53 protein-coding genes and 1 riboswitch (2 of these 54 running past the window's edge) are annotated in these 57,159 nt (G+C 64.9%); of the genes, 12 read left to right on the plus strand and 41 right to left on the minus strand.

Translation table 11 applies throughout. The annotated features are described in order from the left end of the window. The 5 genes from KNN17_RS05950 to KNN17_RS05970 form a co-directional block, all read right to left on the minus strand. Positions 1-745 carry the 5' portion of a YibE/F family protein gene (locus KNN17_RS05950; protein WP_241707895.1) on the minus strand. 704 nt of this gene lie to the left of the window's left edge, so 745 of the gene's 1,449 nt are visible here — the first part of the coding sequence; it begins with the start codon at positions 743-745; its stop codon lies beyond the left edge, outside the window. 136 nt (positions 746-881) lie between these two features. Further along, complete coding sequence (locus KNN17_RS05955; RefSeq protein WP_241707896.1) at positions 882-2,255, minus strand: FAD-binding oxidoreductase; 1,374 nt, start codon at positions 2,253-2,255, stop codon at positions 882-884. Positions 2,256-2,464: 209 nt separating this feature from the next. Continuing rightward, the gene (locus tag KNN17_RS05960; RefSeq protein WP_241707897.1) at positions 2,465-3,439 is read right to left on the minus strand and encodes a GNAT family N-acetyltransferase; all 975 of its coding nucleotides are present in this window, start codon (positions 3,437-3,439) and stop codon (positions 2,465-2,467) included. 2 nt (positions 3,440-3,441) lie between these two features. Continuing rightward, positions 3,442-4,827 carry a glycine--tRNA ligase gene (locus KNN17_RS05965; protein WP_241707898.1) on the minus strand — a complete coding sequence of 462 codons (1,386 nt, stop codon included), beginning with the start codon at positions 4,825-4,827 and terminating at the stop codon, positions 3,442-3,444. A gap of 127 nt (positions 4,828-4,954) precedes the next feature. Continuing rightward, positions 4,955-5,971: a DMT family transporter gene (locus KNN17_RS05970; RefSeq protein WP_241707899.1), complete on the minus strand. Its 1,017-nt coding sequence runs from the start codon at positions 5,969-5,971 to the stop codon at positions 4,955-4,957. 33 nt (positions 5,972-6,004) lie between these two features. On the opposite strand from KNN17_RS05970, the gene KNN17_RS05975 reads away from it, so the two are divergent. Beyond that, positions 6,005-6,235 carry an RNA-binding S4 domain-containing protein gene (locus KNN17_RS05975; protein ID WP_078105795.1) on the plus strand — a complete coding sequence of 77 codons (231 nt, stop codon included), beginning with the start codon at positions 6,005-6,007 and terminating at the stop codon, positions 6,233-6,235. Between the two features lie 76 nt (positions 6,236-6,311). Here KNN17_RS05975 and KNN17_RS05980 read toward each other — a convergent pair whose 3' ends face one another. Then, entirely contained in the window at positions 6,312-6,965 is a 654-nt protein-coding gene (locus KNN17_RS05980; RefSeq protein ID WP_241707900.1) for an alpha/beta hydrolase, read from the minus strand. 69 nt (positions 6,966-7,034) lie between these two features. Between KNN17_RS05980 and KNN17_RS05985 the strand changes: the two genes are divergently transcribed. Next, on the plus strand, positions 7,035-7,874 hold the full coding sequence (locus KNN17_RS05985) for an SGNH/GDSL hydrolase family protein (protein ID WP_241707901.1): 840 nt from the start codon (positions 7,035-7,037) through the stop codon (positions 7,872-7,874). A gap of 64 nt (positions 7,875-7,938) precedes the next feature. After that, a complete protein-coding gene (locus KNN17_RS05990) occupies positions 7,939-8,331 on the plus strand; it encodes a hypothetical protein (RefSeq protein ID WP_241707902.1) in 393 nt (130 codons plus the stop codon). Between the two features lie 18 nt (positions 8,332-8,349). Here KNN17_RS05990 and metX read toward each other — a convergent pair whose 3' ends face one another. Together metX and KNN17_RS06000 are read right to left on the minus strand one after the other, a co-directional pair. Next, entirely contained in the window at positions 8,350-9,471 is a 1,122-nt protein-coding gene (metX, locus tag KNN17_RS05995) for a homoserine O-acetyltransferase MetX (RefSeq protein ID WP_241707903.1), read from the minus strand. Positions 9,472-9,484: 13 nt separating this feature from the next. Beyond that, a riboswitch (SAM riboswitch) is annotated at positions 9,485-9,600 on the minus strand. Positions 9,601-9,760: 160 nt separating this feature from the next. Beyond that, complete coding sequence (locus KNN17_RS06000; protein WP_241707904.1) at positions 9,761-11,077, minus strand: bifunctional o-acetylhomoserine/o-acetylserine sulfhydrylase; 1,317 nt, start codon at positions 11,075-11,077, stop codon at positions 9,761-9,763. Between the two features lie 246 nt (positions 11,078-11,323). Here KNN17_RS06000 and KNN17_RS06005 point away from each other — a divergent pair, with 246 nt between their 5' ends. Further along, entirely contained in the window at positions 11,324-11,962 is a 639-nt protein-coding gene (locus KNN17_RS06005) for a VOC family protein (protein WP_028266517.1), read from the plus strand. Positions 11,963-12,083: 121 nt separating this feature from the next. On the opposite strand, the gene KNN17_RS06010 is transcribed toward KNN17_RS06005, so the two are convergent. Continuing rightward, on the minus strand, positions 12,084-12,848 hold the full coding sequence (locus tag KNN17_RS06010) for a CPBP family intramembrane glutamic endopeptidase (RefSeq protein ID WP_241707905.1): 765 nt from the start codon (positions 12,846-12,848) through the stop codon (positions 12,084-12,086). Between the two features lie 100 nt (positions 12,849-12,948). Here KNN17_RS06010 and KNN17_RS06015 point away from each other — a divergent pair, with 100 nt between their 5' ends. Next, entirely contained in the window at positions 12,949-13,629 is a 681-nt protein-coding gene (locus KNN17_RS06015) for a histidine phosphatase family protein (RefSeq protein ID WP_241707906.1), read from the plus strand. A 16-nt stretch (positions 13,630-13,645) separates the two neighbouring features. Here the strand turns inward: KNN17_RS06015 and KNN17_RS06020 are convergent, their stop codons facing one another. From KNN17_RS06020 to tdh, 11 genes are all read right to left on the minus strand, one after another. Beyond that, positions 13,646-14,437: a DeoR/GlpR family DNA-binding transcription regulator gene (locus KNN17_RS06020; RefSeq protein ID WP_078105802.1), complete on the minus strand. Its 792-nt coding sequence runs from the start codon at positions 14,435-14,437 to the stop codon at positions 13,646-13,648. 22 nt (positions 14,438-14,459) lie between these two features. Continuing rightward, on the minus strand, positions 14,460-15,299 hold the full coding sequence (locus KNN17_RS06025; RefSeq protein ID WP_241707907.1) for a class II fructose-bisphosphate aldolase: 840 nt from the start codon (positions 15,297-15,299) through the stop codon (positions 14,460-14,462). After that, the gene (locus tag KNN17_RS06030) at positions 15,296-16,267 is read right to left on the minus strand and encodes a 1-phosphofructokinase family hexose kinase (RefSeq protein ID WP_241707908.1); all 972 of its coding nucleotides are present in this window, start codon (positions 16,265-16,267) and stop codon (positions 15,296-15,298) included. Before KNN17_RS06030 ends, KNN17_RS06025 begins: the two co-directional genes overlap by 4 nt. Continuing rightward, a complete protein-coding gene (locus tag KNN17_RS06035; protein ID WP_241707909.1) occupies positions 16,264-17,214 on the minus strand; it encodes an ROK family protein in 951 nt (316 codons plus the stop codon). Before KNN17_RS06035 ends, KNN17_RS06030 begins: the two co-directional genes overlap by 4 nt. A gap of 8 nt (positions 17,215-17,222) precedes the next feature. Next, on the minus strand, positions 17,223-18,155 hold the full coding sequence (locus KNN17_RS06040; RefSeq protein WP_241707910.1) for an SIS domain-containing protein: 933 nt from the start codon (positions 18,153-18,155) through the stop codon (positions 17,223-17,225). Between the two features lie 194 nt (positions 18,156-18,349). Then, positions 18,350-19,573 (minus strand): imidazolonepropionase, encoded by a 1,224-nt coding sequence (hutI, locus tag KNN17_RS06045; protein ID WP_241707911.1) that lies wholly within the window; start codon positions 19,571-19,573, stop codon positions 18,350-18,352. Positions 19,574-19,584: 11 nt separating this feature from the next. Continuing rightward, positions 19,585-20,682 carry an NAD(P)/FAD-dependent oxidoreductase gene (locus tag KNN17_RS06050; protein ID WP_241707912.1) on the minus strand — a complete coding sequence of 366 codons (1,098 nt, stop codon included), beginning with the start codon at positions 20,680-20,682 and terminating at the stop codon, positions 19,585-19,587. Between the two features lie 40 nt (positions 20,683-20,722). Continuing rightward, positions 20,723-21,193 carry a pyridoxamine 5'-phosphate oxidase family protein gene (locus tag KNN17_RS06055; protein WP_078105809.1) on the minus strand — a complete coding sequence of 157 codons (471 nt, stop codon included), beginning with the start codon at positions 21,191-21,193 and terminating at the stop codon, positions 20,723-20,725. Positions 21,194-21,247: 54 nt separating this feature from the next. Further along, positions 21,248-22,648, minus strand: coding sequence for a 6-phospho-beta-glucosidase (locus tag KNN17_RS06060; protein ID WP_241707913.1), 1,401 nt, complete (start codon positions 22,646-22,648; stop codon positions 21,248-21,250). A 7-nt stretch (positions 22,649-22,655) separates the two neighbouring features. Beyond that, positions 22,656-23,864, minus strand: a complete 1,209-nt coding sequence (locus KNN17_RS06065) for a glycine C-acetyltransferase (RefSeq protein WP_241707914.1) — start codon at positions 23,862-23,864, stop codon at positions 22,656-22,658. 44 nt (positions 23,865-23,908) lie between these two features. Beyond that, on the minus strand, positions 23,909-24,955 hold the full coding sequence (gene tdh / locus KNN17_RS06070; protein WP_078105812.1) for an L-threonine 3-dehydrogenase: 1,047 nt from the start codon (positions 24,953-24,955) through the stop codon (positions 23,909-23,911). 115 nt (positions 24,956-25,070) lie between these two features. Between tdh and KNN17_RS06075 the strand changes: the two genes are divergently transcribed. Next, positions 25,071-26,015: a LysR family transcriptional regulator gene (locus KNN17_RS06075; protein WP_241707915.1), complete on the plus strand. Its 945-nt coding sequence runs from the start codon at positions 25,071-25,073 to the stop codon at positions 26,013-26,015. A 66-nt stretch (positions 26,016-26,081) separates the two neighbouring features. Here KNN17_RS06075 and KNN17_RS06080 read toward each other — a convergent pair whose 3' ends face one another. The 11 genes from KNN17_RS06080 to KNN17_RS06130 all read right to left on the minus strand — a co-directional run bounded on the left by KNN17_RS06080 (position 26,082) and on the right by KNN17_RS06130 (position 39,480). After that, positions 26,082-27,263 (minus strand): Gfo/Idh/MocA family protein, encoded by a 1,182-nt coding sequence (locus KNN17_RS06080; protein ID WP_241707916.1) that lies wholly within the window; start codon positions 27,261-27,263, stop codon positions 26,082-26,084. Between the two features lie 10 nt (positions 27,264-27,273). Continuing rightward, complete coding sequence (locus tag KNN17_RS06085; RefSeq protein WP_241707917.1) at positions 27,274-28,995, minus strand: DUF4091 domain-containing protein; 1,722 nt, start codon at positions 28,993-28,995, stop codon at positions 27,274-27,276. 42 nt (positions 28,996-29,037) lie between these two features. Continuing rightward, positions 29,038-30,033 (minus strand): carbohydrate ABC transporter permease, encoded by a 996-nt coding sequence (locus tag KNN17_RS06090; RefSeq protein ID WP_241707918.1) that lies wholly within the window; start codon positions 30,031-30,033, stop codon positions 29,038-29,040. Further along, positions 30,026-30,976 (minus strand): carbohydrate ABC transporter permease, encoded by a 951-nt coding sequence (locus KNN17_RS06095; protein ID WP_241707919.1) that lies wholly within the window; start codon positions 30,974-30,976, stop codon positions 30,026-30,028. Before KNN17_RS06095 ends, KNN17_RS06090 begins: the two co-directional genes overlap by 8 nt. Next, positions 30,973-32,295, minus strand: a complete 1,323-nt coding sequence (locus KNN17_RS06100) for an extracellular solute-binding protein (RefSeq protein WP_241707920.1) — start codon at positions 32,293-32,295, stop codon at positions 30,973-30,975. Before KNN17_RS06100 ends, KNN17_RS06095 begins: the two co-directional genes overlap by 4 nt. 285 nt (positions 32,296-32,580) lie before the next feature. Next, the gene (locus tag KNN17_RS06105; protein WP_078105818.1) at positions 32,581-33,585 is read right to left on the minus strand and encodes a LacI family DNA-binding transcriptional regulator; all 1,005 of its coding nucleotides are present in this window, start codon (positions 33,583-33,585) and stop codon (positions 32,581-32,583) included. A 97-nt stretch (positions 33,586-33,682) separates the two neighbouring features. Continuing rightward, positions 33,683-34,300: a hypothetical protein gene (locus KNN17_RS06110; protein WP_241707921.1), complete on the minus strand. Its 618-nt coding sequence runs from the start codon at positions 34,298-34,300 to the stop codon at positions 33,683-33,685. 243 nt (positions 34,301-34,543) lie between these two features. Continuing rightward, the gene (gene gatB / locus KNN17_RS06115; protein ID WP_078105820.1) at positions 34,544-36,052 is read right to left on the minus strand and encodes an Asp-tRNA(Asn)/Glu-tRNA(Gln) amidotransferase subunit GatB; all 1,509 of its coding nucleotides are present in this window, start codon (positions 36,050-36,052) and stop codon (positions 34,544-34,546) included. Further along, the gene (gatA, locus tag KNN17_RS06120; RefSeq protein WP_241707922.1) at positions 36,052-37,608 is read right to left on the minus strand and encodes an Asp-tRNA(Asn)/Glu-tRNA(Gln) amidotransferase subunit GatA; all 1,557 of its coding nucleotides are present in this window, start codon (positions 37,606-37,608) and stop codon (positions 36,052-36,054) included. The genes gatB and gatA overlap by 1 nt, the downstream gene beginning before the upstream one ends. A 4-nt stretch (positions 37,609-37,612) precedes the next feature. Further along, a complete protein-coding gene (gatC, locus tag KNN17_RS06125; RefSeq protein ID WP_078105822.1) occupies positions 37,613-37,909 on the minus strand; it encodes an Asp-tRNA(Asn)/Glu-tRNA(Gln) amidotransferase subunit GatC in 297 nt (98 codons plus the stop codon). 137 nt (positions 37,910-38,046) lie between these two features. Beyond that, positions 38,047-39,480 carry a CitMHS family transporter gene (locus KNN17_RS06130; protein WP_241707923.1) on the minus strand — a complete coding sequence of 478 codons (1,434 nt, stop codon included), beginning with the start codon at positions 39,478-39,480 and terminating at the stop codon, positions 38,047-38,049. 226 nt (positions 39,481-39,706) lie between these two features. On the opposite strand from KNN17_RS06130, the gene KNN17_RS06135 reads away from it, so the two are divergent. Further along, complete coding sequence (locus tag KNN17_RS06135; RefSeq protein WP_241707924.1) at positions 39,707-41,479, plus strand: sensor histidine kinase; 1,773 nt, start codon at positions 39,707-39,709, stop codon at positions 41,477-41,479. Next, positions 41,476-42,150, plus strand: a complete 675-nt coding sequence (locus KNN17_RS06140; RefSeq protein WP_241707925.1) for a response regulator — start codon at positions 41,476-41,478, stop codon at positions 42,148-42,150. The genes KNN17_RS06135 and KNN17_RS06140 overlap by 4 nt, the downstream gene beginning before the upstream one ends. Before the next feature lie 95 nt (positions 42,151-42,245). On the opposite strand, the gene KNN17_RS06145 is transcribed toward KNN17_RS06140, so the two are convergent. From KNN17_RS06145 to KNN17_RS06190, 10 genes are all read right to left on the minus strand, one after another. Further along, positions 42,246-42,626, minus strand: coding sequence for a RidA family protein (locus tag KNN17_RS06145; RefSeq protein WP_078105825.1), 381 nt, complete (start codon positions 42,624-42,626; stop codon positions 42,246-42,248). Between the two features lie 57 nt (positions 42,627-42,683). Then, complete coding sequence (locus KNN17_RS06150) at positions 42,684-43,196, minus strand: GNAT family N-acetyltransferase (RefSeq protein ID WP_241707926.1); 513 nt, start codon at positions 43,194-43,196, stop codon at positions 42,684-42,686. 234 nt (positions 43,197-43,430) lie between these two features. Then, positions 43,431-44,258, minus strand: coding sequence for an inositol monophosphatase family protein (locus tag KNN17_RS06155; RefSeq protein ID WP_241707927.1), 828 nt, complete (start codon positions 44,256-44,258; stop codon positions 43,431-43,433). After that, positions 44,255-46,531 carry an NAD-dependent DNA ligase LigA gene (ligA, locus tag KNN17_RS06160; RefSeq protein ID WP_242598578.1) on the minus strand — a complete coding sequence of 759 codons (2,277 nt, stop codon included), beginning with the start codon at positions 46,529-46,531 and terminating at the stop codon, positions 44,255-44,257. The genes KNN17_RS06155 and ligA overlap by 4 nt, the downstream gene beginning before the upstream one ends. Positions 46,532-46,570: 39 nt before the next feature. Further along, a complete protein-coding gene (locus KNN17_RS06165) occupies positions 46,571-47,215 on the minus strand; it encodes a hypothetical protein (RefSeq protein ID WP_241707929.1) in 645 nt (214 codons plus the stop codon). 143 nt (positions 47,216-47,358) lie between these two features. Next, the gene (locus KNN17_RS06170) at positions 47,359-48,117 is read right to left on the minus strand and encodes a PP2C family protein-serine/threonine phosphatase (protein WP_372489631.1); all 759 of its coding nucleotides are present in this window, start codon (positions 48,115-48,117) and stop codon (positions 47,359-47,361) included. Next, positions 48,117-49,280, minus strand: a complete 1,164-nt coding sequence (locus KNN17_RS06175) for an adenylate/guanylate cyclase domain-containing protein (RefSeq protein WP_078105831.1) — start codon at positions 49,278-49,280, stop codon at positions 48,117-48,119. Before KNN17_RS06175 ends, KNN17_RS06170 begins: the two co-directional genes overlap by 1 nt. After that, a complete protein-coding gene (locus tag KNN17_RS06180; protein ID WP_241707930.1) occupies positions 49,270-49,896 on the minus strand; it encodes a PH domain-containing protein in 627 nt (208 codons plus the stop codon). Before KNN17_RS06180 ends, KNN17_RS06175 begins: the two co-directional genes overlap by 11 nt. Next, positions 49,889-50,797 carry a biotin--[acetyl-CoA-carboxylase] ligase gene (locus KNN17_RS06185; protein WP_241707931.1) on the minus strand — a complete coding sequence of 303 codons (909 nt, stop codon included), beginning with the start codon at positions 50,795-50,797 and terminating at the stop codon, positions 49,889-49,891. The genes KNN17_RS06180 and KNN17_RS06185 overlap by 8 nt, the downstream gene beginning before the upstream one ends. A 47-nt stretch (positions 50,798-50,844) precedes the next feature. After that, positions 50,845-51,735: an SDR family oxidoreductase gene (locus tag KNN17_RS06190; protein ID WP_241707932.1), complete on the minus strand. Its 891-nt coding sequence runs from the start codon at positions 51,733-51,735 to the stop codon at positions 50,845-50,847. A 211-nt stretch (positions 51,736-51,946) separates the two neighbouring features. Here KNN17_RS06190 and KNN17_RS06195 point away from each other — a divergent pair, with 211 nt between their 5' ends. From KNN17_RS06195 to KNN17_RS06210, 4 genes are all read left to right on the plus strand, one after another. Further along, on the plus strand, positions 51,947-53,530 hold the full coding sequence (locus tag KNN17_RS06195) for an acyl-CoA carboxylase subunit beta (RefSeq protein WP_241707933.1): 1,584 nt from the start codon (positions 51,947-51,949) through the stop codon (positions 53,528-53,530). Further along, positions 53,527-53,781 carry an acyl-CoA carboxylase epsilon subunit gene (locus KNN17_RS06200; RefSeq protein WP_241707934.1) on the plus strand — a complete coding sequence of 85 codons (255 nt, stop codon included), beginning with the start codon at positions 53,527-53,529 and terminating at the stop codon, positions 53,779-53,781. The genes KNN17_RS06195 and KNN17_RS06200 overlap by 4 nt, the downstream gene beginning before the upstream one ends. 141 nt (positions 53,782-53,922) lie before the next feature. After that, positions 53,923-55,608: a DUF885 domain-containing protein gene (locus tag KNN17_RS06205; RefSeq protein ID WP_241707935.1), complete on the plus strand. Its 1,686-nt coding sequence runs from the start codon at positions 53,923-53,925 to the stop codon at positions 55,606-55,608. A gap of 230 nt (positions 55,609-55,838) precedes the next feature. Beyond that, a protein-coding gene (locus tag KNN17_RS06210) for a dicarboxylate/amino acid:cation symporter (protein WP_241707936.1) crosses the window boundary here: on the plus strand, positions 55,839-57,159 show its 5' portion. 92 nt of this gene lie beyond the right edge of the window; the window shows 1,321 of its 1,413 coding nt (coding positions 1-1,321); it begins with the start codon at positions 55,839-55,841; its stop codon lies beyond the right edge, outside the window.

The raw sequence follows: 57,159 nt of genomic DNA on the forward strand, positions 1-57,159 counted from the left end.
ATCCGTGGGCGAAATAGATCACTCCCATCATGATGGCCGTGGAGCCGACCAAAGCCACGAGCAGCGGCGGTTTGCCTTCCACCAATCCCGGAAGCATGAAGCTGACCATCACCACGTAGGCCCCGGCCAGTCCGAGGAGCGCCCTGAAACCGCGCCAGCGCGCAACCGCGATGACCACCACGGCGTACAGGATCGCAAGGAGGGCCATCGGAACGGTCCGCACGAAGTCAAGGAAAACGTACGACGGCGAGCCGTTGCCTGCCGCTGCGCCCTGCACCCGGGAGAGGTTCAGGTAGCGGATGCTGTCCCCGGCTTTGACGCCGTGGGACTTGGCGACATCCGGGTTGATGACCACTTTCACGGGGCTGCCGCCGTTATCCGGCTGCGTCGACGCGAAGGTGCACTGGGACCCCTGCGGCTGTGTTCCGCTGCTTTGGTTTGTGCCGTTCGCCCCGTTCGCCCCGTTCGCTACCGGAGCCTGGGTCCCCTGCGTGCAGCTCTCTTGGGTGACGGATTGAATCTTGCCGGTATCGAACGTCACCCCGGGAGCAGCGGCGTACGGGCTCGCGAAGGTGATGCCCTCCTTGCTCCCGGACGGCCACATGAGCAGCATGGCAACGATCGTGAGCGCGGCAATCGGAGCCAACACGGCCACGAGGAGCCAGTTGGCCCGTTTGCGTGCCGCGAGCGCCGTCGGGCTTGGCTCGAAATTCTCGGTGTGTCCGTGTGAATGGCCGTGACCCATTAGCTGCAAAACCTCATGCCCACAAGCCTACGTGGGGCAGCCCGGTGTCCCGCCCAACTGAGTCGCATTTGTGGCCGTTTTGAGGGCTCAAAACGACAACAAATGCGAGTCAGTTGGGCCGGGTCCGCACCCGGGGTCAGGCGGGTTTGATGTTTTGGTTCACGTGGAAGAGGTTTCCGGGATCGTACTTGCCCTTGATGGTTTGCAGCCGCCCGTAATTGACCCCGTAGTTCTCACTGATCCTGCCTTGGTCGTCACCGTCCATGAAGCCGATGTAGCCTCCCGGCGAGGAGTACGGGCGCAATGCCGCGGCATAACTGCGCACCCAGTCGATGTTCGCCTCGTTGTCTGCGGGATCGTTCCACATGCAGGCGATCACGGGAGAGAATTTGACGCCGCGGTTGACGAACGCAGTGTCTGTCTGCCCCACGCGCTGCACCGCGCCGTCGATCGGATAGACGTGGACGGACGTCTGCACGCTGGGAACTTTGCTGCCGTACTCAAGATGGGCCGCGATGGCACCGTCGTTGAGTTCGGAGAGGAAGTCCGCTTTCCAGTAGGCCTGCATCCCTTTCGGAAGGAGCGGATCGAATGCCGAGTTGAGTACCGGGTACGGCATGGGTCCAACCAGCGAACCCGCCACGGGGGCAACGTCCAGGAAAGGCTGCCAGCAGGCTGTTCCTTCGGCAGGATCACCCGTCCACATGCCGATGACCACGCAGACTGGCTTCCCGTGCCATTCCTCGGGAAGGAACGGGACGGGAGGGCCCTGGTGGAAGCCTACGAACGCTCCGAATTCCTCAGGGGCGGTGTCCATGTAGTCGCGGTAGAACTTCGCGACGGTGTCGGCCTGCTCCATGCCGTAGATGATGATGGCCGCGTGGACCATGTCCACAGGATGCAGCTTGTATTCCAACGACGTCACCACACCGAAATTGCCTCCGCCGCCCCGCAACGCCCAGAAAAGGTCCTCGTTCCGGGTTTCGCTGGCGGTCAGGAATTTGCCGTCCGCAGTCACCACGTCAGCGGAGATCAGGTTGTCACAGGAAAGGCCGTGCTTGCGGGCGAGATAGCCGATGCCACCACCCAAGGTCAGGCCGGCGATGCCGGTGGATCCCACAATCCCACCGGTGGTTGCCAGCCCGAAGGCATGGGTGGCGTGGTTGAAGTCAGCCCAGGTTGTCCCCGCCTCGGCACGGGCCGTACCGGCTTCGGGGTCAACGCGGATTCCGGTTCGGTTGACGAAATCGATGACAAGGGCATCGTCCCAGGTCCCGAAACCGGGCGCGCTGTGGCCGCCGCCGCGAATGGCCAAGGGCAGGGAGTTGTCCCGGGCGAAGTTCACGCTCGCAATGACGTCCGCCACCTGGGCCACGCGGACGACCCCTGCCGGACGTTTGTCGATCATCCCGTTGTAAACGGCCCGGGCGGAATCATAGTCAGGATCACTTGGGGTGATGAGTTGCCCGCGGAGCTGTTTGCGCAGTCCGTCGAGGGCTGTTCCATTCATAGGTGTTACCGCCGATTCTCTTCATGAGACCGGATCCGTTCCACCCGCCGCCACCCCACCAGACCAACGGCCGGGGCTTACGTCGTTATGCCTACACCCACACCGCGGACTCGTCAAGGGTTCACCCAACTGGCTCGCAGTTGTTGTCGTTATGAGTGCCCATAACGACAACAACTGCGAGCCAGTTGGGCGGGGCGAGGGGAAGGGCGCTATTCGCTGACCACCAGGGTGTCCGCACCGCGGAGCTTCGCCTTGCCCAATTCCAGCAAGGGATCGACGACGGCGCACACGGCCGTCATGGAGTCGTCCACTTCGAGGAGCACGGGGTGCTGGTAGGCAATGAGCGCCAGCAGGTCACGGATTGCGGCGCGCGCTTCGTCGTCCTGCAGGAGCGGATCGTGCCCGAGGAACACTTCCGAGGGCCCGTCCGAGCTGCCCTGTGCATAGCTGATCGCGAAGGCCTGCAGCTTGCCCTTGCGGGTGGCCGGGACGCCCGAGCCAAAGGCACTCGCCTTCGGCGCGCGAAGCACAACCGCCCCGTGTGCCCCAGTCAGGTCGTCGAGGAACAGACGCTGCACGGTGGGGATGCCGAGCTCGCCGGGGTTGTCCCAGTGGTGCACGGCGGTGTAGTACCGGCCTACGACGTCGCTCAGTTCCACGGATCCCGTGGCGAGGTCTTCCACCTGCTCGGAAGCGGCTTCTTCGGAGCCGTCACCAAACACCGGAAGCCTGAGCGGTTCGGGATCAACCACCACGAGCCGGGAGCGCTGGATGGGCGCCAGCCCTGCCCACTCGGCGAAGGCGGCACCGGCCGTGCCTGGCTCCACTTTGCTGCGCAGCGCGGAAACGCCCGACGGCGACTGCTCGGCTTCGCGCCGCAGCATGGTCAGGAGCGTGGCCCCTATCCCGCTCCGGCGGTGGTCCTTGGCGACCTCGATGTAGGCCCAGAGGCGTTCCGGGTGCAGGGACGCCTCATGGACCACGCCCGCGGCCACCGGGATGCCGATGCCGTCGACGACGTCTTCCGCCACGATGCACCGGCGCCAAGGCTGGCCTTGACCACTGTTGCTCGACGGCGCCAGGGCTGCACGGAATTGCTGGGCCGGCAGGGTCTCGGGCCCACCCCACATCTCCAGGAGCGCGAGGTCGTCGCCCTCACGCCATTCGCGGTATTCGATGGACACGCTTAGGCGCCGATCAGCCGTGCGGCCAGGTAGCCCTCCACCTTGTCCAGGGAAACACGTTCCTGGCTCATGGTGTCGCGCTCGCGGATGGTCACGGCCTGGTCGTCAAGGGTGTCGAAGTCCACGGTGATGCAGAACGGGGTACCGATCTCGTCCTGGCGACGGTAGCGGCGGCCGATGGCGCCGGCGTCGTCGAAGTCGATGTTCCAGTTCTTGCGCAGCTGGGCGCCCAGGTCCTTCGCCTTCGGGGACAGGTCCTCGTTGCGGCTCAGGGGCAGCACAGCTGCCTTGACCGGTGCCAGGCGCGGATCGAGCTTCAGGACGGTGCGGACGTCGACGCCGCCCTTGGCGTTGGGTGCCTCGTCTTCCGTGTAGGCGTCCACAAGGAAGGCCATGAAGGAACGCGTCAGGCCGGCGGCCGGTTCAATGACGTACGGCGTGTAACGCTCGTTGGTGGCCTGGTTGAAGTAGCTGAGGTCCTGGCCGGACGCCTTCGAGTGGGTGGAGAGGTCGAAGTCGGTGCGGTTGGCGATGCCCTCGAGCTCGCCCCACTCGGAGCCTTGGAAACCGAAGCGGTACTCGATGTCCGTGGTGCCCTTGGAATAGTGGCTGAGCTTGTCCTGCGGGTGCTCGAAGAAGCGCAGGTTCTCCGGCCGGATGCCCAGACCGGTGTACCAGGACATGCGTTCCTTCATCCAGTACTGGTGCCATTCTTCGTCCGTGCCCGGTTCGACGAAGAATTCCATTTCCATCTGTTCGAACTCGCGGGTGCGGAAGATGAAGTTGCCCGGCGTGATCTCGTTGCGGAACGACTTGCCGATCTGGCCGATGCCGAAAGGCGGCTTCTTGCGGGACGTGGTCAGCACGTTGCTGAAGTTGACGAAGATGCCCTGCGCGGTTTCCGGGCGCAGGTAGTGCAGGCCTTCTTCGCTGGCCACGGGGCCCAGGAAGGTCTTGAGCAGGCCGGAGAACTCTTGCGGTTCGGTCCATTGGCCGCGGGTGCCGCAGTTGGCGCAGGCGATGTCCTTGAGGCCGTTTTCGGCGGGACGGCCCTTCTTTTCCGCGTACTCTTCCTCGAGGTGGTCGGCGCGGTAGCGCTTGTGGCAGGAAAGGCACTCGACGAGCGGGTCGGAGAACACCTCGACGTGGCCGGACGCTTCCCACACCTGGCGGGGCAGGATCACGGAGGAATCGAGGCCTACTACGTCTTCGCGGCCGCGGACAACGCTCTGCCACCATTGGCGTTTGATGTTTTCCTTGAGCTCGGCACCGAGGGGGCCGTAGTCCCATGCGGACCGGGAGCCACCATAGATTTCACCGGCCTGGAACACGAAGCCCCTCCGCTTGGAGAGGGAAATGACCTGGTCGAGGACGGATTTTGCTGCCATGGGTACTCCAATGTTTTACAGGGCCGCTGGGTGCGGTCCGTGGTTGTGCGCGAAGGTATTGCTGTGCAGGAAGCTGCGTGTCCTAGCCTACCGGCCTTTGGCCGCGGTCCTGCTTCCGGGACCGGCCCTAAAGGCTCTTCGAGGGACGGCGGGACGAGATCGCGCCCTTCGGCCAGGGCAACGTGGCCACGATGATGGCGAACAGCGTCAGCAGGGTGCCGAGGATCGTGGGGTACGCCACTACTGTTCCGGGAGCCGGCAGGACCAGGTCAAGCGCCAGCGATCCCAGCAGCTGCCCGGCGATCATCCCGAGCCCGGTGACCAGGACACCGAGGCTCCGGACCAACAAAGCAGCCAGGCCAATGAAGACGCACCCCATCGGCCCGCCCAGGTAGTACCACCATTCAGAAGGCAGGGCGTGGCCGGGACCAAGGAGCAACACTTTGATGAGCCAGGCAATCCAGAGAATCACCGTTCCGGCCACGAAATTGACGAGCGTTGCAGCGATCGGACTGCCGTAGTGCACGGTCGCAGTCCCGTTCATGGCCTGCTGGAAACTCATGAGGCAGCCCGCCACGACCGGCAACAGGATGGGGAGCAGCAAGGACCCGACGTCGCTGGCCGCCCCGAGGCGCGGCGACACGGCCCAGACGACGGCGGCGATCGTCAGGACGCTGCCGAGGATTCGGACTCCGGTGATCGAGCGTTTGCCGCCGGGCCCGATGCCGAGCCGGTCCACGAGTAGTCCGCTCAGGGTCTGGCCCGTCACTGCAGCGACCGTGAACAAGGCCACGCCAAGCAGGCCGACCGTGAACGATTGGGCGAAAACGAACAGCGCGCCAATGCCACCGGCCAGGACGTAGAACCGTGGAAAGCTCCGCTCCGTGAGGGCCGGCAGGATCCTTCGAAGGGCCGCGCGGCCTTTCGGCAGCACGAGTCCGATCGCGGCGATCAGTACCAGCCCGGTGGTGAAGCTCACGACGGCGGCCGCGATACCGTCGTCGAGCTTTGCCCCCAAGGCGCCGTTGATCCGGCCCTGGAGCGGAATCACGAGTCCGGTTGCCACGGCAAGGAGCAGCCCGGTGAGCAAGGGCAGGGGCGTACGGGAGGGACTTCCAGGCAAGGTGCGGGACGACTGCGGCATTTTCACCACCCTACTTCAGGCATCATTGCTTGTATGAGCAACCCGGAAATCGAAGAAATCCCCATCCGCGACGACATGATCCGGCTCGGCCAGCTCCTGAAGCTCGCCAACCTCGTGGAGGATGGCGTGGAAGCCACGGAACTCATCAAGAACGGCCTGGTCAAAGTCAACGGCGAGATCGATGATCGGCGCGGCCGCCAACTCCACGTGGGCGACACCGTGACCGTCAACGGTCAGACGGTGCGGATCACCACAGAGTCCTAGCAACGCGGGGTCACTTACGGCCCATTGCGCGCCTCGTCATGGGCCGCAAGTGACCCCGCGTTGTTGTCAGATGGAGTCAGACGGACGCGAGGACCTTGTGCTCCAGGAATTCGCCAACGTGCCCGATTTCCTGCTGGTTGATGCCGTGCCACATGCCCGTGTAGAGCACCTTGGTAAGGTCCGTGTGCTTTCGGGCCCAATCCATGGTGTATTCGATCTTGTCCGGGGTGATGACAGGGTCCTGCTGGTCGCGTCCCCAGAAGAGCGGCACGGATCCGTCCAGCTCGGCGTCACGGAACGCGGGGTCCTCACCGGCGTCGACGGCGAACCCTGAAAGCCCGACGACGGCGGCAAAGTCCGCCGGGCGGTGCCGGAGCAGCGAGGTGGCCATGGCCATGCCCATGGAAAACCCGAGGAGCGTCACTGAACTGTGGTTGGACTTCAACGAATCCAGCCAGGAAAACACATACTCCGCGGCGTCCTTGACGGCGTCGAGGGAGTAGTCGATGGACGCCGTGAGCGGGAACCACGTGAAGCCCGGACCTGTGGCGATCGGCGCGCGGAGCGAGGCCACGACGAAGTCCCGGGGCAACAGGCCGGCCAGGCTGAAGAGGTCCTGCTCGTTGGATCCATAACCGTGCAGAAGGACCAGCAACGGCTTTCCAGCCCGCTCTTCCTCTTCGTGGGACCACAAAACGACCGGGGCAGGAAAGGCGGAAGCTTGACTCATGGGACTATTCTTGCAGTTACCGATGAGTAACAAGCTACGGGCGCGTAGCGACGCAGCAAGAGGCAGGATATGGACGTGAGTGACACTGATTCCACGGTGGCAAAGTCGGACGAGCGGATTCATCCGTGGACCCGCTACGTGGCGCTAGGTGATTCCTTTACCGAAGGCATCGGCGACCCCGAGCCCAACAACCCCGGAGCACATCGCGGCTGGGCCGACCGCGTCGCCGAGGAACTGAGCCGGGGACACCGCGACTTCGCCTACGCCAACCTCGCCATCCGCGGGCGCTTGCTGCAGCAAATCCTCGACGAACAACTTGGCCCGTGCATGGACCTCAAGCCGGATCTCGTGAGCATCTCCGCAGGCGGCAACGACCTCATCCGTCCCGGCGGCGATCCCGACGCCTTGGCCGAAAAACTCGATGCCGCAGTGCAGACCCTGAGTTCCGACGGCGCCACGGTGGTTCTCTTCAACGGTCCGGACACCGCGTCATCGGTCCTCGGCCGGATCCGCGGCAAGGTGGCCATCTACAACGAAAACCTCCGCACCGTGGCCGCCCGCCACGATGCCGTGGTGGCTGACATGTGGTCCTTGAGGCAGCTTTCCAACTCCCAGATGTGGGACGAAGACCGCCTCCATTTCTCGCCGCTCGGCCATCACACCATCGCCGCGATGGTCCTCGACTCACTGAATGTGCCGCACAACCTTGAGCCGCTCTACCCCAAGCCGCTCCCCCAGCGCAGTTGGCGCCAAGCCAGGTCTGGCGACCTCGTCTGGGCACGCGAATATTTTGTCCCGTGGGTCATCCGCCGGATCAGGCACCGCTCCTCCGGTGACGGGATCCTGCCGAAACGCCCGACGCCGGGACCCGTCTTCGGTCCTGCTGACACCTTCCTGCCCGGGAGCTGAACGAACCGCGAGGTTAGTCACAGGGAGCGGGGCTAAGCTGGTGAAAGACAGGGAGGCCTCCGCCGTGAACAATCTGATCTTCTGGATCATCGTCTGCTCTTGGCTGATTCCCATGGGGATCCGCATGTACAACCGGTCGCGCCAGCGCAGGATCCAGGACTTCCCTCCGCAGAATTACCCCGGGCAGCCCTATCCTCCGCAGCACAACCCCGTCGGATACCCGGAGCAACCCCCGGTGGTCATCCCGGCTGAGCCGCAACCCCCGATGGCGACGCCCGCGCGGCAGGCCGTTCCGCCGTCGTGGGCTACTCCGCAAGCGAGCGGCGCTCCCCAGCCGAACAGCGCGCCCCAAGGCTACCGTGCACGGAAACTGGCCGAGCTGGACCAGGAGTACAGCGACGGGAAAATCGCCATGGAGGATTACATGAAGCTCCGCCAGGAGATCATGAACGGCTGATTCAGCCGAAGAGGCGCGCTAGCCGAAGAATGCCTCGCGCAGTTGGGGGCCGAGCTGGCCGATCTCGGTGAGGAAACCGTCGTGCCCGATCGGCGCCTCGATGACATGAACCGGGACCTCTCCGGGCAAGGCCTTGGCAAGCTCGCGGGATTGCTCCGGGAAATAGAGCCGGTCCGAGTCCACCGAGGCCACGAAGAACGTCGCCGTGGCCACGGACAACGCATCCTCCAACGAGCCCCGGCCGCGCGTGATGTCGTGGCTCATGAGCGCTTCGGTAATGGCGATGTAGCTATTGGCGTCGAAGCGCTGGACCAGCTTGCTCCCCTGGTGGTCCAGGTAGCTCTCCACCTGGTAGCGGCCCCGGTCCCCCAACGCGGCAGCCTGGAGGGGTGCCTCGCCGCCCTGTGCGTTCCGGCCGAAGCGGAAGTCGAGCTCGTCCGCCGAGCGATAGGTGATGTGGGCAATCCGCCGGGCAAGGGCCAGACCCGCTTCGGGGGCGGCCTGTCCATAGTAGTCTCCGCCGTTGAAGTCGGCGTCCTGCCGGATGGCGAGCGTCTGGGCCTGTGCGAACGCGATCTGCTCGGCGGTGCTGTACGCCCCGATGGAGATCACGGCGCATCGCTTGACGCGGTCCGGATAGCCGACGGCCCATTCCAGTGCACGGGCACCGCCCATGGACCCGCCCACGACGGTGTGCCAGCTGTGGATCCCCAAGGCGTCGGCCAGCCTGGCCTCGGCCACCGTGCTGTCCCGCAGGGTCACGAGCGGGAAGCGGGAGCCCCACGGCTTGCCGTCAGGAGCGCTCGACGACGGCCCCGTACTGCCGTAGCAGCCCCCCACAATGTTGACGGAGACCACGAAGTAGCGGTCCGTGTCGATGGTGGCGCCGGGACCCACAAGCTGCTCCCACCAGCCGTCTTCGTCGCTCTCGCCACGGGCCACATGGGTGCTGCCGGTCAATGCATGTTCCACGAGGACAGCGTTGGTAGCGTCTGCGTTGAGCCGCCCCCACGTCTCGTACGCAAGGACGACGTCCGGGAGGGAACCTCCGGCCTCCAGCTCGAGTCCGCCCACGGAAAGATACTTGAGGGTTCCGTCCTGGGTACCGGAAAGGGGTATGGCTGTTGCAGCAATTGTCATTCGTTGACACCTCACATCGCGCTTGCCCGCCGCCAACACAGCGAAGGGCCAGGTCTTCACCCGGGGCACCCCACCGCGAATGGAGGGTTGCCGGCCAGCAAGCCGGGGCTGTCGCTGGCACTCATGACCTATAGGAAGAGTCTAGGAAAACCGGACCCCTTCTGACGAAGATTATGACATCTTTGTGACACTTGGCCGCGTTTTGTTCACGAAGGGGTGGTTGCGAAGGCTGGCCGGCGAAGATTCATCTTGCGTCGCCGGCCAGCCTCGTACGCCCTCCGGGCCCGTGCTAGGCGCTCTTGGCTGCCCGGAATCCCGACTCGAGGTCCGCGAGGATGTCGTCGATGTGCTCGATTCCGACGGACAGCCGCACCAGGCCAGGGGTCACTCCCGCAACGGCCTGCTGTTCCGGCGTCAGCTGGCTGTGCGTCGTCGACGCCGGGTGGATGACCAAGGACCGGACGTCGCCGATGTTGGCCACGTGCGAATGCAGTTCCAGGGCGTCCACGAAGCGCTTGCCCGCCTCGACCCCGCCGTTGATGGTGAAGGACACCACGGCGCCGGTGCCCCTGGGGCCGTACTTCCGGCCCCGTTCGAACCACGGGCTGGAAGGCAGCCCCGCGTACGCCACCGATTCGACGTCGTCGCGCCCTTCGAGCCATTGCGCCACCTTGGTGGCGTTGTCCACGTGGCGCTCCACCCGCAGGCTGAGGGTTTCGATTCCCTGGGAGATCAGGAAAGCGTTGAACGGGGAAACCGCCGAGCCGAGATCGCGCAGGAGCTGGACCCGGGCTTTGAGGATGTAGGAGAGGTTCGCGCCGAGGGCCCCGTCCTTGCCGAGGTCGCGGGCATAGACCAGGCCGTTGTAGCTGGGGTCCGGGGTGTTGAAGCCGGGGAACCGCTCAGGGTCCTTGCCGAAATCGAAGTTGCCGGAGTCCACGATGACACCGGCAATGGCGGAGCCGTGCCCGCCCAGGTACTTGGTGGCCGAATGCACCACGATGTCCGCTCCCCACTCGATGGGCCGGATCAGGTAGGGCGTGGCGAGGGTGTTGTCCACGACGAGCGGGACTCCCGCCTCGTGCGCGATGCGGGAGACACCCTCGATGTCCAAGACGTCCTGCCGGGGGTTGGAGACGACTTCGGCGAAGAACAGCTTGGTGTTTGGCTGCACCGCGTCCCGCCAGTGGTCCAGGTTGTCCGGATCCTCGACGAAGGTGACCGAGATGCCGAATTTCTTCAGTGTATGGGCCAGCAGGTTGTACGTGCCGCCGTAGAGGCTCGGGCTGGCGACCACGTGGTCACCGGCCTCGGCCACGTTGAGGATGGCGAAGGTTTCCGCGGCCTGGCCGGAGCTCAGCAGGAGCGCAGCCAAGCCACCCTCCAAGCTCGCTATGCGCTGCTCCACGGCATCCTGCGTGGGGTTGCCGATCCGGGTGTAGATGGGCGCCAGTTCGGCCAGTGCAAAGCGGTTGGCCGCGCTTTCCGCGCTGGGAAAGACGAACGAGGTGGTCTGGTAGATGGGGAGGGCGCGGGCGCCGGTGGCGGCGTCCGGCTCCTGGCCGGCGTGGATTTGGCGCGTTTCGAATGACCATCCTTGGGACATGCGGACTCCTGGTTGTCTGGGCTCTTGCCGTGCGTCAGCCTGCCGGGCTGAAGGGTTCAGCATGCCGGCGAGCGGTTGCCGTCAGTCTAGGGAGGGTATTGCGGGCTCCGGAAGCTTTGTGACGAACGCAGAAGTTTTCTGTCCCGGCGCGTCCTGAAGTGACCCTGAGCGGCCTTTTCGATACATCCCACCTTGGTTAGGCTTGACTTAGCTGAGAGCTCCATCACAAAGTGCCAAGATGAAGCCATGCGCATGGATCACGTCTCTTACGCTTGTGAACGAGATGGCCTGTTGGCCACCACCGAGCGGATTTCCGCAGCATTGGGAGTGGACGCGGTCCGGGGCGGAGTGCATCCGCGCTTTGGTACCCGGAACATGATCATTCCCCTTGCTGACCACAAATACCTGGAAGTTGTCGAGGTCCTGGACCACCCGGCCTCCGACAAGGCACCTTTTGGACAAGCTGTCCGTGCACGCTCCGCCGCAGGAGGTGGGTGGATGGGCTGGTGCGTCGCTGTGGACGACCTGAGCCCGTTCGAGCAGCGGCTCGGACGCGCCGCCGTCCCAGGCAACCGCAAGTTCCCGGATGGCCGGGAACTCGTCTGGTCGCAGATCGGCATCCTGGGACTCATCGCCGATCCCCAGGTTCCCTACCTGCTCCGCTGGGAGGGCGACCCCGCACTTCACCCGTCGCTCGTGTACCCAAGCGACGTCAAGATGTCCAGCCTCACCATTGCCGGCTCCGCGGAGCGTGTCACCGAGTGGCTTGGTGAACCCGTGGAGAAGCCCCTCGAGGACGTCGCAGTCCAATGGATGGCTCCGCACGGGACGCCGGGAATCATGTCAGTAACGTTCGAAACCGCCAACGGAGCCGTCACGATCTGACGGACCATCCCGTCACGATCTGACGGATCAACGGGCAAGGAAGCCCGGAAAAGCTTCGGCCGCCATGTGCGGGTGCCAATGATGTCACCCAGCAATGGCGGCCGAAACCTTTTAAAGCGCGCTAGCCCAGGCCGATGGCCTTGCCGAAGACGCTGAAGCCGACGAACGCCACGATGTCCAGGAGCGCGTGAGCCACCACGAGCGGCATGACCCGTTTGGTCCTGGTGTAGATCCATCCGAACACGAGGCCCATGACGGCGTTGCCGATGAACGGCCCGAAGCCCTGGTACAGGTGGTAGCTGCCGCGCAGGAGCGCGCTGAGCACGATCGCCAACGGAGTGCTCCATCCGAACTTCCCGAACCGGTCCAGGAGATAGCCCACCACGATCACTTCTTCGACGATGGCGTGCCGCACGGCGGAGAGGACGAGCACCGGCACGGTCCACCAGTAGGAGTCCAGGCCGCTGGGGATGATCGCCGTCGTGATCCCGAGGGCGCGGCCAACAGCATAGAGGCCCAGCGACGGGATTCCGATGAGTGCGAACAGGCCAAGTCCTTGCAGCGCGTCGCGGCCCGGGCGGGCGAAGTTGAAGCCCAGCCGGGTGAACCCCGAGGTACTCTCGGCGGTTTGGCGGTGCAAGGACAGGAAGTAGAACACCAACACCACCGGGACCAGCGCGAACGCGATGTCCAGCAGCTGGTAGGTGAGATCGAAGTACTCGCGCGTGCTCTGCGAACGGTTGAGGGTAGACGTCGCATGGGCCAAAGGTCCCTGGGTCATCTTGTCCAACAGCTGCACTACGGAGTAGACAGCCGATTGGCCCAGGGACAGTCCAAGGACAATCAGCACTTCGGCGCGCAAACGGCGCGTTGAGGCTAGGAGCATGCTCCTATCTTGCCCGTATTTGCCTGATGTTTTCCTCGGAGCTGGGTCTCCGCTGTCCGCGTGCGCAGCCAGGGCGGCTCCTGAGCCTATGCTTGGTGGGATGAGCGCGCCCGCACGAATCTTCATGATCCGGCACGGCCAGTCCGCCGCCAATGCCGACACGTCCATCTACAACCGTGTGCCCGATTACCGGATCCCGCTGACGGAGCTTGGCCTCGAGCAGGCACGGACCGCGGGTGAGGCCTTGCGCAGGAAGCTCGACGGCGAACCGGTGTGCGTTTACGTCTCACCGTACCTCCGGGCCTACCAGACCCTCGAGGCGCTGAATCTGGGCAGCCTCACCGAACGGGTGATCGAAGAGCCCCGGCTGCGTGAACAGGACTGGGCCAACTTCCAGATCGCCGGGGACATCGGGGACCAGAAGGAACTCCGCAACCTCTACGGGCACTTCTTCTACCGGTTCCGCGAGGGCGAATCGGGTTCCGATGTGTACGACCGGATTTCGTCCTTCATGGAAACCCTGTACCGGCATTGGGAAAAGCCCGACTACGCGCCCAACACCCTGCTGGTGACCCACGGCCTCACGATGCGGCTCTTCTGCATGCGGTGGTTCCACTGGTCGGTGGAGTACTTCGAATCCCTCAACAACCCGGGCAACGCGGAGCTACGGACACTGATCCGCAACGACCAGGACAAATACGATCTCGACACGCCGTTCAGCCAGTGGGTGCAGCGCAGCACCGACGAGACCGTGCTGAACGCTCCCCCGGTGGTCTTCTGACGGGCAGTTAACGGAGCTAGGCGTCCTTGGCCACGATCACTTCGGTGCCGTTGGCTTCAAATGCCGCCTTGTCCTCAGGCGTGATGCCCGCGTCAGTGATGAGCCGTCGGAATTCGTACCCGGCCATCGCCGCGAAGGCGCGCTTCCCGATCTTCGTGGAGTCAGCCAGGACATAGGAGTCGGTGGCACGCCGGGCCATGACGGTATTCACCATCGCTTCCCCCTCGTCGGTGATGGTGGGGCCGATCTTGGGATCGACTCCGTTGACGCCGATGAAGGCGATGTCCAGGGCAACCTTCTGCATGATGACGTCGGTGTAAGGTCCGACGAGTTCGTAGGATCGCGGATTCAGGATGCCGCCGGTGACCATGATCTTGATGTTGGGGCGCACGGCAAGCTGGGCCGCAATGTTGATGGCGTTGGTGACCACCGTCAGCATGGGCCTGTTGGAGGGGGCGTTGAGGTCTTCGCGGGTGGACAGCACCTGGGCCAGGGCCGTATTGGTGGTCCCGCCGCTGAGTCCGATCACGGCCCCGGGCACGATGAGCTCAGAGGCTGCCAAGGCAATCTGTTGCTTGGCTTCGGCGTGATCATCCCGGTTGTAGCGCCCCGGAAGTTCGTAGGCCACTGAACCCGTGGTTGCTCCGCCCCGGGTACGGCTCAAGAGCCGTTGCTTGGCGAGGCTGTCCAGGTCGCGGCGCGCCGTGGCCGGCGAGACAGCCAGGCGGGTCACGATATCGTCGACCTCGACATGCCCTGACTCGGCGAGGAGATCAAGGATGGCTGTCAGTCGATCGTTGCGGGTCATCACGAACCTTCCGGAATTGGGACTAATTCACTTTCGCGAACAGCGTCAGCAGACGTGCGGTTTCCAACACCAGCGCGTCCCGTCCGGCCTTGATGTACTTGCGGGAGTCCACCACGGAAGGGTTGGCATCCAGGTAATCACGGACGGCGCGGGTGAAGAACCCGTTCAAGTGTGTGGATACGTTGATCTTAGTCATACCGGCCCGGATTGCCGCCACCAGCGTTTCATCCGCCACGCCGGAGGACCCGTGAAGGACGAGCGGAAGCTGGACGGCCTGTTTGAGCCGGGTGATGAGCGCGAGGTCCAGGGCTGCGCTCCGCTGGGTCATGGCGTGGGAGGACCCGACGGCGACGGCCAGGGCATCGACGCCGGTGGCACCGACGAAGGAACGGGCCTCGGCGGGATCCGTCCGGACTCCCGGAGCATGGGCACCGTCCTTGCCTCCCACTTTTCCGAGCTCGGCCTCGACGTAGACTCCGCGGTCCTGGGCGTATCCGGCGATCCTCCGCGTGACTTCGACATTCGAGTCGTAAGGCAAGTGCGCGCCGTCGTACATGACGGACCCGAACCCGAGGTCGACGGCCTGCAGCGCCAGCTCTTCGGATTCGGCGTGGTCCAGGTGGAGGGCCACGGGCACCGAAGAGTCGCGGGCGATGGACATGGCCCCCCGGGCAATCGGGACGAGCCCGCCGTGGAAACGGACGCAGTTCTCGGAGATTTGCAGGATCAGCGGGACGCCCGCGGCCTCCGCTCCGGCAACCAGTCCTTCCGCGGTTTCGAGGTGGATGACGTTGAAGGCGCCTTGTCCGATTCCGTTGGCGGCGGCGGTATCCATGAGTTCCCGTGTACTGACGAGCGTCACCGGGTCTCCTTCCAGCTGAGAATGAGTTGGTCTTCGAGGTCCGCGTAAAGCGGCGAGATCTCGCCGGCGGCAGGCATGAGCACCGCGGCGGCGGACCAGGCCGTTGCCCGGCGGAGGATCGTGGGGATGTCGGTGATCCCGTCGGCGAGCGCGACGGCGGCAGCCGCCACTCCGGCGTCGCCGGCTCCCGTGGGGTTGCCGCTGAGCGGTTCCGGGAGCCGTGCGCTCCAGTAGCCTCCGGGAGCCGCATCGTGGAACGCAAGCATCCCTTCGGCGCCGGCACTGACCAGGACGGTCTTCGCTCCGAGGGCGATCAGTCGCCGTGCTGCGACGTCAAGGCTGCTTTCCCCTGTTGCTTCGAGGAGTTCGTGGTTGTTGGGTTTGAGGAGGTCCGCCCCGGCCCGCGCTGCCGCGACGATCCCGGGACCGGAGGTGTCGACGACGGCGGGAATCCCGGCGTCGTGCGCCAGGCGCACCAGCGCGGGGTAGAAGTCGGCGGGCGCACCGGGCGGCAGGCTCCCGGAACCGACAAGCACTCCCGCGCTTTGCCCGTCCGGGTTGTCGATGTGCAGGGCGTCGACGACGGCGGCGGCGAGCGCCTGCCATTCGGATGGTTGGAGGGGACTCCCCTCTTCATTGAAGATGGACGTTTCGCCGCCCACCGTATCGACGAGGGCGATGCTGCGCCGGGTGTCCGCGGCGACTGGAATCAGGCGATGCGGCACGCCGCTGCTGCGGAGTTCGGCGGCAAATTCGGCACCGGCCGCGCCTCCCGAGGGCGCGAGCGCCAGCACGGGATGGCCCAGCTGGTGGGCCACTCGCGCGACGTTGAGGCCCTTTCCGCCTGCGCGGCTGAGGGGTGCGGCAACGCGATGGCTTGCTCCGGGGGTGATCCCGGCGACGTGGTAGCTGAGGTCGATGGCCGGATTGGGCGTGACGGTGATGACCCGTTTGATGGCCCCGTTCATCGGCCCGACCCCGTGCCGGAAGCGGCCTTCGCAGCCGGGAGCAATGCCCGGGCCCTCATGGCGGCGCCGAGCAAACCCGCATCCTGTCCCAACTGGGCGCGCATGATGATGGGCCGCCGTTGGAAGTCGAGCAGCTCGTCGAGGCGCGAACGCAGCGGCTGGAGGAGCCCTTCCCCCGCTTCGGCCAGTCCGCCGCCCACCACCACTGCCTCGGTGCCGATGATGCTGACGCATTGGCTGAGGCTGAAGGCGAGGGCGTCCACGGCGTCGGCCCAGATCCGGGCCGCAAGTGGGTCGCCGGCTGTGGCCCGTTCGAGGACTTCACGGGCGCCGGCGCGCGGAGTGCCGGCTTTGTCGCTGTAACGCCGGGCGATCGCTCCGGCGGAGCCGACTGCCTCAAGGATCGTGTGGCCCGGACCGTCGGGGTCCGGAACGAGGGCGTGGCCCAGTTCCCCGGCGAAGCCGCCCGCGCGCACCGGGTATCCGTCGGAGATGACGGCGGCGGCGATGCCGGTGCCGACCACCATCACCACGACGTTTCGAAAGTCCTTGGCGGCTCCGAAGCGGCATTCGGCTTCGGCCGCCGTGCTGACGTCATGCCCGAAGGAGACCGGCATTCCGAGGCGCTGCGCGGCTTTATCCCCGAAGGGAAAGTTCCGCCAGCCCAGGTTCGCCGAATAGATCCCCACTCCGGTGTCGGAGTCCACGATTCCCGGAACCACGATGCACGCGGCCTTCGCCGGGTGGCCGGGGAACTCGGCGGCAAATTCCGACGCCAAGCCCTCGACGGCGTCCAGGATCGCCTCGCCCGGGCGCAAGGGATCGTGCGGCGTGGCGGTGCGGCGCAGGCCAAGGACATTCCCGGCCGTGTCCACAAGGCCTGCCTTCAGATCCGTCCCGCCCACGTCGAAGGCCAGGACTGCGGATTCAGCGGCTCCGAGAACCATGGGATTGCCTAAGCCGTGGCGTTCAGGACAACAGAGCGCGTCAGGTTGCGCGGCAGATCGGGATTGAGGCCGCGCACGCGTGCCCGCTCCAGCGTGACCTTATGGACCCGGGCCAGCTCGGCGAGCGGGTGCTTGCCGGTGTGGACGTAGAGGGCGCCGGTGCGGCTCATGTCGGCATCCAGGCCCTCGGGCTGCGGGCCGAAGATCCACGTCACCCGGCCAGGGGCCGCGATGGAGATGGGACCGTGCCGGTATTCCATTGCCGGATAGGATTCGGTCCATCCCTGCACCGCTTCGCGCATCTTGAGGCCGGCTTCGTGGGCCAGGCCAACGGTCCAGCCGGTACCGAGGAAGGTGAACTGTTCGGCGTCGAGCAGCTCCTGGGAAACGGCTTCGGTCACAGCGGTACGGGCGTCCTCGATTGCCTCGCCGAGTTCGATGCCCAGGCTCGCGAGGAGGTACACCAGGGCGGTCGTGGCGAAGCGGGTCTGGACCACCGACTTCTCGTCCGCGTAGGGAAGGCCGATCACGACGTCGGCCAGCGTGGTGATGGGCGAATCCATGTCCCCGATCACCGCGATGGTGCGGACTTTCCCACGCAAGGCCTCGAGGAGTTCAAGCACCTCCGTGGTGGTTCCGGAGCGCGTAATGGCGATGACGGCGTCGTATTGGCGGCCGGCACTGTTGTGATTGAGGAAGGCTTCCGACGCTGCGAACGCGTCGGTGACGCCTTTGCCCGCGGCTTCGCGGGCAGCGGCATAGCTCTGCGCCATGAACCACGAAGTACCGCAACCGACGACGGCGATCCGCTCACCGTCAGCGGGAAGCAGGCGCCCTGCCTTGGCTTGCTCAAGTTCGCATTGCCCGATGGCCCGCTGCCAGACCTCGGGCTGCGAAACAAGCTCTTCTTCCATGAAGGCCCCGAGGGTGTTGTTACTCATCGCACTTACCATTCCTGTCCGCGCTTCTTCGACGCACTCTTCAACACTCAACCATTTGACGTTTTATGATCCATATAAACACTAAACGATCATATTCAATCGCACAAGGATCGCGGAGGGCTTCAGCGCGCCGCGCAAAAAAGCAGGGCCCCTCCATCTGGAGGAACCCTGCTTTTGCGTGCCGGATTGAGTTGCTACACCGCCCGGACACCCGCCCGCCACACCGCGAAAGTCAGCGGAATACCGGGCCTGTACGCCAAGTGCGTGGCCGACGGCGCCTTGAGCATGTGCAGGTCGGCGCGGTGCCCGACGGCGATCGAACCCACCGCGCGTTCGCCGTCGACGTCGTTGCCCGACTCCCTGCCGAGCGCGAGAGCACCGCCATACGTCGCGGCCCGGACGGCCTCGTGGACGCTCAGGTGCATCTGCAGCACCGCCGTGGTGACGCAGAAGGCGATGGAACTCGTGTAGGAGGTGCCCGGATTGCAGTTCGCGGCCAAGGCGATCTGCACCCCGGCGTCGATCAAGGCGCGGCCCGGGGCGAGCGGCTGGCGGGTGGAAAGATCGCAAGCGGGCAGGCAGGTGGCAACCGTGCCGCGCGTGCCCGTTCCGGTGGAGGCATCCCAACCGCCCCAGGTTCCGGCGAGCGCTTCGATGTCCGCGGCCGAAAGGTAATTGACGTGGTCGACGCTGGCGGCACCGAACTCCACGGCCAACTGCACGCCGGGCCCCTCACCCAGTTGGTTGCCGTGCACACGCAGGCCCAGGCCCGCGTCGCGGCACGCGGTCAGGACCCGGCGCGATTGCTCCTCGGTGAAAGCGCCGCGCTCGCAGAAGACATCGGCCCACTGGACGTACGGGCGGACTGCGTCGAGCATCGGACCGCAGACGAGGTCCGTGTATTCCTCGGCGTCGGCTCCGGCCGGGACCAGGTGCGCGCCGAGGTAGGTGACTTCATCGACGGTCGCCGCCGCGATGCGTGCGCTGCGGGCCTCGTTCTCCAGGTCCAGTCCATAGCCGGTCTTGCTCTCGAGGTAGGTGGTGCCTTGGGAGACGGCTTCGGCCACGCGCCCGGCGGCGAGCCGGGTCAGTTCCCCATCGCTCGCGGCCCGCGTCGCGCCGGTGGTGACGGCGATGCCGCCGGCGCTGTAGCTCTGGCCGGCCATCCGTGCCTCGAATTCGGCGGTGCGGTCCCCGGCGAAGATCAGGTGTGAGTGCGAGTCAACCCAGCCCGGGAGCACGGCGCGGCCTTCCGCGTCCACGTGCTGATCGGCCGAGGGAGCCTCCGACGCCGGACCGATCCAGGAAATCCGCTCACCTTCGATCACGACGGCGGCGTCCTTGAGGACGCGGTGCCCAGCGTCCTGGGTCATCAGTTCGCCGATGTTGCTGATTAGTGTGCTCGTCTGCCCGCTCATGAACCTATTGTTCAACGGCGGATGGACCATCGGGCCGCTGCGAGCTCCCTCGGTGTCCGGGATGCCGGACTAGTGCCGGATGCATAGTCCAGGATTTCCGCGGCTGCGAGCTCCGCGATGGCGGACGAGGTCTGGAAACCGTAGCCGCCCTGCCCCGCAAGCCAGAAGAAGCCGGGAGCCTCGGCGTCGAAACCCACCACCGGCACCCCGTCGGCGGCTTCCGTGCGCAACCCGGTCCAGGCTTTGGCCACTGCGCGGATGCCCAACGAGGTGATCGAATTCAACCGGGTCACGAGTTCTTCCACGTCGCCGGGCCGCGGTTGCGCGTCTTCAGGGCCGCTCGGCACCGTCTCCGACGGCGAAATGAGCACCTGTCCGCCCTCGCGCCGGAAGTAGTACGTGTCATCAGCGGCGCACACCATGGGGCTCCCGGGCGGAAGCGGGTGCTCGACGTCGACGATGGCCGCCGTGCGCCGGAACGGCTGCAAGCCCAGCTTCTCCACCCCGCTGAGCACCGCGAGTTCATCTGCCCAGGCACCTGCCGCGTTGACGACGACGGCCGACTGGAAGGCTTCCAGCCCGGCGCCCACTTGCCAGCCGGAGCCGAGGCGTTGGGCCGAATGGACCTTGGCGCCGGTGATGATGTCCACTCCCCCGGCCTCGGCACGTTGCCGGTGGTCCTCCAAGAGCACTGGCGTGTTGCAGGCGAATGACTCTGTATCCAGGCCAGCTGCAGTGAAAGCCCCGGGGTTCAGGGCCGGGCACAGCTTGAGGGCTTCGGCATGCGTGATGGGGTGCATGTGCCCGCTGGCTGCTGCCTTGACGGTGGCTTCGTCGCCCACCAACATGAACGAGCGCGGTTCCAGCACCGGTACCGGCAGTGCTGCGTCGCGGGCCGCCATCAGCTCCAGCGTGCGGACGGTGAGTTCCTGCACGACGGCGGGTCCGTAGCTGGGGATCAGCTGCCGGGCCGAGCGGGAGGACGTGTGGTAGGCCAGTGTCTGTTCGGCTTCCACCAGGGCCACCGAACACTGGCCTGCCAGCGCTGACGCGAGCGACAACCCCGCGATGCCTCCCCCGACAATTACCACATCATAATTTGCAGCCATTCCCCCATCCTGTCAGCGCGCAGGCCCAGATGCGAGGGGGCTACTCCGTGGCGGAGGGTTTGATGCCGCTGTAGGGAGTCCACCACGTGAGCGGCTCCGTGACGGTGAAGCGCCGCCCGGAGATCGAATCCGCGGGAACCCGCACGAAATGGTCCTTCTTGCCGGATTCCCAAGGAAACAGGGGCAGCGAGAACGAGTTGATGACGTCGTCCAGCTGTTTGACGGGCGCCGCCTTCCCGTGGAGGACAACACTCCATGCGACGCCGGTGTTGGGGTCGACGCCGTCGACTTCCATGGCTACCGGGAATTCGCCCAAGGCCGCGGCGAGCTTTGTGCCCGCCCCGGTCCGGAAGACAACCGTCCCTTGGTCCACGGTGTAATTGATCGGAAAAATGTCAGGGTGGTCTCCGAGCCACACGGCCAGCCTGCCGACGGACACGCCCCTCAGGAGATTCCAGCATTGCTGCGAATCCAACACCTCGGTTACACGTTGTGCTGCATCTTTGTCCATGCTGCAGATACTAGGCCTCCGATCCCCCTCGGGACAGGGCTGAGGCAAAGGGGTTCAGCGCAGGTACTGGAGTTCCTTGAAATGGCCGACGTAGTCGTCCAGGAGCGCTTCTGCCACCCTGACCGAGTCCACGAGCGGGTTCAACGCCATCGCCTTGTAGGCGGAGCTCCGGGAACCCGTGAGCGCAGCGTCGATCGTGGCCCGTTCCACCGCTTTGGCATTGACGACGAGCCCGCGCGCGTAGTCCGGAAGAGAATCGGCCGGGAGCAGGCGGACTCCGCGGGCATCCACGAGGCAGGGCGCCTCGATGACCGCGTCGTCGTCGAGCTCAGCGAGGGTGCCGTTGTTGGGGACGTTCAGAATCAGCCGGGCCGATTCACCCTGGCTGATGGCACGCATGATCGCCAAGGCAACGGCCTCGTAACCGCCCGACACCAGATCCCCGGCGTCGCGTTCGAACGTACCGGCCGCGTCCCTGTTGCTCTGCATGTACGTCTCTTCGCGATCCAGCTTGGTCTTTTCCCAGAGCCTAAGGGCCGACTTCGACGACGGGACCCCCGGAGCGGGCTCCGCACCGCCGTCGTTCGCTTCCGCCAACCCGCTGTAGAAGGACGACTGCTGCCGGGCCAAGTAGGCGCCGCGGGTGGTTCCGGCGCGCCGGTCGGCGTCGAGCGCCTCGCGCTTGAAGTAGTAGTAGTGCAGATACTCGTTGGGAACCGCACCCAAGGCCCTGATCCACGAAGCGCCGAACAGCCGGCCTTCTTCGAAGGACTCGATGGCGCCGTCGTCGGAGAGGAGCCGCGGCAGGACATCCGTACCATCGACCACCAGCCCGCGCAGCCAACCCAGGTGGTTCAGGCCGATGTAGTCGATCTCCACGGAGCCATCCCGAAAAGCCGCAGCACCACGGTGGACTCCGGCGGCGAGCAGGCAGCGCCGGGCGAGCCCTACGGGGGAATCGCAGATCCCCACCACCTTGTTGCCGAGGACCCGCGTCATGACCTCGGTGATGACCCCGGCCGGGTTGGTGAAGTTGATGAACCAGGCGTGCGGGGCATGCTTCTTCACTGCCTCGGCGATGTCCAGGACCACGGGAATGGTCCGCAAGGCATAGGAAATTCCTCCGGCGCCGACGGTCTCCTGCCCGATGACACCGTGCGCGAGGGCGATCCGTTCATCGGCGGCGCGCCCCTCCAGCCCGCCCACCCGGATGGCGGAGAAGATGAAGTCGGTACCCGGCAGGGCTTCCGACAGCGCCGTGAACGTCCTCACCGAGGGAGCGTCGGGCACCCCCTCGGCCATCCCGGCGAGGACCTTGGCCACCACGCCCAGGCGCGCGGGGTCCGTATCGAACAGTCTCAGTTCGGTGACCCGTCCGGGCCCATGGTCCGACAGCAGTGCTGAATAGACCAGGGGTACCCGGAATCCCCCGCCGCCCAGGATGGTGAGGATCATGGGAAACTCAGAGCCCCGCGGCCGCGCGGCTCTTCACGAAGGCCTGGACGCAGGCTTCGACGTCCTCGGAGCTGTGCGCGGCCGAAAGCTGCACGCGGATCCGGGCAGCTCCCTTGGGTACCACGGGGTAGCTGAACGCCGTGACGAACACTCCATGGTGGAGCATCTCGTCGGCAACCTTCGCGGCCGCCACAGCGTCGCCGAACATCACCGGAATGATGGCGTGTTCGCCGTCGAGCAGTTCGAAGCCTTCCTCGCTCATGCGACGGCGGAACAGGGCAGCGTTCTCGAAGAGCCTGGAGCGGAGCTCGCCCGAGCCCTGGACCAGCTCAATGGCCTTGATGGTGGCGGCGACGATGGCCGGCGCCAGCGAGTTGGAGAACAGGTAGGGGCGGGCCTTCTGGCGCAGCATGGCGATGATTTCACTGCGGCCGGACACGTAGCCGCCCGAGGCGCCGCCAAGGGCCTTGCCGAACGTGCCGGTGTAGATGTCGATCCTGTCGGAAACACCCGCGTGTTCCGGAGTTCCGGCGCCGGTGGCTCCCATGAAGCCGACGGCGTGGGAATCGTCCACCATGACCAGGGCGTCGTGTTTTTCGGCGAGATCGCAGATGGCTTCGAGCGGCGCGAGGTAGCCGTCCATGGAGAAGACGCCATCCGTCACGATGATCTTGCGCCGGGCCGGGGCATCGCCGGTGGAGGCCTCGATCAGCTTGGCTTCGAGGTCAGCCATGTCCTGGTTGGCGTAGCGGAAGCGCTTGGCCTTGCTGAGCCGGATGCCGTCGATGATGGAGGCATGGTTCAGGGAATCAGAGATGATGGCGTCCTCGGCCCCGAACAGGGACTCGAAAACGCCTCCGTTGGCGTCGAAGCAGCTCGAGAAGAGGATGGTGTCTTCGGTTCCCAGGAACTGTGAGACCCGGGCTTCGAGCTCCAAGTGCAGGTCCTGGGTGCCGCAGATGAAACGCACGGAGGCCATGCCGAAACCGCGCTCGTCCATCGCGGACTTGGCGGCCGAGATGATGTCCGGGTGGTCTGCCAGGCCAAGGTAGTTGTTGGCGCAGAAGTTCAGGACGGTGTTCGCCGGCTGGCCGAGCTGGCCTGCCGAGATGTGGCTGGCCTGCGGCGAGTCTATGTGGCGTTCGGTCTTGAAGAGGCCTGCGGTGCGGATCTCGTCAAGTTCGCCCTGCAGCTGGTCTTTGATGCTTGAGTACATGGTGGCTCCTGGTACTGGGGTCTTGGGGAGGACTTTACGGTGTCTTAGATGTCGGTCCAGTCGAGGACAACCTTGCCCCCGGTGCCGGCGCGGGCGATTTCGAAGCCCTTTTCCCAGTCGGTGGCGGACAGCTTGTCCGTGACGACGGCGGAAATGCGGCTGTGCAGTTCGGGGTTGGAGGACAGCATGGCGCTCATGGCGTACCAGGTTTCGTACATTTCGCGGCCGTAGATGCCCTTCAGGGTCAGCATGTGGGTGACCACTTTGCCCCAGTCGATGTCGATGGACTGGCTGGGCAAGCCAAGCATGGCGATGCGTCCGCCGTGGTTCATGTTGTTGATCATCTCAGGCAGGGCCGTGGGATGCCCGGACATTTCCAGGCCGATGTCGAACCCCTCGCGCATGCCGAGCTCGAGCTGGGCATCCTTGACGCGCATCTTCGACACGTCGACGGCGAGGTCCACGCCCATCTTCCGGGCGAGTTCAAGGCGGGGAGCGGACACGTCCGTGATGGCGATCTTGCGGGCACCGGCGTGGCGCGCGACGGCGATTGCCATGAGCCCGATGGGTCCGGCACCCGTGATGAGCACGTCCTCGCCGACGAGCGGGAAGCTCAGTGCGGTGTGGACGGCGTTGCCGAAGGGATCGAAGATGGCGCCGAGCTCCGGGGTGATGGAGGGATCCTGGTGGACCCAGACATTGGTCTCCGGAATCACGACGTATTCGGCGAAAGCACCATCGCGCTGCACGCCCACGGACACCGTGTGGATGCACATCTGGCGGCGGCCCGCACGGCAATTGCGGCAGATGCCGCAGACCACGTGGCCTTCACCGGAGACGCGGTCACCGACCTTGACGTCGCGGACGTCCTCGCCCACGGAGACCACTTCGCCGTAGAACTCGTGACCGGCGATCAGGGGAGTCTCGATGATGCTCTGCGCCCAGGCATCCCAGGACTGGATGTGCAGGTCGGTTCCGCAGATGCCGGTGGTCATGACGCGGATCTTGACGTCGCTGGGACCTGCCTCCGGCTCAGGACGTTCGACGAGTTCGAAACCAGCGTGGGGACCGGACTTGTAGAGAGCCTTCATGGGTCTTCCTAACTCAAGGGATTGGGCCGCTTGTGTGCCGTTTCACTTCATTGAAGCCCCACGGACTGTTTAGCACAACTAGGTTTTTCTCAATCAACGATTTAGCATTTACTAAATGGAAGTGCATCAGCTCCAAATGCTCAGGGAACTAGGAGATCTCGGCAGTGTCAAGGCCGTGGCCGAGACGCTCATGGTCACTCCCTCGGCCGTCTCCCAGCAGCTCGCCCTCCTGCAGAAGTCGGTGGACGTGCCGCTGACCCGCAAGGAAGGCCGCGCCCTGGTGCTCACCGACGCCGGCCGGGTCCTCGCCGATGCCGGAGCCGCCGTCGTGAATGCGCTCGCGGACGCCCAGGCCGCCATCGGCGCCTACCACGGCTCGCCTGGTTCGACCGTGACCGTGAGCGCCTTCCACAGTGCGGGGCAGGCTTTGTTCGCTCCGCTCGCGGCATTGCTGACCACCGCCCGCAACGCGGCCCCTGAAAACAGCGTTCCCCGCGTGAAGCTCGCCGACGAAGACGTTGCCCAGGAAGACTTTCCCGGCCTGGCCGCGCGCTATGATCTGGTGCTGGCGCACCGGATGGAGCACAGCCCCGAGTGGCCCACCGACAAAGTAGCCGTGATTCCGCTCGCCAACGAACCGCTCGACGTCGCGCTGCCTGCCGGGCACCCGCTCGCGGCGCGCCGCGAACTCAGGCCGGCCGACGTCGTCGGGCAGCCCTGGGTGACCAGCCGCGACGGTTACTCCCCCGCCGACGTGCTGGCCGCCGTCGTCGCCGTCAGCGGGCGTCCTGCCGATGTGCTGCACCGCATCAACGACTATTCCACCGTGGCCTCGCTCGTGGCCGACGGCGGCGCGATAGGTTTGCTCCCGCGGTTCACCGCCCAGCGCGTCCTGGACGCCGGCGTGGTGCTGCGTCCACTGGCGGGGGTGAATTCCGTGCGCAAGATCGACATCCTGGCGAGGCCGGAAACCCTGAAACGGAAATCGGTCATGACGGTGTGCGAAGCACTGCAGACCGTCATGACCGAACTCGCCGGGGGCACCTCACAACCCAACTGACTCGCATTTAATGTCGTTATGGGCCCTCAAAACGACAACAAATGCGAGCCAGTTGGGCACCGGCCTCTAGAGTTCCCGGACCCGGGCCGGCTGGCCTGCGTTGAAGTACTCCACGAGTTCTTCGGGCAACGCCGGAACCCGCTTCGAACAACCGTCACCACGGAGGGACTCGGTGGCGAGCACTCCCGCGGCCACGGCCTCCCGGGCTGCGATCGGCGAGGTCGCGGTGGCTCCCCCGTCCTTGGCGAAACGCAGGAACTCGGCGATGAGCAAGGGGTCCGCGCCGCCATGGCCGCCTTCTCCCTCGCGGACCTCGACCCTCTGGTCGGGCTCGGCGAAACCGCTTGTGCGCGTGGTCCATACATGGATCTGGTCGCCGGCGCCGTCACCGAAGTTCTCCATCCTGCCTTTGGTGCCGATCACCGTGTAGTTCCGCCAATAGTCCGGGGTGAAGTGGCACTGCTGGTACGAGGCGAGCACACCGTTGTCCAGGACCATGTTCATCATCGAGATGTCCTCGACGTCAATCGTCTCGGCGAGATCCGTCTGTTCGGTGGGAGGCCAGTTGTCAACCGAGAACCAATCCCCCATCCGGCGCCCCGTGTTGTCGCGACGGGACGCGACGTCCCCGTAGACGGCCAGATCGCCGATCGCCTGCACCGTGGTGCTGTATCCCCCGGCGAGCCAGTGGATGACGTCAATGTCGTGCGCGCCCTTTTGCAGCAGCAGCCCTGTGGTGTTGGCACGCTGGGCATGCCAATCCTTGAAATAGTAGTCCCCCCCGTTCCCCACGAAGTGCCTGCACCAGACTGCCTTGACGTCACCGATGGTCCCGGCCTGGATGATCTCTCGCATCTGTACCACCACCGGCATGTGCCGCATGTTGTGGCCCACGTAGAGCCGCGTTCCGGTGTCGAAGGCTGTCTGGAGGATGAGGTCGGCCGCTTCGAGCGTGACGTCGAGCGGTTTCTCGCAGAAGGTGGGGATGCCCGCTTTGAGCGTCCGGACGGCGACGGCGGCGTGCTGGTTGTCCGGGGTCAGGACCAGGACCGCGTCCAGGTCGGAGGCCAACAAAACGTCCAAATCGTCGGTGATGACCGCCGTCGGGATCTTCTCGGCCGCATCGGCCCTGCCGCGCTCGCCCAGGTCGCACACGACCGTGACTTCCGAACCCTGGCCAGGTTTATGCGCGTGGCGCCACAGCGACGACCGCAAGCCGAATCCGACGATGCCTACTTTGAGGTCCATAAATACTTTCCTAACTCGATAAGTTGATGCACTGGCGTGTTTGACCCACGCGCTGCGCGATTCCCTGGTTGACCAGCTCGCGAGCCCTCCGGTAATGAAGGGGGTCGTGGCTGAAGCTGTCCATGGCGAGGCTTCCGCCCGAGCCGTCCGTATCGATGAGCGCCAGCGCCTCCTCGCGACCGGCCAGCTGTGCCAGGAGCGAGAGTGCCCGGTGGTCCCACATGGCCTGGGCGAACACCTTGTAACGGATCGATTCCCACGGCACCCCGTCCGGTCCCGGGTAGACCATGAAGGCATCGCCGCCCGGAAAGGCTCCCCCGGCACAGGTGTCCTTGAACGGGTCCACGGGCGCCAGGGAATGAGCCGTGTTGTAGAAGTTGAATCCCCAATGCAGGAATCCCGCACATTCCAGGGCGAAGAGCTGGTGGCCCAACACCCGGTTTCGCACTGAAGGCATGGAAATGAACCGGTTGGCAACGCCGGTATCCTGGGCGACGCAGTAATAGACCCACAGATTCTTCACCCCGGCCGCCAGGAACGGCGCCACGGCGTCGGTTGCCACCACCGGATTCGGCACGGCCCCGCTGCTGTAGAACTCGAAGTCGCTCAAGGCGTCAACCACCGTCAGCCCGTCCAGGAGATCCGCGACGATGGCCTTTGCCTGTTGGTATCCCGCCAGGGCCTCGGCGCCCTCCGGTTCATCGGAAAGGTGGAAAATGACCCGATCAAGCGACCAATGCTCTGCCAGGAAGGAGCGCAGGGCCGGCAGCAGCTCGGCCATGAGCTCCCGGTATGAAGCAGCCGATGCCGGCACGTCCCAGCCGAAGCGCCGTTCGAGTCCCTGGGCAGTCTCCACGTAGATCGCCGGGGTTGCCTTGGCCCCCCATTGGGTGAACAAATGGGCGATTTCCAAGTACTCTATGCCGTGTTCGGCACACAGGCCCACCCAGCGCAGCAGCTTGCTGAAATCAAAGTGGTAGCCGGAATCTTCGCGAATCCCGATCAGCTGGGTGGGCAGCCTCGTTCCCCCGACTGCTGTGTCGAGCGGAGGGGTCCATGTGGGCGTCAGGAGCGAGTTGGCGCCCATCCTTGCCGCGGATCCCATGAAGGCATCGATGATCGACCAATGCTCTTCGCCGAAGACCCCGACGCCGTAGTGGCTCGCCAAGCCGTCGCAATGGAACCAGTGGGCGTTCACGATTTCCAGTTCCGGGGCCTGCGCGGGCATCACGGTGACGCAGATGTGGGTGCTGAAGAGCGTGTTGCCTTCGGCGTCCCGCACGGAGATCCCGAGTCCGTGCTCGCCGGCGTTCTCGGCGGATGGCACCACGAAGTCGATCCATGCAGCCGTCCATTGCCCGTAGAGGGGCCTGATCAACCCATCCGGGGCTGGCCGCAAAAGGTCTGGATACAGTCCGGGGGTGTCCCGGTCGTAGCCGCCGTCATGCTGCGGGAATGCCGCCAAGGAACACGGCACCAGCTCAACCTGCGAAATGGTGGCGAACCCTGCCGACGGACCATCGATTGCAACTTCCAACGCCCCCGCCAGCCGGAAACCGTGCTTCATAGGCGGCCTGAGGGCCACTTGGACCGACGCTGTCTCGCCGGGGAAAACGGACACCGGGATGGTCCTGTCGAACGGCCGTGGTGGAGCGTCCGGGTAGACCTTTTCCAAGGAGTCCGCCAGTACGAACGACCAGCCGTTCAGCTGGACCGGGTTCTGTTCCGTCAAGGGCTGCGATCCTTTCCTGCGTGGGGTCTTTGCGTGGGGTCTTTACTTGAGTCCGGAGCGGCCGATACCCGCCATGACACGCTTCTGCATGAGCAGGAACATGATCAGGATCGGGGCCATGGCCATGAGCGATGCCGCCATGAGGATCGGGTAATTGTTGGCGTGCTCACCCTGGAGGTTCGAAAGCCCGACGCTCAACGGTGCGGCGTTCGCCGTCGACGTCACCACCAAAGGCCACAAGAGGTCATTCCAGGACCACAGCACGGTAATGATGACGAGGGCCCACAGACCGTTTGCTGCCAAAGGCAGCATGACCCGGAAGAAGATCTGGAACGGATTGGCGCCGTCGAGCCGTGCCGCGTCTTCGAGTTCGTCCGGGAGGCCCATGAAGAACTGACGCATCAGGAACAGTCCGAAGGCGCTGAAGATGCCCGGAGCCACGATGCCGGCGATGCTGTTCAGCCAACCCAGGTTTTGGATGATCTGGTATTGCGGGATCAGGAACAACTGCGACGGCACCATGATGATCGACAAGACGACGGCCAGGATGAGCCCTTTGAACCGGAACTGCATCCGCGCGAAGGCGTAGCCCGCCATGGAGCAGAGAAGCACCTGCCCGATCACGCGGATGACCGTGATTGCCACCGTCACCCAGAGCTGGGAACCGAAGTTCATGGACGTGAAGACATCCGCGAAGTTGTGCCACTGGACAACGCTGGGCCACAGCGTGGGCGGAGTGCTTTGGACTTCCGCGTTCGTCGAAAGCGACATGACGATCTGATAGAGGAGCGGCGAGATCATGGCCAATCCGCCAATGGCCAGTACGCAGTGCGCCAGGACGTTCGAGCCTTGCTTGCCGCCCTTGGCGCCCTTGGTGCCCCGGTTTTTGCCTGCCGGGCGCGGGGTACCTCTGCCCTTGGTGCTGCGGCTTTTGCCGTCCCGGCCCGTGGGTGCGCCTCCGGCTTGAGGCGGATCTGCAACCGGTCCGCTGCGTCGCGATTCGACGCCGCTTTGTGTTGAGAGCATCGATTCAGACATAGTTGACCCACCTCTTCTGGATACGGAATTGGAAAGCGGTCAGAAGAGCGATGATGACCAGGATCAGGATGCCGATGGCTGCCGCATAGCCCTTGTCGTTCTGCAGGAAGGCCTGGTTGTAGAAGATGTACACGAGGCTTTGCGTCTGCGGCATGGCCAGGTTCGCCTTCCCCATCATCACGTACAGCAGATCGAACAGCTGGAAGCCGCTGATCACGGTGACGATCGTGACGAAGAAGATGCTGGGCGTCAACAGCGGTACGGTGATGCTGAAGAATTGGCGGACCCGGCTGGCGCCATCCATCTCCGCGGCTTCGAAAAGCTCCCGCGGAATCTCGCGAAGTCCCGCGCTGATGATGATGAGGTTGAATCCCAGCGACATCCAAAGACCCACGGTAGCCACGGCGAGCAGCGCGAATCCCGGCGTCGATGTCCAATAAGGGCCTTGGATCCCGAACAAGCCCAGGAACCAGTTGATGGGTCCGAAGTCGCCGTTGTAGATCAGCCTCCACACGATCCCGACGGCGGCCGGCATGGTGATGTACGGAATGAAGTACAGCGTCCGGTACAGGGCCGCGAAGCGCAGGCCGGGACGCTCGATCAGGGACGCAAGGATGACCGCGATGGGAATCCCCAGCAGCACGACCACCGTATAGATCAGCGTATTGAGGATTGATTGCGGAATGGTGGAATCCGCGAACAACCGCACGTAGTTGTCCAGGCCGATGAACTTGGTTCCTCCGAAGACTCCCCACTTGGTGAAGCTGTAGTAGAACGTCTGGACGATCGGCCAAAGATAGAACACGCCGATTCCCGCAACGGTTGGCACCACGAACAACCACGGCCACCAGCCATCCGACTTGGATTTTCCATTGCGGCGGTCCCCCGCTGCTTGGGCGGCACGGACACTCTTGGATGCCGGCGTCAGGATCTGGGCTTTCATGATTCTTTGGCCAGCGCTGCGTTCATCTGGCTGGCAAGGTCCTTGGCGACGTCGGCAACCGGCTTGGTCCCGGCGAAGGCCTGCGGCAGCAAGGTGTTCTCGAGTTCGTTCCAGGCGGCCGTGTTGGCAGACGCCGGATAGGGCGAGGCATCCTTGGCGAGGTCGAGGAAGACGGTGAGGTCAACGGAGGGAACAGCCTTGACCCAGGCATCCTGGGTGCCGTTGAAGGCCGGGATGACGGTTCCGGTTTCCGCCTGGATCTTGGCCGCATCCTGGGTTCCCAGGAAAGCGACGAACGCCTGCGCCGCAGCGGGATTCTTCGCATTGGCGGGAATCACGTTGGCAAGTCCGTGGATCACGCTCTGGTTGCTCTTCGGCCCCTTCGGGAGGCTGACAATGCCAAGATCGTCACCAAGAGCCTTTTGGGCCGGCCCGACGGTCCAGGAGCCGTCCATGGTCATCGCCAATTTCCTCGACGTGAACATGTCGCTTGAGGAGGTGTCCGTCAATTGCTGCATCGACGGCGATACGCCGGATTCGATCAGGTCGCGCCAGAACTGGAGGCCGGCGATTGATCCGGCGGTGTCGTATCCGGACTTCTTGCCGTCGGCCGAGATGATGGTCCCGCCGGCTTCGATCATCGTGTTGTAGTAGCTGGTCTGGCCGCCCGTGAGGTCGCCGGCGTATCCGTAGACGCCCTTGCCCTGGTAGAACTTGGACAGTTTGGCACCGGCGGATTTCACGTCATCCCAGGTCCAGCTGGATGTCGGCTCGGACACCCCGGCTTCCTTGAAGAGCGCCTTGTTGTAGAAGAGCGCGCTGGTATCGAAGTCCTTGGGGACCCCGTAGAAGGCCCCGTTCACCGTGTACAGGTCCACGAGCGCCTTCGGGTAATGGGCGGTATCCACTGCCTTGCCGGACACCAAGCCGTCCAGCGGCATCAGCTGGTTGTTTTGCGCGTAAAGCTTGATGTGCGGGCCATTCATCCAGAAGACGTCCGGCAGGGTGTTGCTGCTTGCCTGGGTCTGGATCTTCGTCCAGTAGGCAGAACCCTTCGACGGCGTGACGTCGATGGTGACCAAGATGTTCGGGTATTGCTTGTTGAATTCGGTCACGATTTTCTGCATCGCGGGCTTTTGCGCCGCGTCCCAGATGGCGTAGCTCAGCTCCGCGCTCAGGTCCTTCGCGGGAGCGGCGTAGGCGGCCTTGGCTGCGCTACCCCCTGCGGCGCTGTTCCCACCGCAGGCGGCGAGCGAAACGACGGCGGCGCCGGCAGCCGCAAAGGAAAGGAATGACCTGCGGGTCACGTTGTGGTTCATAAGAATTCTCCGATGTCTTGGTCAGAAGACCGACGGTCCTTCGGGGGCGGGCCCGCATTCGGCGAACAGCCAACCCAACTGGTGTTGTGCAGTCGATCACATCATGTTAATCGTTTAAAGACAAGATTCTGAGTGATCTTTCCTTAACTTTTTCGGATAGAAAACGTCATCAAAGTGCAAAAAGGACGGATCGCCTGATCATCGGGCACGCGCCTAGACAAACCGCGGGGATGGCACCGGGTCGGCACCGGGGGCTCCGGGTTCTCGCACCGGGCGCCCCGGATTTCACGCAGAGGGCGCTGAGTCCCTCACGATGAGCTTCCACGGGAATTCGAGGATGCGCGCGGGTCCATCGGGATTCTCTGCACGGTCGAGCAGGAATGCGGCCAGGCCATCGAAAAAGCCCTCAGGACCAACGGTGGTCAACGACGGCGTCATGCGCTCGCCTTCGGTGGTGTTGCCGATACCGATCACTTCGACGTCTTCTGGAATGCGGAGTTGCAGCCGTTGGGCCGCATGGATGGCGGCTATTGCCGCGAAGTCGGTGGTCGCATAGATCGCGGTCGGACGGTCCGCCCGCTGAAGGAGCCGCAACGCCGCATCGAACGCGCTGAGTCCGTCGCGGTCGTACGCCTCGACGTAGTCGTCCCGGTACTCCAAACCGGCTTTGGCAAGGCCGCGCGTGTAGGCGCCCAGGCGGATGTCGAGTGTGCTCATCGAAGGTGCCGAGGAGATCAGGCAAGCCACGCGGCGATGCCGGGCGGTGAGGTGCTCCACTGCCAGATCGCACGACGAACCCACCACCGGCCGCACGACGTCGAATCCCTCAGGTTCCATGGTGTCGCTGAAAACCACCAGGCGCTGCAATCTTGCCGCCTGCGCCAGCAGTTCGACATCACCGGGCTCGTCGGCGCCATCGATGAACGTCACGTCCGCGTTTTGCCGTTTGAGGGCCACCCGCCAGTCGGTATCGGCCAGGATCATCGGCGTAATGCCGTGCCGAGCCGCGGCCGTACCAACAGCGCGGCTTACGTCCAAGGCCCACGGATCCGAGATCATGGTGAGCGACAACATGAGCAGGTTCGTTCGGCCGGTGCGGATCGCCCTTGCCGATTGGTTGGGGCGATATCCGAGGGCGAGGGCAGCCTCTTGAACCCGCAGCACCGTAGCTGGCGCCACCCCGGAACCGCTCCTGCTGCCGTCCTTGCCGCTCCTGCCTGAAAGCACATAGGACACGGTCGCCGTCGAGACCCCCGCTGCAGCCGCCACGGACTTGATCGTGGGGCGCATTCGTCTCCTTCGTGGCTAAGCCGCCGGACCTCGGGCGTGGTCCGGCGGTAGTAGCATCATAGCCAGACGAACGGGTGCGGGTTCAGGAGGCGCGGGTTCAGGAAGAGACGCTGCCGTAACCGAGCCGTCGGCCGCCATTGTTGGACGCAGCGGGCAAAGTACCCCCGACAATGCGGGTGGCCGTGACAGTGGTGCCGCTCTTCGTGCCGGAGACTGCGACGGTGTCGCCCGCCTTCAGGTCCGTGGCCTTGATGGTTTGGGGCGATGGCCTCTTGCCTTGCGTGCCGGTTCCAGAGGCGGGGAGCTTGACGATGGTGGTCGACGTTGTGATCGCGAAGCTCTGCGTGAAGCCATCATCGCTCTTCACGGAAATGCTCGTATCGCTGACGGACTGCACTGTACCCCGCTGTGTCACGAGCGTCGTGTAGCTGCCGTCCTTGTTCTTGACCGTGAACTCACCGTGGATCCCCGGTCCTGCGACGCCGCGGGGAAGGACGGGGAACGGCCGGACCTTGCCGGGCGACGGTGCGGCGGGCGACGTAGCCCCGGGCGACGGGGTGGCAGGCGAAGCCGTGCTGGTCGGCGTCGCGCTCACGACGTACTCGGGGATGATCTGGCCGGCAGCCCAGACTGCGGCCACACCACCGCCGCCCAGGACGACGACGATTCCGCCGGCGATGAGGGCCCTGCGAACCCCCGGAGTCATGGTGGACATAGCCGAATCCTTTCTCCGCTCCTCCCCGGTGCGGTAAAGGGGCGGGCAGCAAAGAACTGATGACTCCATGATGAGCCTTGAAGCTGTGTGAGGGCTGTGGATCCTCACCCAACTGGTCCCCACCGCCTCCCTAACCTCGCTTCGCTCGGCCAGGGAACCCGGGCGGCGTGGGCCCCGCAGTTGTTGTCGTTTTGACGGCTCAAAACGACAACAACTGCGACCCGGTTGAGCGAGCCGGGGTGGTCAGCCTTCGACGCCGAGGCGCTCCAGGATCAGCTCGCGCACACGGCCGGCGTCGGCCTGCCCGCGGGTGGCCTTCATGACTCCGCCGACGATCGCACCGATGGCCTGAAGCTTGCCGCCGCGGATCTTCTCCGCGACGTCGGGCTGGGCTGCCAGTGCGGCGTCGATCGCTTCCAGGAGGGGGCCGTCGTCGGACACGACGGCGAGGCCGCGCTTCTCGACGATCTCGGCCGGAGTGCCCTCGCCCGCGAGGACGCCGTCGAGCACCTGGGCAGCCATCTTGTTGTTGATCTTGCCGCCCTCCACGAGCTTGTTGAGCTCCACGATGGTTTCCGGCGTGACGCCGAGTTCGGAGGGGTCGACGTCGGCCGTCTTGGCGCGTCCGACGATCTCGCCCATCCACCACTTGCGGGCCACGGAGGCGCTGGCACCGGCGGCGATGGTTTCCTCGATGGAGTCCATGACACCGGCGTTCACGACGTCGCGGAACTCGAGGTCCGAATAGCCCCAGTCGGCCTGGAGCCGCTTGCGGCGGGCCGCGGGCGGTTCGGGCAGCGTGGCGCGGAGTTCCTCGACCCATTCACGGGACGCGAGGACCGGAACGAGGTCCGGCTCCGGGAAGTAGCGGTAGTCGTCGGCGTCGGACTTGGCCCGGCCCGACGTCGTCGTGCGCGTGTCCTCGTGCCAGTGGCGCGTCTCCTGGATGACCGGCTCGCCGGAGTCCAGGACGGCGGCGTGGCGCTGGATTTCGTAACGGACGGCGTGCTCGACGGCGCGCAGCGAGTTCACGTTCTTCGTCTCCGAACGGATGCCGAAACGTTCGCGGCCGTGCGGGCGCAGCGAGACGTTGGCATCGCAACGGACGTTGCCGCGTTCCATCTTGGCGTCGGAAACACCGAGGTTCTTGACGATTTCGCGCACCGCGGCAACGTAGGCCTTGGCGAGCTCGGGTGCGCGGCTGCCGGCGCCCTCGATCGGCTTGGTGACGATTTCGACCAGCGGAACACCGGAACGGTTGTAGTCCACCAGCGAGTAATCGGCACCCTGGATGCGGCCCGTGGCGCCACCCATGTGGGTCAGCTTGCCGGCGTCCTCTTCCATGTGTGCGCGCTCGATCTCGACGCGGAATACTGTGCCGTCCGAGAGTTCGATGTCCAGGTAGCCGTCGTACGCGATGGGCTCGTCGTACTGGGACGTCTGGAAGTTCTTCGGGGTGTCCGGGTAGAAGTAGTTCTTCCGGGCGAAGCGGCAGTACTCGGCGATCTTGCAGTTCAGGGCAAGGCCGATCTTGATGGAGGATTCCACTGCGGTCTTGTTCACCACGGGCAGGACGCCGGGCATGCCGAGGTCCACCTCGTTGACGTTGGTGTTCGGCTCGTCGCCGAAGACGTTCGGGGCGGAGGAGAACATCTTGGTCTTGGTGTTGAGCTCCACGTGGACCTCGAAGCCAAGGACGGGATCGTACTTCTCCATGGCCTCTTCGAAGCTGAGGATGGCGTCGGTAGACATCAGTTGGAACCTCCGGCGATGGTGGAGCTGGAACCGAGAACGGGTGCCTTCGCGAGCAGCGGGCCGCCCCATTTCTCTTCGAGCAAGGATTCAAGGACAGCGCCCACGCGGTACAGGCGGGCGTCCTCGCGGGCAGGCGCCAGGAGCTGGATACCCACGGGCAAGCCGTCTTCGTCGGCGAGGCCGCCCGGCAGGGACAAACCCGGGATACCGGCCATGTTCGCGGGGATGGTGGCGACGTCGTTGAGGTACATGGCCAGCGGGTCGTCCAGCTTCTCCCCCAGCTTGAAGGCTGTGGTCGGGGCCGTCGGCGATATCAGGACATCGGCCTGCGCAAACGCGGCGTCGAAGTCACGCTGGATGAGCGTGCGGACCTTCTGCGCGGAACCATAGTAGGCGTCGTAGTAGCCGGCGCTCAGGGCGTAGGTGCCCAGGATGATGCGGCGCTTGACCTCATCGCCGAAACCGGCGGCGCGGGTGGCGGCCATGACGCGTTCGATCGTCATGGGACCGTCCTCGGGCAGGACACGCAAGCCGTAGCGCACGCCGTCGAACTTGGCCAGGTTGCTGGAAACCTCGGACGGCATGATCAGGTAGTAGGCGCCCAGCGCGTACTTGAAGTTGGGGCAGGAAACCTCGACGATTTCCGCGCCGGCCTCCTTGAGCAGCTCAAGGGACTCGTTGAACCGGTTCTCGACGCCGGCCTGGTAGCCCTCGCCGTGGAGTTCCTTGATGATGCCGATCTTCATGCCCGTGACGTTGCCCGTCTTGGCTGCGGCAACGAGGGTGTCGAAGGGGTCCGTCAGCGAAGTGGAGTCGAAGGGGTCGTGGCCGCCGATGACTTCCTGCAGGAGTGCCGAGTCCAGCACGGTCCGCGAAACCGGGCCGATCTGGTCCAGCGAAGATGCCATGGCAATGGCGCCATAGCGGGATACCGCACCGTAGGTGGGCTTCATGCCGACCGTGCCGGTGACAGCGCCGGGCTGGCGGATGGATCCGCCGGTGTCCGTGCCGAGGGCCAGCGGAGCTTCGAAAGCCGCGACGGCGGCCGCGGAGCCACCGCCCGAGCCGCCGGGAATGCGGTCCAGGTCCCACGGGTTGCGGGTGGGGCCGTACGCCGAGTGTTCCGTGGAGGAACCCATGGCGAATTCGTCCAGGTTGGTCTTGCCAAGGATGGGCATCTTCGCTGCGCGCAGCTTCTTGATGACGGTGGCGTCGTAGGGGCTGTGCCAGCCCTCGAGGATCTTGGAGCCGGCCGTGGTGGGCTGGCCGATCGTGACGATAAGGTCCTTGACGGCGATGGGTACGCCGGCGAGCTCGTGCAGCGCTTCGGCTTCGGCACCGCCGGCGGCGCGGATCGCGTCCACCTCGGCGGCGACGGCGAGCGCCTCTTCGGCGTTGACGTGCAGGAATGCGTTGACTTGCCCGTCAACGTCGGCAATCCGGTCCAGGTACGCCTGGGTGACCTCGACGGACGTGACCTCGCGCGCGGCCAGCTTGGCGGCCAACTGTGCTGCGGACAGGCGGATGAGTTCGGAGTTGTTCAATTCAGTCATTCGCTTAGTCCTCATCCAGGATTGCCGGAACCTTGAAGCGGCCCTCGAAGGAATCCGGGGCCCCGGACAACGCCTGCTCGGCGGTGAACGTGTGGCCCACGACGTCCTCACGGAACACGTTGCTCAACGGAATCGGGTGGGACGTGGCCGGGACATCGTCCCCGGCGGCTTCGCTCACGGACTTCACCGAATCCACGATGACGGCAAGTTCGCCGGCCATCCTGTCCAGCTCTTCGGCACTCATTTCAATGTGAGCCAGACGCGCAAGATGCGCGACGTCGTCACGGTTGATCGCAGCCATGGATCTCCCCTGCAAAGTTCAATTGGTTTTCCGGACTAGTCTACGTGGCTTGGACGACGAACAACGCGGGGTCACTTACGGCCCATCCGGGGGTCCCGAATGGGCCGTAAGTGACCCCGCGTTGCGTGGTTGCGTTGCTAGCCGATGCCGATGGCTCCGGTCAGCATGCCCACCGCGAGCATGACGACGGAGATGACCGCCGTGCGCCACAGGACCTTCTTGTGGTGGTCTCCCAGTTCCACCTTCGCCAGGGACACCAGCAGCAGGATCGCGGGGACCAACGGGCTCTGGAGGTGGAACGGCTGGCCGGTGATGGAGGCACGGGCCATTTCCGCGCCGCTGATGCCGTAGTGCGCGGCAGTTTCGCTCAGGACCGGCAGGACGCCGAAGTAGAAGGCGTCGTTGCTCATGAAGAACGTCATCGGGATGCTGAGCAGGCCAGTGATGACGGCCATGAACGGACCCATCTCGGCCGGGATGATGTGGACCAGCCATGCAGACATTTCCTTGACCATGCCGGTGCCGTTGAGGACACCCGTGAGGACGGCCGCCGCCATGACCATGCTGACCACGGCCACGATGGACGGCGCGTGGGCCACCGGCTGCGCACCCTGTTCCTTGACCTTCGGGAAGTTCACCAGCAGGGCGATCGCGGAACCCACCATGAAGACGTACGGCAGCGGCACCAGGTTGGCCACGAGCATGACCATCACCGCGACCGTGAGTCCGAGGTTGAACCAGAAGAGCTTCGGGCGCAGGGTCTTGCGGTGGGGGTCGAGTGCGGTGGCGGTCAAACCCGCGTCGGCGAGGTCAACCAAGGTTTCGGTGCGTTCGAGGACCACGACGTCGGAGCTGCCGCCGGAGCCCGAGCTGCCGGAGCCCGAGCCGCCGCGGCGCGTGCCGCCGTCGAACACGTCACCGGCGTCGGCGACGTCACCCCAGATCCCGGGGGCCGTGGCGCGGAGGCGGTTGCGTTCCTGCAGGCCCAAGAGCCAGGAGAACACGAAGACGACGACGAGGCCGGCGATGAGGGACGGCACCATGGGAACAAACACGTCGTTGACGTCGACCTTCAGGGCGGTGGCAGCCCGGGCCGTGGGACCACCCCACGGCAGGATGTTCATGGTTCCGTTGGCCAGGCCGGCCACACAGGTCAGGATCACGGGGCTCATCTTCAAGCGCAGGTACACGGGCAGCATCGCCGCGGTGGTGAGGATGAAGGTGGTGGAGCCGTCGCCATCGAGTGATACTGCGGCGGCGAGGATGGCGGTGCCCAGGACCACTTTTGCGGGGTCGTTGCCAAGCTTGCGGAGGATGAACCTCACCAACGGGTCGAACAGCCCGACGTCGATCATGAGTCCGAAGTACACGATCGCGAACATCAGCAGGGCGGCCGTGGACGTCATGGACTTCATCGAGTCCATGACCATGCTTCCGATGCCGAGGCCGGCACCGGCAAACAGGCCGAAGATGGTGGGAACGATGATCAGCGCCAGAACGGGCGTCAACTTCTTTGTCATGATCAGGACCATGAACACCGCAATCATTGCGAATCCAAGCAATACCAGCACAGCCGGCTCCTTACTACAGTGAACGGCATCACGTCGATGTGATGCGCGATACAGAACGTATAGTGGCTACGCTCAGAGCAAGGCGTTTGTGGGATTTGATCGACATACTGCTGATTGAGAGCATTTTGCTCATTGTGCTCAATGCTTCAATGGAGAGGTAGACGTCGAAGTACAGCGCCGCTGCTGCCCCGCTCCAGCCGGCCGTTCCCCGCCGGAAGGAGGCAGCATGCCAAGGCTTGCCCTGCGGTTCTCGACGCAGACCCTGCTCCTCCAGCTCGGCGTCGTTGTCTTGGTGGTGCTGCTCAGCGGCACCGTCCACGCATGGCTCGTCTACGGCCGGATCGGCACGGAAGCAGAAAACCAGGCACTGACTTTGGCGCGCACCGTGGCCTCGGATCCGGCGATGCGTTCCCAGGTCGAAGCCATCAGCAAAGAGCAGGGAACCCCACCCGCCACGGTTCTCTCGGCCGGCCCCATCCAAGCGGCCGCCGAGGCTGCAAGGAACCGCACCGGGGCTTTGTTCGTGGTGGTCACCGACGAAACCGGCCTGCGGTTGGCGCACCCGGACGTGGTGCGGCTCGGCGAACGGGTCAGCACCGATCCCTCGGACGCCCTCTCCGGGAAGGAAGTCACCACCCGGAATACCGGCACCCTGGGAGCGTCCGCGGGAGCCAAGGTCCCGGTATTCGCCCCGGGTTCCACAACCACCGTGGTGGGCGAAGTCAGCGTCGGCTACTCCATGGAGTCGCTCGGCCAAAGCCTTGCAGAGGACATCGTTCCCATCGCCTTGACCGCGGCGGGTTCCCTCCTGGTCGGCGTCCTGGCGTCCTTCCTCCTCCGCCGCCGTTTGCAACGCCTGACCCTGGGCCTCGAGCCCGAAGAGATCAGCACCCTCGTACACGACCAAGTGGCCGTGCTTCAAGGCGTGGACGACGGCGTGATCGGCATTTCCGCCGATGGCCGCATCACGGTTTTCAATGCCGCGGCGAGGCGGTTGCTGGGCATGCCGGAAGGCTCGGAGACTCCCGGCTCTCCCACAGCGGCGGGCACCGATTGGGAGCGGTCGCCCGTCCCGTCGCAGCTCAAGGCCCTCACCCAACCCTCTGCGCACGACGCCGAAGCCGTGGAAATCGTCGCGGGCGGCCGGGTCTTGGTTGCCAACGCCCGCAAGGCGCTGCACCGCAAAGAGGATCTCGGCTGGGTGGTCATGCTCAGGGACCGCACCGAGCTGCAGCAGCTGACACGCCAGCTCGACGCCGTGGGCACCATGTCCGCCGCGCTCCGGGCCCAGCGCCACGAATTCGCGAACCAGCTCCACACGATCGCCGGCTTCATGAGCATCGGCCAACACGGCCAGGCCAAGGACTATCTCGCCAGGATCTCCGCCACAGGGCCGCTGAAATTTCCCGTGCAGCAAGCCGAGCTCCTCCAGGATCCGTATTTGCAGGCGTTCGTCGGCGCGAAAAGCGTGGAGGCGGACGAGCGAGGGGTGGCATTGCGGATCGGCCCGGAGACCCTGGTGCGGGAGCACGTCACCGAACCGCAGGACGTCACCACGGTGCTTGGCAACCTGATCGACAATGCCGTCAACGCCGCCGTCGACGGCTCTTCGATGCAACGCTGGGTAGAGCTTGAGCTGCTTGACGAACCGGGGCCCGACGGCGGCACGCTGCACATCGTCGTCGCTGACTCCGGCGACGGCCTAGGCAGCGTCGATCCGGAAAAGGTTTTCGTGGAGGGGTTCACGACGGCGGAGCCTGCGGAAGGCGGCATCGCCAGGGCGGGTGGGCAGGGACTCGGCCTCGCGCTAGTCCGGCAGCTCGCCCGCCGCCGCGGTGGTGACGTGCGCGTCTTGGACGCGGGCTCGCCTGGCGGGCCAGGCGCCGTCTTCATGGCCACGATGCCGAAGGTGACCGGCGCGCCGGACGATGCCCCTCGAGCGGTACCCGCACCCGTGGCCCAACGACCCGCAACCGAACCCAAGGAAGGACAGCCGTGAGCGAAGACTTCAGGGTGTTGATCGTCGATGACGATTTCCACGTCGCCAAGCTCCACGCCGCCTATGTGGACTCCGTGGCCGGTTTCCTGGCCCTGGCCCCGGTGGGATCCACGGCGCAGGCGTTGCAATCCGTCCATAGCCTGCGGCCGGACCTCGTGTTGCTGGACGTTTATTTGCCGGACGGTTCGGGCCTGGACCTTCTGGGGCAACTCGACGTGGATGCCATGATGTTGACCGCAGCGTCCGACGCCGTGTCCATCAGGACAGCATTGCGTCGCGGGGCCCTGGCGTATCTGTTGAAACCGTTCACCGCCGAATCGCTGTCGCAGCAATTGCGTTCCTATGCCAGATACCGGCGTCTTCTCGGCCGGCAGCACGCCGTGGACCAGGACACGATCGAACGGGCCAAGCGGGCGCTCATCGCCGGTGACGTCGCGCAGTCGGGAAGGCCGCGTTCCGCGACCGAAGCATCGGTGCTGGAGTCCTTGGCACCGGGGGAACAATACTCGGCCACCGAAGTGGCGGAACGCGTGGGGGTCTCGCGCGCCACGGCGCAACGGTACCTGTCCTCGCTCGCCGACGATGGCGCCGTCGAGATCCAACTGCGCTACGGGAGCACCGGCCGCCCGGAACACCGCTACGGCGTCCCCGCGCGGCTCTCCCCAAACTAGCCCGGAAACCCAAGTAGCCCGCCAACCCAACTGACTCGCAGTAGATGCCGTTATGAGGCGTCAAAACGACACCTACTGCGAGTCAGTTGGGCTGCTTAGGCGCTCTTTTGGGCTACCAGTTCGATTTCGACCAGCATTTCCGGGTCGAGGAACGGCAAGACGTGGACCAGGGAAAGGGTGGGCCGGATCTCGCCGAACACCTCGCCGTGCGCGCGGCCGGCGTCTTCCCACTTGCTGATGTCGGTCAGGTAGAGCTTGGACTGCACGACGTCCTCGTAGTCGAACCCGGCGTCGGCCAGGACCGCGCCCAGTTTTTCGAGGATGTATTTGGTCTGCGAGTAGAAGTCGTCGCCGACGATGCCATCCGGCCCGGACGCCGCCGTGGCCGAAATGAAGAGCGTGTTGTCCACCTGGACCGCACGGGAATATCCAAGGGTCTGTTCCCAGACCGAGCCCGTGCCGAATGTCTTGCGCATGCCGCGCCTTTCTCAGTTTCCGCACCCGGCCCGATAGCCGGGGTTTACGAGGAAACTTTATGGCTGGCGGACATCCTGCCGGTAAACGAACAGTTTTATGTCGGTCCCGGGAACAAACCAATCACGCTCCGGTTCCCTGTCGAATCCGGTCTTGGCGTAAAGGGCGTTGGCGCTTTCCCACGTTGCGCCCGTGGTGAGGGAAACGGCGTTGATGCCATCCATGGAGCGGGCTTGGTCGACGACCGCCTGCACGAGGGCGCGTCCCGCACCCGAGCGCTGAACCTCCGGATCCACTACCAAGGTGCGCATTTCGAGTTCGTCCGGAAGGCCAATGTCCGAAAAATCGCCTCCGGCCTTGGCCGACGTAACGGAACCGATGATCCGGCCATCGCGCTCGGCGACGAAAACGTCGGCGTACCGGGCGCGCCCGGCCACGTCGCGCAGCTTCTCCAAGTAAGGGTGGTCCGGGCTGCCGTAATAGCCAGCGGTCACGTAAGACGCCATCGTGATACGGGCTACGGCGTCGTAGTCTTCGGGCAGGGCGGGACGGACGGTAATCTGCGAATGCACTGATCCATGGTAGTCGGGTCTGCGGGGGCCGGGACGCCAAAGCAGCGTTTCCGTGACCGAACTATCACCCCTGCACCCAACGCCCGCTCAGATACAAGTGAGCGAGCGACGGCGGAACACCCCACATACGTGAGCGAGCGTTTGAACATGTCGAACAGGGTTCCACCAGGCTGGCGCGGCCGAACGCCCAGAACGCCCCGAACGACCAGGACCACCCGTACGCCCAGAACGACCTTAGAGCGGGAACTTGCCCGAGAGCTCGAGGGTTCCCGCGCAGGTCCACGCTTCAAGGCGGTCCGCGTCAGTGGGGCCTCCGTCAAGCGGGCTGGTCAGCCGTGGGCGGCGGACCCAGCATCCTGCTTCCTCGGCGATCAACGCGCCCGCCGCGTAGTCGTGCTCGTTGAGCCCGCGTTCCCCGAAGGCGTCGTGGGTTCCATCGGCCACGAGGCAGAGATCCAACGCTGCGGAGCCGAGCCGGCGAAGATCGGCGAAGCCCTCCATCAGGTTGCCGAGCCCGGCGAACTGTTCGGCCCTCGTGGCGGGATCGTAGCTGAACCCGGAGGCCACGATCAGTCCCGTGCGGCCCAGCAGGGGTCCGCTCAGCTGGCTGCGCTGCCCGTTTTCCTCAAGCCATGCTCCGTGGCCACGTGCCGCAGAGTAGATGCGCCCCAGCGCGGGGGCGTTGACGACGCCGGCCAGCCAGACGCCGTCGGCGTCCGCGACAGCCACGGACGTGGCGTAATAGACGATGTTGCGGATGAAGTTGGTAGTGCCGTCGAGCGGATCGATCGACCATCGGTAGCCGCTCGGCTGATCGGGCCGGGTGGTGCCGTGCTCTTCGCCCGTGATGGTGTCATGCGGGCGGGCAGCCGTAATCGCGGCCCGCACAGCGTTCTCCGCCGCGACGTCGAAGGCCGTCACCCAGTCGCCGGCGTCGCCTTTGTTCACGACGCCGAGGGTTCCCGCCGAGTTGGGCCCGGCCGGCCGGGCGGCGAGTACCTCCGCTCCTGCCGCAGCTGCCGCACGGGCGACCGCGAGAAGGTCCAAGGCATCGGCCGTCATTCGGAGGATTCCGTTTCCGCAGCGGTAGCGGCCGCTAGCGCGACGGCGGCGCCCTCGTCATCCGGTGCGGCGCCAGCGGCAGGTTCCAGGACGCCGTCGAGCAATGCCTTGAATCCGTCCTCGTCCAACACCCGGATGCCGAGCTGCTCTGCTTTGTCCAGCTTGGAGCCCGCGTTCTCGCCGGCCACGACGTAACTGGTGTTCTTGGAAACCGAGCCGGCTGCCTTGCCGCCCCTGATGATGATGGCTTCCTTGGCTTCGTCGCGGCTCAGCGTGGGCAACGAACCCGTCACCACGATGGTGAGGCCTTCCAGGTTCCGCTTGATGCCGGCGTCGCGCTCGTCAACCATGCGCACCCCGGCGGCCGCCCAGCTATCAACGATTTCCTGGTGCCAGTCGACGGCAAACCATTCCTTGAGTGCCGCGGCAATGGTCGGGCCCACCCCGTCGACGTTGGCCAGTTCCTCCTCGGACGCGGCACGGATGGCGTCCATGCTGCCCAGTGCCGTGGCCAGTGCCCGGGACGCCGTGGGGCCAACGTGCCGGATGGACAAGGCAACAAGGACGCGCCACAGTGGTTGCGTCTTGGCCTTCTCAAGCTCCTTGAACAGTTTGTCCGTGGTGGCTGTGGGTTTGGACGGGGTCTTGGCGGTGGCCTTGGAATAGAAGTAGGGCACCAGTTCGAACGTTCCCGTGCCTACGCCCTTGGAGCGCTTCTCGCGGTGGATGCGGACCTCCGCGAGGTCCTCCGGCGTGAGGCTGAACAACGCCGCCTCACTGCGCAGGGGCGGAGTTTCCGGTTCGGCGGGCTGGGTGAGGGCGATGGCTGCTTCCCACCCAAGAGCCTCAATGTCGAAGGCTCCCCTGCTCGCGACGTGGAAGACACGCTCGCGCAGCTGGGACGGGCACGACTTCGCGTTGGGACAACGGATATCGACGTCGCCTTCCTTCGCCGGAGCCAGCGGCGTGTGGCAGGACGGGCATTCCGTGGGCATCACGAACTCACGCACGGGAGGATCCTGTTGATCGCGCAGCGCCAAGACCGGACCGACGATCTCAGGAATGACGTCTCCGGCCTTCCGCAGCACCACGATGTCACCGATCATGACGCCCTTGGCCTTGACCACATCCTGGTTGTGCAGGGTGGCCATTTCCACGGTGGATCCGGCCACCTTGACCGGTTCCATCACCCCGTACGGGGTGACGCGGCCCGTGCGGCCAACGTTGACCTGGATGTCCAGCAGCTTGGTGTGGACTTCCTCCGGCGGGTATTTATAGGCAACGGCCCAACGTGGCACGCGTGAGGTGTAGCCGAGGGCACGCTGCGTGGCGAAGTCGTCGATTTTGACTACGATGCCGTCGATCTCGTGCAGGAGATCGTGCCGGTGTTCGCCGAAGTGCTTGATGAAGTCCAGGACCTCCTCGAACGAGTCCAGGACCTTCAGGTAGGGGCTGACCGGCAGGCCCCATTCCTCGAGCAGCTTGTACGTCTCCGACTGGCTCGTGGTGTCGAGGCCTTCGCGGGCCCCGATGCCGTGGACGAACATCCGCAACGGACGCTTGGCGGTTTCCGCGGGATCCTTTTGGCGCAGGGAGCCGGCGGCGGCGTTGCGGGGATTTGCCAATGGCGCCTTGCCGGCCTCGATCAGCGCTTCGTTGAATTCCGCGAAAGCCGTGGACGGAATGAAGACTTCGCCGCGGATTTCCACCTCGGACGGAAACCCGCTGCCGCTGAGCTGGCGCGGGATCTCCTTGATGGTGAGCACGTTGTGGGTGATGTCCTCACCCGTGGTGCCGTCTCCGCGCGTGGCGGCACGCACCAGCTTGCCGTCGCGGTAGAGCAGGTTCACTGCCAATCCGTCGATCTTGAGTTCCGTCAGCCACGCAATGCGGGAGGCCGCCGTTCCGAGCTTGTCGACCGAAGCCTCGGCCTTGCGGACCCACGCTTCCAGCTCGTCCAGGGAGAAGACATCCTCCAGGCTGTACATCCTCTGCAGGTGCTCGACGGCCGCGAACGCGGCCGAAACCTCGCCGCCCACTTCTTGCGTGGGCGAATCGTTGGACACGAGCTCGGGATGCAGGGCCTCGAGTTCCTCGAGGCGGCGGTAGAGGGAGTCGAACTCGGCGTCCGAAACCGTCGGGGCATCTTCCTGGTAGTACGCATAGCGGTACTTGCGGACGAGGTCTGCGAGGTTTTCGTACTCTTCCCGTACGGCTTCCGTTGGAACTGCGGTTTCGCTCTCTGCTGTGCTCACGTACCTATCTTGCCGCAAAGCCGCGACAAAATAGGGTCCCCGGATGGGAAGAAGGAATCAGTGCGTGAAGCGGTGGCGGCTCCACAACGCGAAGGCAATGCCGCCGGCCGCCACCAAAAGCACGGCGCCCATAATGGCGATCACAGCGAACATGTCCGAACCCGGCCCTTTGGCATTGCTCACCGCGGCAGCCTGGGTGGCCTTGAGCCCGTCCTGGATGGGGGTATTCCAATTGGACGACGCCGACGGCGAGGGGCTGCTCGTCGTCGGGGTGTCCGTCGGGGTCACCGGGCTGGAGTCCACAGGAGCCTCCGACGGCGCCATGCTGGGTTCCGGTTCGACGGTCACCACGGGGACCGGCTCGGGTGCGGCCGGCGCGGGCGCCACCGGGGCGGGTTGAACGGGTACGACGACGGGTGCCGGAACCACCGGCGCGGGCGGAGCCGGCGCCGGAGGTTTTGCAGGTGGAGCCATGTCGGGAGCAGGATCCGGAGCCGGGTCGGGAGCAGGATCCGGTGCGGGGGCCGGGGCCGGGGCAACAGCCGGGCAATCAGTCACGCACGTGGTCTCGGCGTGGGCCGAAAGCATCGGGAAGGCGCACATCACTACAGCCATGGCAATACCCGCGAGGGCAACGGAGAACGGGCGTCGCACGGCGGCACGGGTCGCGCCGCCAGAGCGCGCGGAGGAGCGTTGGGTCATGTTTACCTCTGCAGGACGGCACAGGCCGCCCGGAGTTGGGGTGGTATTGACCGGAATCTTCCTACATAGTCCGGGCGTGTCGCAAATCCCGTTCCCCGAAACCGCCGTCGACGGGAGCCTGTGCGGGCTCCATCGGCGTCGTTCTAAGGGGTCCTGGCATCCACCACAATCGCGGTGACATTGTCCCGCCCGCCACTCAGCAACGCCTCCTTGATGAGGGCATCCACCGCGTCCTGGGGCTTTTCCATAGTGCTCAGGATCCGGAACATGTGCTCGTCGCTCAACTCGCCGGTGAGTCCGTCCGAGCAGACCAGTATGCGGTCGCCGTCCTGGATGGGCAACAACCAGAAGTCCGCTTCGTTTTCGCCGCCCGTCCCGAGGCCCCGGGTCACCACGTGGCGGCGCGGATGCACTGTGGCTTCTTCACGCGTGATCCGTCCGGCCTCCACAAGTTCCTGGACTTCCGAATGGTCCACGCTGATCTGCCTGAATTCGCCCCCGCTCAAGCGATACGTCCGCGAGTCGCCGATGTTCATAACCAGCCAATACGCGACGCCCATATGCTCCGCGACAACCACCCCGGACAGCGTGGTTCCGGCCCGGCCACCCGTGGCCTTCCGGATCTCGGAGTCGGCGGCAAGGATGCACTTCTGCACGACGACGGCCGTCGCCGATCGTACGCCCGCCGCCAATTGCGACATGGTGCCAAGGGTCTGTACGCACAATGCGCTGGCAATCTCGCCTGCCTCATGCCCGCCCATGCCGTCGGCTACCGCGAAGACGGGGTCCACTGCGATGAGCGAATCTTCGTTGAGTTCCCGGCTGAGTCCACGATCCGTCCCGTAGCCACAGGTTACTGTGACTCCCGGCTTGGGGGTGGGCGCTGCGGACTGTGGACTCATCAGTCGAGGACCAGTCCCTTGCCAAGCCCGCGGGCAAGCCGGACAGGAAGAATTTCCCCAAAACCACGAACGTTTTCGGCTGTCTGCGGAACCAGGACGAAGCGTTCGTCCTGGCCCAGCGCTGCTGCCGTCATCTCGTCCACCAGGACCGTGCCGGGTTCAGCCAGGGCCGTCAGGCGGGCCGCCAGGTTGACGGTGGGGCCGTAGATGTCGCCGAGACGGGAAAGGATGCGTCCCCAGACCATGGCCACGCGGGCTTCCGGGAGGATCTCGTCTTCGGTGAATGCCTGGGCGAGCGCCAAGGAAATCTCAGCTCCCGCGGCCGGCGTCTCGGCAATATAGAGGACTTCGTCGCCGACCGTCTTGACGAGGCGGCCGCCACCGATGGAGATGATTTCCGCGCACTTGTTCTCGAAGCGCTGGACCAACTGCGCCAGGGTCTTCTCGTTCATGCGGCGCGACAGGCTCGTGTAGGAGACGAGGTCGGCAAAACCCACGGCGCGTGCCAAGGGCAGCGGTGCGTCGTCTTCGTCCCCTTCGCGGCCGGCCTCGCTGGCCTGTAGACCTGCCTCGGCACGGACGGCCAGGCGCTGCACACCGGCGTTCATCTGGCGGCGCCACGAGTACAACAGGATCTCTTCCATGGCATCCACGAGGTTGGGCAGTTCGTTGACCAACTGTTTGCGTGCAACGGCATCGGGAATGCCTTGCTGCACCACCATGTCTTCGATGAGCGCCTCGACTTGCCACACCACCATGCGGTCGGTCATCTGGCCGATGGCGCGGGTCACGGAAATGGCAGCTTCTTCGGTGAGCTTTCCGGCGCGGACAAGGTCAAGGATGGTGGACAGCGCCCCGAGGTCGCGCTCGGTGAACGCCACGTCCTGGTCGCCGAAATTGGGGAAACCCAGCGCCCGCCAGAGTTTGCGGGCTGACAAAAGCGAGACGCCTGCGCCGGCCGCCACTTCGCGTCGACGGAGTTTGCGTTCGCCGCCCAAAAGCCTGGTTTCAAGGGCTTTGATGGCCACCCGTTCCGCAGACAGGGCGCCGGTGGGAGGGGAAACGACGGGGAGGACCCCCGTTGCCGCTTGGTCCACGGAAGGTTCGGGCACGGCGTCGGGCTCGTGGTCCATGTACTCAGGCTCCTGCTCGTCAACGCTCATCTCTTCCACCTTCTCTCATATCCCAGGGCAACGCGGCATCCGGGTACTCAGCAAAACTGTCAAAATCGCCGGATCCCGGCACCGGGCCGGAGCCGAATCCGACACTCGTCGGAAGCTCGGCCATGGCATCCATGATGAAACTCCGGAACTTGCCGACCTCCGGAACATCCGCGAGGACCGCCTCGCCGGGGTGCCCGGTATCCAAGGATATATTCCCGGAGCGCAATATCCGTTGGAGCAGCGATTGTTTGATGCCCACCCCGCGCACCGCGGCCAACGGCACTTGCCAGTCGCCGCGGCGAAGCATTCCAAAACGGGCAACTATCCGGCCGCTCGTGAGGATGTACCGGATGCCGCGCCAGCGGATGAATCGCGGGAGGCTGTAGCCGAGCAGCACGATTGCCACGATCACCAGGCACGCCATGACCAACCATTGGGTCCAGTCGCTTGTGATGACCGGCAGCAGCTTGCCCGGCCCGCCCTTGACTATCCAGGCACAGGCGAACGCTGCCGCGGCAGGGACCAGGATGAAGGCCAGGACGGGACCAAAGAGCATCCTGGGCTGCTGCCGCGTGATCACGATGACTTGCTCCCCACGCAGGAGCTCTTTACGCATAACCGCTTTCGGTAGCCCTCAGGTGGACGACGTCACCGGCGGTCACGACGTGCTCGCGACCACCGTGGTCCACCACCAAAAGGGAACCATACTCATCCAATCTGGACGCATGCCCCACCAACTCGTGGTCGCCGGGCAAATGAGCCTTCACCTCGCGTCCCAAGGTGACCATGACGGCTTCCACCCGCTTGTGCAGGGAAGCGCCGCCGGCCAATCCCGCTGTAGGGTCGCCGTCGGCATTGCAGAAGCTGCGGTAGAGCGTCCCGAAGCGGGATAAGTAGTTCCGCAATAGAACGGTGCGGTCCGTGGTGCTTGCACCCTCAAGCAAGAGGGAGGTGGCGGTCGGGACAGGCAATTCATTCTCGCCGAGCGTCACGTTGAGGCCGGTCCCCAGAATCACGGCTGGAACAGACCCGTCCCCCATCGGCCCCATCTGGGCCAGGATGCCGGCAATCTTCTTGCCTCGGACGAGGACATCGTTGGGCCACTTGATCTCGGCGGGCAGGCCTGCGGTTTCCAGGAGGGTCTCCTGCAAGGCCAGCGCGCCCAGGAGGGACAGCCAGGAGTAGCTCTGCGTGGGCACGGGCAGGCCTTGCGCATTGACGGGACGCAGGACGATCGAAACGGAAATCGCCGAACGTTCGGGAGACTCCCAGTGACGGTCGAGACGGCCCCGGGCCGCCGTCTGGTGCTCGGCGGTGAGGACCGCGAGATCGGCCCATTCCTTCGGCTCCGTGGTGACGGCGCGCAGCAGATCAGCGTTCGTGGAGCCGGTGGTCTCCACGATCTGCAATTGCGAAATGCCGGCGGCCGCGAGGAAGTCGGGGTGGAGCAGGGCATCACGGTCCAGGCCCGGGCGCGGGGCACGTGGTTCGCTGCTGGCAGGCTGTTCGACGTCCATAGACAGAATCCTATCCAGCCAGGCCGGTCCCGGAAGAAGTTGTCCGCTCAGAGGAAGATATCCGGCACCAGCTTCTCCTCCGCGGCCCCCAGACTGTAGGGCCTGAAGTCCGAAACACCCGCAGCCCTGAGCACTTCTTCGTCGGTGTAGAAATTGCCTGTATTAATAGCCGAACCGTTGCCCAGGTTTGCTCCGGTCAGGACTGCGTGGGCAGCGTCGGCAATGATGTCCGATCCCCTGGCGGCTTGCACGATCTGCGCTCCGCCCGGCATGTTCCGGATGGCAGCGGTGTCGATCAGCGTGCAGGGCCACAGCGAGTTGACGGACACGCCGTCGTTCTTGAGTTCTTCGGCCAGGCCCAGCGTGGTGAGGCTCATGCCGTACTTGGCCATGGTGTACGCCAAGTGCATGCCGGCCCATTTAGGGTCGAGGTTCAGCGGCGGCGAGAGCGTCAGGATATGGGCGTTGCCCGATTTCCGCAGGGCCGGGAGCGCGAGTTTGGACAGCAGGAAGGTGCCGCGGACGTTGATGTCCTGCATGAGGTCATAGCGTTTCATGTCGATCGCGTCAGTGCGGGAGAGATCTATCGCCGAGGCGTTGTTGACCACGACGTCGATTCCGCCAAAGCGTTCGACGGCGGCGGCAACCGCCGCGGCGACGTCGCCGTCGTTGCGGACGTCCCCTACGAGAGGCAGTGCCTGGCCGCCGGCTGCTTCCAGTTGTTCAGCGGCAGTGAAGACCGTTCCCTGCAGCTTGGGATGCGGTTCTCCGGTCTTGGCCATGATGACGATGTTGGCGCCGTCGCGGGCCGCGCGGGTGGCGATTGCCAGGCCGATGCCGCGGCTCCCGCCGGACATCAGGATGGTGCGGCCCTTCAGTGATCCACGCGCCCGGTAGGGAAGGGCAGGGCTTGCAGAAGCATCGTTGCTTGAGGTCATGAGGACACTGTAGCCCAACGATGTTACCGGTGAGTAACATTGCTTGATGCTCGACTTGAAGTCGGAAAATTGTAGGGTTTCTACAGCGGTCTGTGGCTTTTGCCTCATTAGACTAGCCAACAGGGCCCGCACTTTGTACGGATGCTACTTAAGAGCGCATGCCTAACAAAGCAGTGCCAGCGTAAATCAGCTACAGAGCCGGAGACATTTGATGAGCCACGATCTGACAACGACAGCGGGAAAGATTGCCGACTTCCGCGACCGCCAGGCCCGTGCAGAACAACCTTCCGGCCCCGAATCCATCGAGAAGCAGCATGCCCGCGGCAAGAACACCGCCCGCGAACGCATCGACATGCTGCTCGACGAAGACTCCTTCGTCGAGTTCGACGCCTTGGCAGTCCACCGCTCCACCGCGTTCGGCATGGAGAAGAAGAAGCCCCTTGGCGACGGCGTCGTCTCTGGCTACGGCACCGTGGACGGCCGCCTCGTGGCCATCTACAGCCAGGAATTCAGCGTCTACGGCGGCTCCCTGAGCCAGGTCAACGGCGAAAAGATCGTCAAGGTCCAGGAATTCGCCCTCCGCAACGGCTGCCCGATGGTGGGCATCAACGACGGCGGCGGCGCGCGCATCCAGGAAGGCGTCGCCTCGCTGGCCATGTTCGCGGATATCTTCCGCAACAACGTCCACTCCTCCGGCGTCGTCCCGCAGATTTCCCTCATCATGGGCCCGTGCGCCGGCGGCGCGGCCTACTCCCCCGCCCTCACCGACTACGTGGTGATGGTGGACAAGACCTCCCACATGTTCATCACCGGCCCGGACGTCATTAAGACCGTCACCGGCGAAGACGTGGACATGGAAACCCTCGGCGGGGCGCGCCAACACAACGCCACCACCGGCACCTCCACCTACCTCGCCAGCGACGAAGCCGACGCGATCGAATTCGTCCGCGAGCTCCTGGACTTCCTGCCGTCCAACAACCTGTCCGAGGCCCCCGTCCTGGAACACGAGCAGGAGCTTGAGCTCGACGACGACGACCTCGCCCTGGACACGCTGATCCCGGACTCGGCCAACCAGCCCTACGACATGCGCAAGGTCATCGAGCAGATCGTTGATGACGCCCATTTCCTCGAAATGCAGTCGCTCTACGCCCCCAACGTGATCATCGGCTACGGCCGGGTTGAAGGCCACACGGTCGGGATCGTGGCCAACCAGCCGATGCAGTTCGCCGGCACGCTGGACATCTCCGCTTCGGAGAAGGCCGCCCGCTTCGTCCGCCACTGCGATGCCTTCAACGTCCCCATCATCACTTTGGTGGACGTCCCCGGCTTCCTGCCCGGCAAGGACCAGGAATTCCAGGGCATCATCCGCCGCGGAGCCAAGCTGCTTTACGCCTACGCCGAGGCCACCGTGCCCAAGCTGACGGTCATCACCCGCAAGGCCTACGGCGGAGCGTACATCGTGATGGGTTCCAAGAAGCTTGGAGCCGACCTCAACCTGGCGTGGCCTACGGCCCAGATCGGTGTCATGGGTGCCCAGGGTGCGGTCAACATCCTGTACCGCCGCGATCTTGCCGCTGTCGCCGAGGCCGGCGGCGACGTCGAAGCCAAGCGAGCCGAGATCATCCGCCAGTACGAGGAAGAACTCCTCAACCCCTACCAGGCGGCCGAGCTTGGCTACGTCGACGCCGTCATCGCACCGTCAGAGACCCGCATCCAGATCACCAAGGGCCTCCGCGCCCTGCGCGACAAGCGCGCCAGCCTGCCCACCAAGAAGCACGGAAACATCCCCCTGTGAGCGCCGAACAGCATCTTCCTGGCTCCGGTCCCGATTCCACGGACACGGCGCCCGCCGAGCCGTTGCTTTCGGTGGTCAAGGGAGACCCGACGCCGGAAGAGCTCGCGGCGCTTGCCGCCGTCGTCGCCTCCTTCGGATCGCACGAGGAAGCCGAAGCTCCAAAGCCGAGCACCCGCCACTGGCTGCGACGCCAGCAACTGCGTATGGACCCCACGCCGGGACCAGGCGCCTGGAAACGCAGCCGGGGCTAAGTTCCGTGGTAACCCAACCAGCTCGCATTTAATGTCGTTTTGAAGGCCCGGAACGACATTAAATGCCAGTCAGTTGGGTTGGCCTTCGGATCTTCTGCAACAACCCTTTCACAAATAACCGGGCGCGGTTAGGCTCGTGGGGTGACTACTCCTAACACAGCTCCGGCACGCCTCCAGACTGCCATCGACGCGGTCGCCGACGCCTACACGGACACGCTCCTTGCCCTCAACCCGAGCCTCGCCACCACCCTCGGCCTGCCCGGACACGAAACGGAATACCAGGACTTCTCGCCTGCCGGCGCGGCGGCCTTCGCCAAGGCAGCACGCCGCACCCTCGACGAGCTCGCGGCCCTCGAACCCACGGACGCCTCCGACGTCGTCACCCTGGACGCAATGCAGGAACGGCTCGGCCTGGCCCTCGAGATCCACGAATCCGGCTGGGACGCCGCGGACCTGAACAACATCGAGTCGCCGGCCCAAACCATCCGCTCGATCTTCGACCTCATGCCCACCGGGACGGCCGAGGAATGGGAGCACATCGCCGGCCGCGCGGCCAACGTTGCGGAAGCGATCGACGGGTACATCGTGTCCCTTCGTTCGGCCAGGGACGCAGGGAAAGTCTCCGCGCTCCGCCAGGTGAAAATCGTGATCGAACAGACAACCAAGTACGCGGCCGAAGACGGCTTCTTCGCCAAGCTCACCGCCGAAGCCTCGATCGACGGCCAGCCGCTGCCGGCGGAACTGCAGGAAACGCTCGACGCCGGGGCCGCCGTCGCGCGGTCCGCCTACTTGCGCCTTGCCGCCTTCCTTGAGGCGGAGCTTCTGCCTTTCGCCCCCGAAAAGGACGCCGTGGGCCGCGAACGCTACGCAGTGGCCTCGCGTTCCTTCCTGGGCGCGGCCGTGGACCTGGAAGAAACGTACGCGTGGGGGGTGCAGGAACTCGACAGGCTCATTGCCGAACAGGAACGGGTGGCCGAACAAATCAAGCCCGGCGCGTCCATCGAGGAGGCCAAAGCCATCCTCGACAACGATCCCGAACGGCAAATCAAGGGCACCGATGCCCTCAAAGCCTGGATGCAGGACCTCTCCGACCGCGCGGTGTCCGAACTTGCCGACGTGCACTTCGACATCCTGGACATCATGAAGACTCTCGAATGCCGTATCGCCCCCACGGACGAAGGCGGCATCTACTACACGGGTCCCTCGGACGACTTCTCCCGGCCAGGCCGCATGTGGTGGTCCGTCCCCGCCGGCGAGGACACCTTCACCACCTGGGCCGAAACCACCACGGTGTTCCACGAAGGCGTCCCCGGCCACCACCTCCAGGTGGCCACCGCCGTCTACCGCCGCGAGCTCCTCAACAACTGGCGACGCAACGTCTGCTGGGTCTCCGGTCACGGCGAAGGCTGGGCACTCTATGCCGAAAAGCTCATGCTGGAGCTTGGCTACCTCAAGGACCCGGGCGACCACATGGGCATGCTGGACATGCAGCGCATGCGTGCCGCCCGAGTCGTGTTCGATATCGGCGTCCACCTCGAACTGGAGGTTCCGGAACGTTGGGGCAGCGGCACCTGGACCTCGGAAAAGGGCTTCGAATTCCTCAAGGCCAACCTTCCCATCAGTGCGGGCCAGCTCCAGTTCGAATTCACCCGGTACCTCGGCTGGCCGGGCCAGGCGCCGTCGTACAAGGTGGGGCAGCGGCTGTGGGAAGAAATCCGGGCGGAACTCGAACGCCGCGACGGATTCGACCTGAAGTCCTTCCACACGGATGCGTTGAACATCGGCTCTGTCGGCCTGGATACGCTTCGTCGGGCGCTGCTGGGGTAGCCCAACTGACTCGCATTTGTTGTCGTTTTGGAGGCTCAGAACGACAACAAATGCGAGTCAGATGGGCTGAGACGTACGAGACATTCCCCACATTCCGTCCGGGAATAACTTCATAAATGGGTGGATTGACGGCGGATTAGCAGGCTTGTACGGTGGCGGCTCGAATTGGGGAATGTAACATTTCTCAACGTCGGCTCGCGGTGGTATTTACCGGGGCCTAGTTTGTTCCGGTGAGCAATTCATCCAACACTTTGACTTCCGCCGGAAAGACCTCGTCCCGGCTTCCCAAGTGGGCAATGTCTTTCGGCGTCCAGATCATCGCGGCCCTGGTGATCGGCCTGGCCCTCGGCCTCGTGGCCAAAGCCACCGGTAGCACTACGAAGGCTCCCAACGGGCTCGGCACCACGTTGCAGACCATCGGCTCGAGCTACGTCTCGCTCCTGCAGACCGCCGTCGTGCCCTTGATCTTCACCGCAGTGGTGAGCTCCATCGCGAACCTGAGCCAGGTATCCAATGCGGCGAAACTGGCATGGAACACCTTGCTCTGGTTCGCCATCACCTCGCTCATCGCCGTGACGATCGGCATCGGACTTGGCGTGCTCCTGCAGCCGGGCTCCGGCACCGGCATCACCAAGAAGGCCGAGTATGCTGGCAAGACCGGGGACTGGTGGGCGTTCCTGACGGGTCTTTTCCCCAAGAACTTCCTGGGCATCGGCGCCAGCACGAGCGTCACGGACGGCGTTGCCAGCACCTCGATCAGTTTCAACGTGCTGCAGATCCTGGTGATCGCCATCGCGGTCGGCGTCGCAGCCCTCAAGGTCGGCAAGCAGGCCGAACCGTTCCTGAACCTCAACGCTTCCGCCCTGGCCGTCATCCAGAAGGTCCTCTGGTGGATCATCCGCATCGCCCCGCTGGGCACCATCGGCCTGATCGGCAACGCCGTCGCGGTCTATGGTTGGGACACCATCGGTTCGCTCGGCAAGTTCACGGTGGCCATCTACGCAGGCCTGGCCCTTGTGCTCTTCGTCGTGTACCCCATCCTGATCAAGAGCCACGGACTGTCCGTCAAGCAGTACTTCTCGGGCGTGTGGCCCGCCGTGCAGTTGGCCTTCGTCTCACGTTCCTCTATCGGCACACTGCCGCTCACGCAGCGCGTCGCCGAACGCAACCTCGGCGTTCCGCGGGGCTACGCGTCCTTCGCCGTGCCGCTTGGCGCCACGACCAAAATGGACGGTTGCGCGGCCATCTACCCGGCCGTCGCTGCGATTTTCGTTGCCCAGTTCTTCGGCATCAACCTGGACTTCAGCCAGTACTTGCTGATCGTGGTGGTTTCGGTCCTTGGTTCCGCTGCAACAGCGGGTACCACGGGCGCCGTCGTCATGCTCACGTTGACCCTGTCCACGCTGGGACTGCCGCTCGCCGGCGTCGGACTCCTCCTGGCGATCGACCCCATCCTGGACATGGGCCGCACGGCGGTCAACGTCGCAGGACAGGCGCTGGTTCCGGCCATCGTCGCCAAGCGGCAAGGAATCCTGGACGAATCGCTCTATA

It is taken from the genome of Arthrobacter bambusae, assembly GCF_022606295.1.
GTDB lineage: Bacteria > Actinomycetota > Actinomycetes > Actinomycetales > Micrococcaceae > Arthrobacter > Arthrobacter bambusae_A.

Bases quoted from the DNA above. Each gene is read 5' to 3' on its own strand.
- KNN17_RS06020 (WP_078105802.1), bottom strand. From the start codon at position 14,437: ATGACCCGCAACGATCGACTGACAGCCATCCTTGATCTCCTCGCCGAG.
- KNN17_RS06050 (WP_241707912.1), bottom strand. From the start codon at position 20,682: ATGGCTGCAAATTATGATGTGGTAATTGTCGGGGGAGGCATCGCGGGG.
- KNN17_RS06075 (WP_241707915.1), top strand. From the start codon at position 25,071: ATGGAAGTGCATCAGCTCCAAATGCTCAGGGAACTAGGAGATCTCGGC.
- KNN17_RS06005 (WP_028266517.1), top strand. From the start codon at position 11,324: ATGCGCATGGATCACGTCTCTTACGCTTGTGAACGAGATGGCCTGTTG.
- KNN17_RS05985 (WP_241707901.1), top strand. From the start codon at position 7,035: ATGGACGTGAGTGACACTGATTCCACGGTGGCAAAGTCGGACGAGCGG.
- KNN17_RS05955 (WP_241707896.1), bottom strand. From the start codon at position 2,255: ATGAATGGAACAGCCCTCGACGGACTGCGCAAACAGCTCCGCGGGCAA.
- KNN17_RS06055 (WP_078105809.1), bottom strand. From the start codon at position 21,193: ATGGACAAAGATGCAGCACAACGTGTAACCGAGGTGTTGGATTCGCAG.
- KNN17_RS06000 (WP_241707904.1), bottom strand. From the start codon at position 11,077: ATGTCCCAAGGATGGTCATTCGAAACGCGCCAAATCCACGCCGGCCAG.
- KNN17_RS06095 (WP_241707919.1), bottom strand. From the start codon at position 30,976: ATGAAAGCCCAGATCCTGACGCCGGCATCCAAGAGTGTCCGTGCCGCC.
- KNN17_RS05980 (WP_241707900.1), bottom strand. From the start codon at position 6,965: ATGAGTCAAGCTTCCGCCTTTCCTGCCCCGGTCGTTTTGTGGTCCCAC.
- gatA (WP_241707922.1), bottom strand. From the start codon at position 37,608: ATGACTGAATTGAACAACTCCGAACTCATCCGCCTGTCCGCAGCACAG.
- KNN17_RS06015 (WP_241707906.1), top strand. From the start codon at position 12,949: ATGAGCGCGCCCGCACGAATCTTCATGATCCGGCACGGCCAGTCCGCC.
- KNN17_RS06175 (WP_078105831.1), bottom strand. From the start codon at position 49,280: ATGAGCGTTGACGAGCAGGAGCCTGAGTACATGGACCACGAGCCCGAC.
- gatC (WP_078105822.1), bottom strand. From the start codon at position 37,909: ATGGCTGCGATCAACCGTGACGACGTCGCGCATCTTGCGCGTCTGGCT.
- KNN17_RS06080 (WP_241707916.1), bottom strand. From the start codon at position 27,263: ATGGACCTCAAAGTAGGCATCGTCGGATTCGGCTTGCGGTCGTCGCTG.
- KNN17_RS06040 (WP_241707910.1), bottom strand. From the start codon at position 18,155: ATGAGTAACAACACCCTCGGGGCCTTCATGGAAGAAGAGCTTGTTTCG.
- KNN17_RS06185 (WP_241707931.1), bottom strand. From the start codon at position 50,797: ATGGACGTCGAACAGCCTGCCAGCAGCGAACCACGTGCCCCGCGCCCG.
- metX (WP_241707903.1), bottom strand. From the start codon at position 9,471: ATGACAATTGCTGCAACAGCCATACCCCTTTCCGGTACCCAGGACGGA.
- KNN17_RS06195 (WP_241707933.1), top strand. From the start codon at position 51,947: ATGAGCCACGATCTGACAACGACAGCGGGAAAGATTGCCGACTTCCGC.
- KNN17_RS05970 (WP_241707899.1), bottom strand. From the start codon at position 5,971: ATGCCGCAGTCGTCCCGCACCTTGCCTGGAAGTCCCTCCCGTACGCCC.
- KNN17_RS05975 (WP_078105795.1), top strand. From the start codon at position 6,005: ATGAGCAACCCGGAAATCGAAGAAATCCCCATCCGCGACGACATGATC.
- KNN17_RS06145 (WP_078105825.1), bottom strand. From the start codon at position 42,626: ATGCGCAAGACATTCGGCACGGGCTCGGTCTGGGAACAGACCCTTGGA.
- KNN17_RS06190 (WP_241707932.1), bottom strand. From the start codon at position 51,735: ATGACCTCAAGCAACGATGCTTCTGCAAGCCCTGCCCTTCCCTACCGG.
- KNN17_RS06135 (WP_241707924.1), top strand. From the start codon at position 39,707: ATGCCAAGGCTTGCCCTGCGGTTCTCGACGCAGACCCTGCTCCTCCAG.
- KNN17_RS06105 (WP_078105818.1), bottom strand. From the start codon at position 33,585: ATGCGCCCCACGATCAAGTCCGTGGCGGCTGCAGCGGGGGTCTCGACG.
- KNN17_RS06170 (WP_372489631.1), bottom strand. From the start codon at position 48,117: ATGAGTCCACAGTCCGCAGCGCCCACCCCCAAGCCGGGAGTCACAGTA.
- KNN17_RS06060 (WP_241707913.1), bottom strand. From the start codon at position 22,648: ATGATCCTCACCATCCTGGGCGGCGGGGGATTCCGGGTACCCCTGGTC.
- KNN17_RS06100 (WP_241707920.1), bottom strand. From the start codon at position 32,295: ATGAACCACAACGTGACCCGCAGGTCATTCCTTTCCTTTGCGGCTGCC.
- gatB (WP_078105820.1), bottom strand. From the start codon at position 36,052: ATGTCTACCGACGCCATCCTCAGCTTCGAAGAGGCCATGGAGAAGTAC.
- KNN17_RS05965 (WP_241707898.1), bottom strand. From the start codon at position 4,827: ATGGCAGCAAAATCCGTCCTCGACCAGGTCATTTCCCTCTCCAAGCGG.
- KNN17_RS06010 (WP_241707905.1), bottom strand. From the start codon at position 12,848: ATGCTCCTAGCCTCAACGCGCCGTTTGCGCGCCGAAGTGCTGATTGTC.
- KNN17_RS06180 (WP_241707930.1), bottom strand. From the start codon at position 49,896: ATGCGTAAAGAGCTCCTGCGTGGGGAGCAAGTCATCGTGATCACGCGG.
- KNN17_RS06065 (WP_241707914.1), bottom strand. From the start codon at position 23,864: ATGTACTCAAGCATCAAAGACCAGCTGCAGGGCGAACTTGACGAGATC.
- KNN17_RS06155 (WP_241707927.1), bottom strand. From the start codon at position 44,258: ATGACGGCCGATGCCTTGGACCTTCTCGCGGTCGCCCGTGCGGCAGCT.
- KNN17_RS06035 (WP_241707909.1), bottom strand. From the start codon at position 17,214: ATGGTTCTCGGAGCCGCTGAATCCGCAGTCCTGGCCTTCGACGTGGGC.
- KNN17_RS06090 (WP_241707918.1), bottom strand. From the start codon at position 30,033: ATGTCTGAATCGATGCTCTCAACACAAAGCGGCGTCGAATCGCGACGC.
- hutI (WP_241707911.1), bottom strand. From the start codon at position 19,573: ATGAGCGGGCAGACGAGCACACTAATCAGCAACATCGGCGAACTGATG.
- tdh (WP_078105812.1), bottom strand. From the start codon at position 24,955: ATGAAGGCTCTCTACAAGTCCGGTCCCCACGCTGGTTTCGAACTCGTC.
- KNN17_RS06110 (WP_241707921.1), bottom strand. From the start codon at position 34,300: ATGTCCACCATGACTCCGGGGGTTCGCAGGGCCCTCATCGCCGGCGGA.
- KNN17_RS06030 (WP_241707908.1), bottom strand. From the start codon at position 16,267: ATGAACGGGGCCATCAAACGGGTCATCACCGTCACGCCCAATCCGGCC.
- KNN17_RS06165 (WP_241707929.1), bottom strand. From the start codon at position 47,215: ATGACCCAACGCTCCTCCGCGCGCTCTGGCGGCGCGACCCGTGCCGCC.